Origin of the sequence: uncultured Arthrobacter sp. (assembly GCF_964021775.1) — a bacterium.
Classification (GTDB): domain Bacteria; phylum Actinomycetota; class Actinomycetes; order Actinomycetales; family Micrococcaceae; genus Arthrobacter.
In genome coordinates, this window is the sequence record NZ_CAXHZI010000009.1 from 57,345 (window position 1) to 112,664 (window position 55,320).

General features: G+C 68.3%; 56 protein-coding genes and 1 riboswitch (2 of these 57 running past the window's edge). Of the genes, 22 read left to right on the top strand and 34 right to left on the bottom strand.

Features of this window, described 5'->3' with window-relative positions; translation table 11 throughout:
- Positions 1–347, bottom strand: partial view of a protoporphyrinogen oxidase gene (hemG, locus tag ABIN76_RS10085; RefSeq protein ID WP_346959576.1) — the start only. 1,144 nt of this gene lie to the left of the window's left edge; 347 of the gene's 1,491 nt are visible here — the first part of the coding sequence; its start codon is at positions 345–347; its stop codon lies off the left edge, out of view.
- A gap of 7 nt (positions 348–354) precedes the next feature.
- The gene (hemE, locus tag ABIN76_RS10090; protein ID WP_346959577.1) at positions 355–1,503 is read right to left on the bottom strand and encodes a uroporphyrinogen decarboxylase; all 1,149 of its coding nucleotides are present in this window, start codon (positions 1,501–1,503) and stop codon (positions 355–357) included.
- 158 nt (positions 1,504–1,661) lie between these two features.
- On the opposite strand from hemE, the gene ABIN76_RS10095 reads away from it, so the two are divergent.
- Positions 1,662–3,011: a glutamyl-tRNA reductase gene (locus tag ABIN76_RS10095; RefSeq protein ID WP_346959578.1), complete on the top strand. Its 1,350-nt coding sequence runs from the start codon at positions 1,662–1,664 to the stop codon at positions 3,009–3,011.
- A 21-nt stretch (positions 3,012–3,032) separates the two neighbouring features.
- Here ABIN76_RS10095 and ABIN76_RS10100 read toward each other — a convergent pair whose 3' ends face one another.
- Positions 3,033–4,040, bottom strand: a complete 1,008-nt coding sequence (locus ABIN76_RS10100; RefSeq protein ID WP_346959579.1) for an SDR family NAD(P)-dependent oxidoreductase — start codon at positions 4,038–4,040, stop codon at positions 3,033–3,035.
- Between the two features lie 11 nt (positions 4,041–4,051).
- Entirely contained in the window at positions 4,052–5,263 is a 1,212-nt protein-coding gene (moeB, locus tag ABIN76_RS10105) for a molybdopterin-synthase adenylyltransferase MoeB (RefSeq protein ID WP_346959580.1), read from the bottom strand.
- A 6-nt stretch (positions 5,264–5,269) separates the two neighbouring features.
- On the opposite strand from moeB, the gene ABIN76_RS10110 reads away from it, so the two are divergent.
- From ABIN76_RS10110 to ABIN76_RS10120, 3 genes are all read left to right on the top strand, one after another.
- On the top strand, positions 5,270–6,016 hold the full coding sequence (locus ABIN76_RS10110) for a TetR/AcrR family transcriptional regulator (protein ID WP_346959581.1): 747 nt from the start codon (positions 5,270–5,272) through the stop codon (positions 6,014–6,016).
- 88 nt (positions 6,017–6,104) lie between these two features.
- Entirely contained in the window at positions 6,105–6,329 is a 225-nt protein-coding gene (locus tag ABIN76_RS10115; protein ID WP_307035058.1) for a DUF3107 domain-containing protein, read from the top strand.
- 56 nt (positions 6,330–6,385) lie between these two features.
- Complete coding sequence (locus tag ABIN76_RS10120; protein ID WP_346959582.1) at positions 6,386–6,688, top strand: hypothetical protein; 303 nt, start codon at positions 6,386–6,388, stop codon at positions 6,686–6,688.
- On the opposite strand, the gene ABIN76_RS10125 is transcribed toward ABIN76_RS10120, so the two are convergent.
- From ABIN76_RS10125 to thiO, 5 genes are all read right to left on the bottom strand, one after another.
- The gene (locus tag ABIN76_RS10125; protein ID WP_346959583.1) at positions 6,689–7,984 is read right to left on the bottom strand and encodes a sigma-70 family RNA polymerase sigma factor; all 1,296 of its coding nucleotides are present in this window, start codon (positions 7,982–7,984) and stop codon (positions 6,689–6,691) included.
- Between the two features lie 43 nt (positions 7,985–8,027).
- On the bottom strand, positions 8,028–8,351 hold the full coding sequence (locus tag ABIN76_RS10130; RefSeq protein WP_346959631.1) for a YciI family protein: 324 nt from the start codon (positions 8,349–8,351) through the stop codon (positions 8,028–8,030).
- 131 nt (positions 8,352–8,482) lie between these two features.
- Positions 8,483–9,292 carry a thiazole synthase gene (locus ABIN76_RS10135; RefSeq protein WP_346959584.1) on the bottom strand — a complete coding sequence of 270 codons (810 nt, stop codon included), beginning with the start codon at positions 9,290–9,292 and terminating at the stop codon, positions 8,483–8,485.
- A 5-nt stretch (positions 9,293–9,297) separates the two neighbouring features.
- On the bottom strand, positions 9,298–9,534 hold the full coding sequence (thiS, locus tag ABIN76_RS10140) for a sulfur carrier protein ThiS (RefSeq protein ID WP_346959585.1): 237 nt from the start codon (positions 9,532–9,534) through the stop codon (positions 9,298–9,300).
- Positions 9,531–10,847: a glycine oxidase ThiO gene (gene thiO / locus ABIN76_RS10145; RefSeq protein ID WP_346959586.1), complete on the bottom strand. Its 1,317-nt coding sequence runs from the start codon at positions 10,845–10,847 to the stop codon at positions 9,531–9,533. The genes thiS and thiO overlap by 4 nt, the downstream gene beginning before the upstream one ends.
- Positions 10,839–10,959, bottom strand: a riboswitch (TPP riboswitch). Its footprint overlaps the gene before it by 9 nt.
- Positions 10,960–10,985: 26 nt before the next feature.
- On the opposite strand from thiO, the gene thiE reads away from it, so the two are divergent.
- Entirely contained in the window at positions 10,986–11,726 is a 741-nt protein-coding gene (gene thiE / locus ABIN76_RS10150; protein WP_346959587.1) for a thiamine phosphate synthase, read from the top strand.
- Between the two features lie 34 nt (positions 11,727–11,760).
- On the opposite strand, the gene ABIN76_RS10155 is transcribed toward thiE, so the two are convergent.
- Positions 11,761–12,432, bottom strand: coding sequence for a ferritin-like fold-containing protein (locus ABIN76_RS10155; RefSeq protein WP_346959588.1), 672 nt, complete (start codon positions 12,430–12,432; stop codon positions 11,761–11,763).
- 40 nt (positions 12,433–12,472) lie between these two features.
- Here ABIN76_RS10155 and ABIN76_RS10160 point away from each other — a divergent pair, with 40 nt between their 5' ends.
- The 3 genes from ABIN76_RS10160 to ABIN76_RS10170 all read left to right on the top strand — a co-directional run bounded on the left by ABIN76_RS10160 (position 12,473) and on the right by ABIN76_RS10170 (position 16,910).
- The gene (locus ABIN76_RS10160) at positions 12,473–13,954 is read left to right on the top strand and encodes an RNB domain-containing ribonuclease (protein WP_346959589.1); all 1,482 of its coding nucleotides are present in this window, start codon (positions 12,473–12,475) and stop codon (positions 13,952–13,954) included.
- 311 nt (positions 13,955–14,265) lie between these two features.
- A complete protein-coding gene (locus ABIN76_RS10165) occupies positions 14,266–16,008 on the top strand; it encodes a DEAD/DEAH box helicase (RefSeq protein ID WP_346959590.1) in 1,743 nt (580 codons plus the stop codon).
- A gap of 8 nt (positions 16,009–16,016) precedes the next feature.
- Entirely contained in the window at positions 16,017–16,910 is an 894-nt protein-coding gene (locus ABIN76_RS10170) for a site-specific DNA-methyltransferase (protein WP_346959591.1), read from the top strand.
- 64 nt (positions 16,911–16,974) lie between these two features.
- Here the strand turns inward: ABIN76_RS10170 and ABIN76_RS10175 are convergent, their stop codons facing one another.
- Entirely contained in the window at positions 16,975–17,583 is a 609-nt protein-coding gene (locus ABIN76_RS10175) for a MarC family protein (protein ID WP_346959632.1), read from the bottom strand.
- 8 nt (positions 17,584–17,591) lie between these two features.
- Complete coding sequence (locus tag ABIN76_RS10180; protein ID WP_346959592.1) at positions 17,592–18,437, bottom strand: PHP domain-containing protein; 846 nt, start codon at positions 18,435–18,437, stop codon at positions 17,592–17,594.
- 71 nt (positions 18,438–18,508) lie between these two features.
- Between ABIN76_RS10180 and ABIN76_RS10185 the strand changes: the two genes are divergently transcribed.
- Positions 18,509–20,092 carry an aminopeptidase P family protein gene (locus ABIN76_RS10185; protein ID WP_346959593.1) on the top strand — a complete coding sequence of 528 codons (1,584 nt, stop codon included), beginning with the start codon at positions 18,509–18,511 and terminating at the stop codon, positions 20,090–20,092.
- A gap of 110 nt (positions 20,093–20,202) precedes the next feature.
- On the opposite strand, the gene ABIN76_RS10190 is transcribed toward ABIN76_RS10185, so the two are convergent.
- Positions 20,203–21,108, bottom strand: a complete 906-nt coding sequence (locus ABIN76_RS10190) for a general stress protein (protein ID WP_346959594.1) — start codon at positions 21,106–21,108, stop codon at positions 20,203–20,205.
- 77 nt (positions 21,109–21,185) lie between these two features.
- Between ABIN76_RS10190 and ABIN76_RS10195 the strand changes: the two genes are divergently transcribed.
- From ABIN76_RS10195 to ABIN76_RS10205, 3 genes are read left to right on the top strand one after another with little or no spacing between them, the layout of a single operon-like run.
- Positions 21,186–22,469: a magnesium transporter MgtE N-terminal domain-containing protein gene (locus ABIN76_RS10195; RefSeq protein ID WP_346959595.1), complete on the top strand. Its 1,284-nt coding sequence runs from the start codon at positions 21,186–21,188 to the stop codon at positions 22,467–22,469.
- A complete protein-coding gene (locus ABIN76_RS10200; protein ID WP_346959596.1) occupies positions 22,450–23,187 on the top strand; it encodes a DUF1003 domain-containing protein in 738 nt (245 codons plus the stop codon). The genes ABIN76_RS10195 and ABIN76_RS10200 overlap by 20 nt, the downstream gene beginning before the upstream one ends.
- A gap of 13 nt (positions 23,188–23,200) precedes the next feature.
- Positions 23,201–24,352: an Mrp/NBP35 family ATP-binding protein gene (locus ABIN76_RS10205; RefSeq protein ID WP_346959597.1), complete on the top strand. Its 1,152-nt coding sequence runs from the start codon at positions 23,201–23,203 to the stop codon at positions 24,350–24,352.
- A 51-nt stretch (positions 24,353–24,403) separates the two neighbouring features.
- Here the strand turns inward: ABIN76_RS10205 and ABIN76_RS10210 are convergent, their stop codons facing one another.
- The 3 genes from ABIN76_RS10210 to sigE all read right to left on the bottom strand — a co-directional run bounded on the left by ABIN76_RS10210 (position 24,404) and on the right by sigE (position 26,664).
- Positions 24,404–24,781: a twin-arginine translocase TatA/TatE family subunit gene (locus ABIN76_RS10210; RefSeq protein ID WP_346959598.1), complete on the bottom strand. Its 378-nt coding sequence runs from the start codon at positions 24,779–24,781 to the stop codon at positions 24,404–24,406.
- A 102-nt stretch (positions 24,782–24,883) separates the two neighbouring features.
- The gene (locus ABIN76_RS10215; protein ID WP_346959599.1) at positions 24,884–26,020 is read right to left on the bottom strand and encodes a hypothetical protein; all 1,137 of its coding nucleotides are present in this window, start codon (positions 26,018–26,020) and stop codon (positions 24,884–24,886) included.
- An 8-nt stretch (positions 26,021–26,028) separates the two neighbouring features.
- Positions 26,029–26,664, bottom strand: coding sequence for an RNA polymerase sigma factor SigE (gene sigE / locus ABIN76_RS10220; protein ID WP_346959600.1), 636 nt, complete (start codon positions 26,662–26,664; stop codon positions 26,029–26,031).
- Positions 26,665–26,899: 235 nt separating this feature from the next.
- On the opposite strand from sigE, the gene ABIN76_RS10225 reads away from it, so the two are divergent.
- Positions 26,900–27,532 (top strand): O-methyltransferase, encoded by a 633-nt coding sequence (locus ABIN76_RS10225; protein WP_346959601.1) that lies wholly within the window; start codon positions 26,900–26,902, stop codon positions 27,530–27,532.
- A gap of 65 nt (positions 27,533–27,597) precedes the next feature.
- On the opposite strand, the gene ABIN76_RS10230 is transcribed toward ABIN76_RS10225, so the two are convergent.
- From ABIN76_RS10230 to ABIN76_RS10245, 4 genes are all read right to left on the bottom strand, one after another.
- The gene (locus tag ABIN76_RS10230) at positions 27,598–27,765 is read right to left on the bottom strand and encodes a DUF3117 domain-containing protein (RefSeq protein WP_079550332.1); all 168 of its coding nucleotides are present in this window, start codon (positions 27,763–27,765) and stop codon (positions 27,598–27,600) included.
- Positions 27,766–27,988: 223 nt separating this feature from the next.
- Entirely contained in the window at positions 27,989–29,266 is a 1,278-nt protein-coding gene (locus ABIN76_RS10235; protein ID WP_346959633.1) for a hypothetical protein, read from the bottom strand.
- Positions 29,267–29,286: 20 nt separating this feature from the next.
- The gene (locus ABIN76_RS10240) at positions 29,287–29,697 is read right to left on the bottom strand and encodes a DivIVA domain-containing protein (protein ID WP_346959602.1); all 411 of its coding nucleotides are present in this window, start codon (positions 29,695–29,697) and stop codon (positions 29,287–29,289) included.
- A gap of 35 nt (positions 29,698–29,732) precedes the next feature.
- Entirely contained in the window at positions 29,733–30,626 is an 894-nt protein-coding gene (locus ABIN76_RS10245; RefSeq protein WP_346959603.1) for a TIGR00730 family Rossman fold protein, read from the bottom strand.
- A 161-nt stretch (positions 30,627–30,787) separates the two neighbouring features.
- Between ABIN76_RS10245 and ABIN76_RS10250 the strand changes: the two genes are divergently transcribed.
- The 4 genes from ABIN76_RS10250 (at position 30,788) to ABIN76_RS10265 (ending at position 34,094) form a co-directional block, all read left to right on the top strand.
- Entirely contained in the window at positions 30,788–31,543 is a 756-nt protein-coding gene (locus tag ABIN76_RS10250; RefSeq protein WP_346959604.1) for an amino acid ABC transporter ATP-binding protein, read from the top strand.
- A gap of 88 nt (positions 31,544–31,631) precedes the next feature.
- Complete coding sequence (locus ABIN76_RS10255; RefSeq protein WP_346959605.1) at positions 31,632–32,513, top strand: glutamate ABC transporter substrate-binding protein; 882 nt, start codon at positions 31,632–31,634, stop codon at positions 32,511–32,513.
- 97 nt (positions 32,514–32,610) lie between these two features.
- Positions 32,611–33,261 carry an amino acid ABC transporter permease gene (locus ABIN76_RS10260; protein ID WP_346959606.1) on the top strand — a complete coding sequence of 217 codons (651 nt, stop codon included), beginning with the start codon at positions 32,611–32,613 and terminating at the stop codon, positions 33,259–33,261.
- A complete protein-coding gene (locus tag ABIN76_RS10265; RefSeq protein WP_346959607.1) occupies positions 33,258–34,094 on the top strand; it encodes an amino acid ABC transporter permease in 837 nt (278 codons plus the stop codon). The genes ABIN76_RS10260 and ABIN76_RS10265 overlap by 4 nt, the downstream gene beginning before the upstream one ends.
- A gap of 102 nt (positions 34,095–34,196) precedes the next feature.
- Here ABIN76_RS10265 and dapE read toward each other — a convergent pair whose 3' ends face one another.
- Positions 34,197–35,321 (bottom strand): succinyl-diaminopimelate desuccinylase, encoded by a 1,125-nt coding sequence (gene dapE / locus ABIN76_RS10270; protein WP_346959608.1) that lies wholly within the window; start codon positions 35,319–35,321, stop codon positions 34,197–34,199.
- Positions 35,322–35,392: 71 nt separating this feature from the next.
- Between dapE and dapD the strand changes: the two genes are divergently transcribed.
- Positions 35,393–36,403, top strand: a complete 1,011-nt coding sequence (gene dapD / locus ABIN76_RS10275; RefSeq protein ID WP_346959609.1) for a 2,3,4,5-tetrahydropyridine-2,6-dicarboxylate N-succinyltransferase — start codon at positions 35,393–35,395, stop codon at positions 36,401–36,403.
- A 119-nt stretch (positions 36,404–36,522) separates the two neighbouring features.
- Positions 36,523–37,320, top strand: coding sequence for a hypothetical protein (locus ABIN76_RS10280; protein WP_346959634.1), 798 nt, complete (start codon positions 36,523–36,525; stop codon positions 37,318–37,320).
- Positions 37,321–37,362: 42 nt separating this feature from the next.
- Here the strand turns inward: ABIN76_RS10280 and ABIN76_RS10285 are convergent, their stop codons facing one another.
- The 5 genes from ABIN76_RS10285 to fdxA form a co-directional block, all read right to left on the bottom strand.
- The gene (locus tag ABIN76_RS10285; RefSeq protein WP_346959610.1) at positions 37,363–37,974 is read right to left on the bottom strand and encodes a hypothetical protein; all 612 of its coding nucleotides are present in this window, start codon (positions 37,972–37,974) and stop codon (positions 37,363–37,365) included.
- 59 nt (positions 37,975–38,033) lie between these two features.
- Positions 38,034–38,672, bottom strand: coding sequence for a TetR family transcriptional regulator C-terminal domain-containing protein (locus ABIN76_RS10290; protein WP_346959611.1), 639 nt, complete (start codon positions 38,670–38,672; stop codon positions 38,034–38,036).
- A 174-nt stretch (positions 38,673–38,846) separates the two neighbouring features.
- Positions 38,847–40,130, bottom strand: a complete 1,284-nt coding sequence (locus ABIN76_RS10295; RefSeq protein WP_346959612.1) for a citrate synthase — start codon at positions 40,128–40,130, stop codon at positions 38,847–38,849.
- A 231-nt stretch (positions 40,131–40,361) separates the two neighbouring features.
- Positions 40,362–41,510 (bottom strand): succinyldiaminopimelate transaminase, encoded by a 1,149-nt coding sequence (dapC, locus tag ABIN76_RS10300; RefSeq protein ID WP_346959613.1) that lies wholly within the window; start codon positions 41,508–41,510, stop codon positions 40,362–40,364.
- A gap of 12 nt (positions 41,511–41,522) precedes the next feature.
- A complete protein-coding gene (gene fdxA / locus ABIN76_RS10305; protein WP_346959614.1) occupies positions 41,523–41,849 on the bottom strand; it encodes a ferredoxin in 327 nt (108 codons plus the stop codon).
- 152 nt (positions 41,850–42,001) lie between these two features.
- On the opposite strand from fdxA, the gene ABIN76_RS10310 reads away from it, so the two are divergent.
- Positions 42,002–42,253: a hypothetical protein gene (locus tag ABIN76_RS10310; protein ID WP_346959615.1), complete on the top strand. Its 252-nt coding sequence runs from the start codon at positions 42,002–42,004 to the stop codon at positions 42,251–42,253.
- 254 nt (positions 42,254–42,507) lie between these two features.
- Here the strand turns inward: ABIN76_RS10310 and ABIN76_RS10315 are convergent, their stop codons facing one another.
- The 3 genes from ABIN76_RS10315 to typA form a co-directional block, all read right to left on the bottom strand.
- Positions 42,508–43,317 carry a type IV toxin-antitoxin system AbiEi family antitoxin domain-containing protein gene (locus tag ABIN76_RS10315; protein WP_346959616.1) on the bottom strand — a complete coding sequence of 270 codons (810 nt, stop codon included), beginning with the start codon at positions 43,315–43,317 and terminating at the stop codon, positions 42,508–42,510.
- 260 nt (positions 43,318–43,577) lie between these two features.
- A complete protein-coding gene (locus tag ABIN76_RS10320; RefSeq protein ID WP_346959617.1) occupies positions 43,578–43,961 on the bottom strand; it encodes a hypothetical protein in 384 nt (127 codons plus the stop codon).
- A 20-nt stretch (positions 43,962–43,981) separates the two neighbouring features.
- A complete protein-coding gene (gene typA / locus ABIN76_RS10325) occupies positions 43,982–45,910 on the bottom strand; it encodes a translational GTPase TypA (protein WP_175321302.1) in 1,929 nt (642 codons plus the stop codon).
- 285 nt (positions 45,911–46,195) lie between these two features.
- On the opposite strand from typA, the gene ABIN76_RS10330 reads away from it, so the two are divergent.
- Positions 46,196–47,017, top strand: a complete 822-nt coding sequence (locus ABIN76_RS10330; protein WP_346959618.1) for an SGNH/GDSL hydrolase family protein — start codon at positions 46,196–46,198, stop codon at positions 47,015–47,017.
- Between the two features lie 156 nt (positions 47,018–47,173).
- Here ABIN76_RS10330 and ABIN76_RS10335 read toward each other — a convergent pair whose 3' ends face one another.
- The 5 genes from ABIN76_RS10335 to ABIN76_RS10355 form a co-directional block, all read right to left on the bottom strand.
- Positions 47,174–48,895 carry an ABC transporter ATP-binding protein gene (locus ABIN76_RS10335; RefSeq protein WP_346959619.1) on the bottom strand — a complete coding sequence of 574 codons (1,722 nt, stop codon included), beginning with the start codon at positions 48,893–48,895 and terminating at the stop codon, positions 47,174–47,176.
- A gap of 11 nt (positions 48,896–48,906) precedes the next feature.
- Positions 48,907–49,884, bottom strand: coding sequence for an ABC transporter permease (locus ABIN76_RS10340; RefSeq protein ID WP_346959635.1), 978 nt, complete (start codon positions 49,882–49,884; stop codon positions 48,907–48,909).
- A gap of 4 nt (positions 49,885–49,888) precedes the next feature.
- On the bottom strand, positions 49,889–50,818 hold the full coding sequence (locus ABIN76_RS10345; RefSeq protein ID WP_175321298.1) for an ABC transporter permease: 930 nt from the start codon (positions 50,816–50,818) through the stop codon (positions 49,889–49,891).
- A gap of 215 nt (positions 50,819–51,033) precedes the next feature.
- Positions 51,034–52,674 (bottom strand): ABC transporter substrate-binding protein, encoded by a 1,641-nt coding sequence (locus ABIN76_RS10350; RefSeq protein ID WP_346959620.1) that lies wholly within the window; start codon positions 52,672–52,674, stop codon positions 51,034–51,036.
- 281 nt (positions 52,675–52,955) lie between these two features.
- Complete coding sequence (locus ABIN76_RS10355) at positions 52,956–54,788, bottom strand: ABC transporter ATP-binding protein (RefSeq protein WP_346959621.1); 1,833 nt, start codon at positions 54,786–54,788, stop codon at positions 52,956–52,958.
- A gap of 79 nt (positions 54,789–54,867) precedes the next feature.
- Here ABIN76_RS10355 and ABIN76_RS10360 point away from each other — a divergent pair, with 79 nt between their 5' ends.
- On the top strand, positions 54,868–55,320 hold the 5' portion of the coding sequence (locus ABIN76_RS10360; protein WP_346959622.1) for a PH domain-containing protein. Its footprint extends 177 nt past the window's final position; only the first 453 of its 630 coding nucleotides appear in the window; it begins with the start codon at positions 54,868–54,870; its stop codon lies beyond the right edge, outside the window.

Sequence of the window (55,320 nt, forward strand, 5' to 3'; positions counted from 1 at the left end):
GCCGGGATGCCCAGGACTCCGGTCTTCGGCAGCTCCCGCGGACCCTCCGGCAGCTGGACCCACGCGCCGCCGGGGTTCGGCGGAACGATCTGCGGGCCGAGGCCCAGTTCTTCGGCCAGATCAGCCACCGCGGATGACCGGGTGGCGAAGGATTCGGCGCCGCTGTCCAGCGTCAGGCCGGCAACCACGTGGCTGCCCACGCAGCCGCCCCAGTCCCCCGCGGCTTCCAGCACCGTGGTCCGGACGCCGGCCCGGGCCAGCTCCCGTGCGGCGAGCAGGCCGGAGATGCCGCCGCCCACCACCACGGCGGTCGGCGCCGGTGAACCTGCGTCCGCGTCGGTGGCCATCGAGGGCCTACTCGGGCGCGATCGAGTGGATCAGTTCGACAACGCGGGTCAGGACCGCGGCGTCGGTTTCCGGCGGCACGCCGTGGCCCAGGTTGAGCACGTGCCCCGGTGCCGACGCGCCGGCGGCAATGACGTCCCGCACGTGCGCCTCAAGAATTTCCCACGGTGCGGAGAGCAGCGCAGGGTCAATGTTGCCTTGCAGCGGCACGGTCCCGCCGAGCCGGCGGTTGGCTTCGTCCAGCGGCAGCCGGTAGTCGACGCCCACGACGTCGACGCCGACGTCGCGCATCGCGACGAGCAGCTCCGAGGTGCCGGTGCCGAAGTGGATTAGGGGTGCTCCGAGGTGCCGGACGTGGTCCAGCGCGCGGGCGGATGCCGGGGCCACGAAGCGGGTGTAGTCGGCCAGGCCCAGGGAACCGGCCCAGGAGTCGAAGAGCTGCCCGGCGGAGGCGCCGGCCTCCAGCTGCGCGCGGAGGAACATCCCGGAGGCGTCGGCGGCCCAGTTGGCCAGGGCGGTCCAGGTTTCCGGATCCGCATGCATCATGGTGCGCGGGCCGAGGTGGTCGCGGGACGGCTTGCCCTCCACCATGTACGCGGCGAGGGTGAACGGGGCGCCGGCAAAGCCGATCAGCGGGGTGCTGCCGAGTTCGGCCACGGTGAGCCGCACCGCTTCGCGGATCGGTTCCAGGGCTTCCCCGGTCAGCTGCGGCAGGGCGGCGACGTCGGCGGCGGTCCGGACCGGCTTGTCCAGCACGGGCCCGACGCCGGGTACGATGTCGACTCCGACGCCGGCCAGCTTGAGCGGGATGACGATGTCGGAGAAGAAGATCGCCGCGTCGACGTCGTGCCGGCGCACCGGCTGCAGCGTGATCTCGGAGGCGAGTTCGGGGCGCAGGCAGGAGTCCAGCATGGCCACGCCTTCGCGCACCTTGAGGTATTCCGGCAGCGAGCGGCCCGCCTGGCGCATGAACCAGACCGGCCGCCGCGAGGGCTTGCCGCCGCGGTAGGCGGTGATCAGCGGGGAACCGGCGGTGCGGCCGTCCATCAGGGGATGGCCGGCGTCGAGGCTGTTGTTTGCCGTGCCGTCGTTTGCAGTGCCGTTCAGTGCAGTGCTGTTCATTGCAGTGCCGTTGACGGCCGCAGCGCTAGGAGTCATGCCTTTGATTGTGCCGAAAATCGGCCCTAAAAGATAACGACAGCCTGTCAGGAACGCCCGGGCAGGCGCCGCCGTGGCGGGAATCACAGCCCCGGGTGGGCAGTCCCACGCCCGCCCGTTGTTCTACCGGGACACGAAAAAGCTATGATTGTCGTGCTGTGGTTCTTTTCTCATTGGTGGCTACACACGCCGACATCGACCTCGAGACCGTTGCTCAACTGAGCACCGGCGCTTCCGGGCTTGCCACATCCGCCCTCGCCGGATCGCCGGCCGTGGCGGGTGCCGTTGTCCTCGCCACCTGCAACCGCTTCGAAATCTACGGCGAGGCCCCGCACCCGGACGACGTCGAGGCGGCCCGCGCCGCGCTGGTCTCGCAGATCAGCGGCGCCAGCGGACTCAACGAACAGCTCGTCTCCCGCGCCTTCAACACCCGCACCGGCCCCGACGTCAGCCGGCACCTGTTCGCGGTCAGCTCCGGACTGGATTCCGCCGTCGTCGGGGAACGCGAAATTGCCGGCCAGGTCCGGCGCGCCCTGATCACCGCACAGCACGACGGCACCGCCAGTTCCGGCCTCGTCCGCCTCTTCCAGGCCGCCTCCAAGACCGCCAAGGACGTCGGCGCGCAGACGGCGCTCGGCTCGCGCGGGCTCTCCATCGTCTCCGTCGCCCTGGACCTCGCGACCGACCTGTCCGAGAACCCCGACTGGTCCAGCAAGAAAGCAGTGGTCTTCGGCACCGGCGCCTACGCCGGCGCCACCATGTCCCTGCTGCGCGAACGCGGCTGCACCGACATTTCCGTGTTCTCCTCCTCGGGCCGCGCCGCCGGCTTTGTCGCCACCCGCGGCGGCACCGCCCTGGACAGCGAGTCCCTGCCGGGCGCCGTGGCCGCCGCCGACGTGATGATCGGCTGCAGCGGCTCCGACAACCGCGTCGAGGCCCCGGAGCTCGCCCGGATCCGGTCCGCGTCGCCGCAGCCGCTGATCGCGATCGATCTGGCCCTCACCCACGACTTCGATCCCGCCGTCGCCGAGCTCGACGGCGTCGAACTGCTCACGCTGGAGTCCGTCCGGCTGGCCGCGCCGCAGGAGCAGGCGGAGTCGCTGAACCAGGCCAGCGGCATCGTCGACGGCGCCGCGACCGCCTTCGAGCAGGAACGCCAGGCGCGCTCGGTCGATTCGGCCATCGTCGCCCTGCGCCGGCACACCATGGATGTGCTCGACGCCGAGATGGAGAAGGTGCGGGCCCGTCACGGCTGCACCGCCGCGGCCGAGGAAGTCGAGTTTGCCCTGCGCCGGATGGTCAAGCAGCTCCTGCACGTGCCCACCGTCCGCGCCCGGGAACTGGCCGCGAACGGGCAGCAGGATGAGTACGTGGCCGGACTCGAGGCCGTCTACGGCATCACCGTCGAACAGCCCGCGGCCCGCCGCCCGGTTTCCGGCACCGAGGCCGAGTGCCCGGTGGACCACGGCGCGCTTCCCTCCGTCAACGGCCAGCGGGACACGGCCTAGCCCACCCCGGCGGCGCGATTCCTAGGGCGCGGCGAAGGCGTTGACGCCCGTCAGTTCGGCGGACAGCTGCCACAACCGTGCGGCGTCCGCCCGGTCCACGGCGTGGGCGTCCACTCCCCTGATCCGTGCCTCCGGCGTCCCCGGTTCCGTCGGCTCGGCAATGTCGCAGTCCTCGCAGTAGACGCCGCCCTTGCCCGCGAGCAGCGGGGAGGTGGCCGCCCAAACCGAGGTTGCCGCGCCCTGGGCGGGCGTCTTGAACCTCTCGTTCAGCTTTCCGTCGGCGTCCATCCAGCCCGAGGCGATCATTTCTTCCCTGGGCAGGTGGCGCTGCAGCTCCGTTATGATGCCTCCCGGGTGCACCGCGAAGGCCCGGACGCCGGCGTCCTTCCCAAGCGCATCCAGCTGCACAGCGAACAGCGCGTTCGCGGTTTTGGCCTGCCCGTAGGCCTTCCACTTGTCGTAGCCGGAGTCGAAATTGAGGTCATCGAACCGGATGGGCGAGAGCTTGTGGCCGGTGGAGGACAGGGCCACCACCCGGGCGCCCTCCCCCGCGGACAGGGCCGGCCAGAGTAGGTTGGTGAGCGCGAAGTGGCCCAGGTGGTTGGTGGCGAACTGGGATTCCCAGCCCGGGCCGACGCGTCGCTCCGGGCTGGCCATGATGGCGGCGTTATTGATCAGGATGTCCAGGCTGCCGCTGTCGCCGAGGAAATCGGAGGCCAGAAAACCGGCCGCGAACTCCCTCACGCTGTCCAGCTCGGCCAGATCCAGGCCGGCGACGCTGACTCCGGCCAGGCCGGCGTCGTCCAGGACCCTGCGGGCGTGGTCGGGGCGCCGCGCCGGAACCATCACCCGGGCCCCGGCGGAGGCGAGTGCCCGCACCGTCTCGAGGCCGAGACCGGAGTACCCGCCGGTGACGACGGCGGTCTTACCGGCCAGGTCCAGGCCCGCTACCACCTCCGCCGCCGTCGAGCGCGGGCCGAAACCCGAGCCGATCTTGTGCTGCGGGGTCAGGTTGGTGTGGTGGTTCATGGCAGTGCCTCTCAGTACACCGGTTTGCCGGGCTCCACCTCGCGGACCCAGGCCAGGATCCCGCCCTCGAGGTGGCTGACGCGCTGGTAGCCGGCGGCCCGGGCTGCGGCCAGCACTGCGGCCGAACGCGTGCCGGCCTTGCAGTGGAACACAATGTCCGTGTCCTGCGGCAGTTCGGCCCAGGCGTCGCCGGCGAGGATCCGGCCCTGCGGGATCAGCGTGGCGCCGTCGATGCGGACAATGTCGAATTCCCCGCTTTCGCGCACGTCCACGAGCTGGAAATCCTTCAGCCCGGCCTTGCGCGAGGCCAGCATGGTGGCGAGCTGGGTGGCCGTGACCGTGTGTTCGGTGCCCGCGTCCGCGGCGGGGGCGATCCCGCAGAAGGCCTCGTAGTCGGTGAGTTCGGTGATGCGCGGGGCCGCGGGGTCCCGGGAGACCTTGATTTCGCGCCAGCTGCCGCCGAGGGCATCGAACAGCGCCACCCGGCCCAGCAGTGAACGCCCGACGCCGGTGATCAGTTTGACCGCTTCGGTCACCATCAGGGATCCGACGGCGGCGCACAGCATGCCGAACACGCCGCCCTCTCCGCACGAGGGCACGGAACCTGCGGGCGGCGCCTCCGGGTACAGGTCCCGGTAGGTGGGGCCGTGCTGCTCCCAGAAGACGCTGACCTGTCCGTCGAAGCGGAAAATCGAGCCCCACACGTAGGGCTTGCCGAGGATGGCGGCGGCGTCGTTGACCAGGTAGCGGGTCGCGAAGTTGTCGGCGCCGTCGACGATCAGGTCGTAGCCGGCGAACAGCTCCAGTGCATTGGCGGCATCCAGCCTGACGTTGTGCAGACGGACATCAACCAGGGGGTTCAGCGCGGCGATCGCGTCGCGCGCGGACTCGGTCTTGGGCCGGCCGACGTCCGCCACGCCGTGGATCACCTGGCGCTGCAGGTTGCTCAGGTCCACGTTGTCGTCGTCGATGATGCCCAGGGTTCCCACCCCGGCGGCGGCGAGGTAAAGCAGGGCCGGTGAACCGAGGCCGCCGGCGCCGATCACCAGGACCTTGGCGTTTTTCAGCCGGCGCTGCCCGAGCGATCCGATCTCGGGAATGATCAGGTGGCGTGAGTAGCGTTCCACCTCGTCCGGCGTCAGCGCGTCCGCCGGTTCAACCAGCGGTCCGGGTGCCGGTGCCGGCGTTGCGGGGGTGCCGTTTGCGGTCATCTGGGAAGCCATACTTCAATGTATGCCCGAAGATGCCGCCAGGTCATATTACCCCCGCGTAAAGTGGAGCTAACAGCGAGGGAAAGTAGGCCGACAGTGGTTCATCAGGCACCGGTTGAGCGGGGACATACCGGCAAGTCGTCGACGGGCCAGACGCGCAGCGGAACGCAGCGCTCGGCACGGCTGCCGCGCGATGAACGGCGGGCACAGTTGCTGGCCGCCGCGCAGGAGGTCTTTGTCGCCAACGGCTACCACGGCGCCGCGATGGACGAGATCGCCGAGACGGCCCACGTGAGCAAACCGGTGCTTTACCAGCACTTCCCGTCCAAGCGCGAGCTGTACCTGGCGCTGCTGGACAGCCACCTCTCGACCCTCACCGAACTGCTGCTGGGCGCCCTGAATTCGACGACTGACAATGATGAGCGCGTGCAGGCGGTCATGCGCGCCTATTTCCACTTCATCGCCAACGATGACCAGGCCCACCGGCTCGTTTTCGAGTCGGACCTGGTCAACGACCCCGATGTGAGCGCACGGCTGGAGACGTTCAACAAGACCTTCGCTGACGCGATCGCGAAGGTCATCGCCGAGGACACCAAACTGCCGCTCCTGGAAGCCCAACTCCTGGGCCGGGGACTGTCCGGGATGGCGCAGGTCAGTGCCCGGTACTGGCTGGAAACGGACGGGAACCTGGACATCGATGTGGCCAGCGACCTGATCTACCGTTTAGCTTGGCGCGGAATCTCCCGCTTCCCCAAGGAGTCCTAGACTACAAATAGAGAACAACTCGTAGAGAAAGCTCGCAGAGACAACTCGTAGCGAACTTGAACACTTTGATTGGCTGGGAGGCCTTGCTGTGGAAGTAAAGATCGGCATTCAGAACATCGGCCGCGAAATTGCCCTCGAATCGAACCAGGACGCCGACGCGGTGGCGAAGCTGGTGGGAGAGGCACTCTCCAAGGGCACCGAGCTCCGCCTGACCGATGAGAAGGGCCGCCAGATCATCATCCCGGCGAACGTCCTGGGCTACGTCGAAATCGGTGCCGAAGAGGTCCGCCGGGTGGGCTTCGGCGCCCTCTAGGCCGACCGGCCCCGTTCCCCTCAGCTGCCCAACCCGCAATTCCCCAAGGAGTCTGAATGCTGTCCCTGATTGTGGTGGCCATGGTGGCCGTGGCCGCGGGTTTTGTGGTGTGGGCCAATGACAAGCGGCACGCCAAGTACGGCATCGCCGTGCCGGCTGGGGTGGCCCTCGGCGTGGGGATGCTGAGCTGGATCATTTTCATGGCGGCCGGCTTCGGCTACCAGCCGGGCCTTACCTGGATCCCGTGGGTCGCGCCCCTGCTGCTGGGCGGCGCCGCAGCGGTCGGCGCGGTGCTTTACCTCGGCAGGTCGCGCACCCGGCAGGACACCGCACGGATGACCGCCATCCTGCGCCTCTAATCACCGTTCCCCGGTTCCATCGGCGCCGGTCTCCGCCAGGCGTTTGCTGAGGTAGCGGCGCTCCACCTCGGTTGGTGCGAGTGCCCGGGCCTTCAGGTATTCGCGGCCGGCCTCCTGCAGCCTGCCAAGGCGCCGCAGGAGGTCCGCCTTCGCGGCAGGCAGGAGGTAATACCGCTCCAGTGACCCCGCCTGGTCCAGTCGGTCGATGAGGTGCAGCCCTGCCTCCGGTCCTCGGGACATGGCGACGGCGACTGCGCGGTTGAGGTCGACGACCGGCGACGGTGCCAGCTCGGCGAGACGGTCGTACAACAGAGCCACGCGGGTGAAGTCGGTACTGCCGAAATCGCGGGCGGTCATGTGGCACGCGGCGATGGCTGCCTGGATCCGGTAGCTCCCGGGCCGGGCACCGCGTGAAATCCCAAGCCGGTCGGCGGCTGCCAGGAGCGCGAGGGCTTCCGCCGTCGCTGCCTGGTCCCACTGCCCGCGGTCCTGGTCCTCCAGCGTCACCAGGTCCCCTGCGGCGTCGGTCCGCGTCTTTCGGCGGCCGTGCTGGAACAGCATGAGTGCCAGCAGGCCCATGGCCTCCGGCTCCTCGGAAGAGCCGTCGAGCAAACGGATCAGCAGACGGTTGAGGCGGATCGCCTCAAGGACAAGGGGCTCGCGGATCAGCGTGGCACCCCCGGCGGCCGCATATCCCTCGTTGAACATGAGGTAGAGCACGGACAGGATGCCGGCCGTGCGTTCGGAGATCAGCTCCGGCGGCGGCACCCGGTACGGAATCCCGGCATTCCGTATCTTGGCGCGGGCGCGGACCAGCCGTTTCGACATGGTTGACTCCGGGACGAGGAACGCGCGTGCGATCTCACCTGTGGTCAGGCCGGCCACTGTCCGCAACGTCAGTGCCACCCGTGCCTCAAGCGGGAGGGCAGGATGGCAACAGGTGTAAATCAGCCGCAGCCGGTCGTCCCCGGCAGCCGGATCACCGGGGGCAGCCTCAGCGAGCCCTTCGAGCTCGGTGAGGACCGCGAGTTCCTGGACCGCCCGCTTTTCGCTGGCCGCGCTCCGCATCCGGTCGATCGCCCTGTTCTTGGCGACGGTTGTCAGCCATGCCCCGGTGTTGGCGGGGATGCCACGCTCCGGCCAGTCGGCCAGGGCGCGTGCAAACGCGTCCTGGACACAGTCCTCCGCCAGGCCCCAGTCGCCGGTCACGCGGATGAGGGTGGCGGTGATGCGTGCAGTCTCGGCGGCGGAGGCGCCTTCGACGGCGGTCCGCACGTCCGTCACTTCCGCTGCCACGCGACCCCCTGCGTCGTGATCGAGGGCTTCAGGCGGATGGCCGCTATCCGAACGGCCACACAGGCCTGATTTCGATCTTGCCGAATTTTGCCATCGGATGCTTGGAGGCAACCTCGATCGCCTCATCGAGATCGGCGCAGGCGATGATGTCGTAGCCCGCGATCCACTCCTTCGTCTCGGCAAACGGACCGTCCGTGACGACCACCTCGCCGGCGCGCACCCTGACAGTGGTGGCGTCTTCCACCGGACGCAGCCTGTCACCGTGCCGGGCGATACCCCTGGCTTCCACCTCGGCCGCCCATTCCTCGATGTTGTCCTCGGCGGCCACATATTCCGGCGCTGTGGGATCGGTGCAGATGAAAAGCATGTAGTCCACGGTGACTCCTTCTAGTAGGTCGATACAGCAGTACGACGAAGAAGGTGCCGCCAAAAGGACACCTGCCGCCAAGTTTCTTTTCCGGAATGGTACTCCGGCCGGTTTCCCCGCCGCCGCAACCGCTACAGGAACTCGGCGCGGCCTTCCATGGCGGACGAGGCCAGGGCATGCTCGCGGCGCGGGATCCGGCCTGCCCTGCGCGCCAGCCTGCCGGCGATTACCGCGTGCCGGAACGCCTCCCCCATCAGCGCCGGGTCCTGGGCGCGGGTCACGGCGGTGGCGAGCAGCACGGCATCGCAGCCCAGTTCCATCGCGAGCGCGGCGTCGGAGGCCGTGCCGATGCCGGCGTCAAGCACCACCGGTACGGACGCCCTCGAGACAATCAGTTCGATGTTGTGCGGGTTCAGGATGCCCAGGCCGGTGCCGATCGGGGCGCCCAGCGGCATCACGGCGGTGGCGCCGAGGTTTTCCAGCCGGAGGGCCAGCACCGGGTCGTCGTTCGTGTAGGCGAAGACTTTGAAGCCGCGGGCCACAAGCTGCTCGGTGGCCTCCACAAGTTCCAGGGCGTCCGGCAGCAGGGTGTGCTCGTCCGCGATCACCTCAAGCTTCACCCAGTCCGTCTCCAGCGCTTCGCGGGCCAGTTCGGCCGTGAGAACGGCATCCCGGGCGGTGAAGCAGCCGGCGGTGTTGGGCAGCACCCGGATGTTGTTGTCCGCCAGCAGCTGGAACAGCGAGCCGCTCTCGGCCGGCGAGTAGCGGCGCATGGCCACCGTGGTGAGTTCCGTGCCGGAGGCCACCAGGGCGGCGCCCAGGCCGTCCAGGCTCGGTGCCCCGCCGGTGCCCATGATCAGCCGCGAGCCCAGCTCCACGCCGTCGAAGGTCAGCGGGTCCCGGCGTGCCTCCCGGGTTGCGTCCAGCGCTGTTTCTGCCATGGCGTTCATCCTCCCTGTACCGCGGTGACGAGTTCGACGTCGTCGCCCTCGGCGAGCGCCGTCGCGTGCCACTGGCTGCGCGGCACCACCTCGGCGTTGCGGGCGACGGCGACGCCTAGCTTGCGGCCGTCCGTGGCCTGCCCGTCGGCGGCCAGCGTCCGGCCGGTGACCCCGCTGACCAGCGCGCCGACCGTGGCGCCGTCGGCGAGGGCGTGCTGCGCTCCGTTGAGCCTGATGTTCATACTGTGGTCCTGTCTGTCGTTGGGGCATGTGCGGGTGAGACGTCCCGCGGGTCGTGGCCGGAAGAATCCGGGCGGCGGCCGGAGAACCGGTCCGGTCGGAACCGGGCCCAGCGCGGGTCCGGCTGCCCGTCCAGCAGCGCCCGGCAGATGGCGGCGGCCACGGGGGTGAGCAGCACCCCGTGCCGGAAGAAACCGGTGGCCACGATCAGGCCCGCGATGTCCGGCCCGGCGCCGGGGCCGGCCACGCGGCCCAGCAGCGGGGCGTTGTCCGGTGTCCCCGGCCGTGCCCGGGCCGTGGCCTCGAGCAGTTCCAGTTCGGCGACGGCCGGGAGCAGCTGCTGGGCATCGCGCAGGAGCTGGTAGACGCCGCCGGCGGACACGGCGCCGGCGTCGGAGGGCGCGTCCTCCCGCTGGGTTGCGCCGATCACCACCGTGCCGTCCGCCCGCGGAACGATGTAGACCGGGACTCCGCGGACCAGCCCCCGCACGGTTGAGCGCAGCAGCGGCCGGAGCCGTTGCGGCACCCGGAGCCGGAGGATGTCCCCGTAGACCGGCCGCAGCGGCAGGGACAGTCCGGCCGGAAGGCCCTGCAGGTCGGCTGCCCCGAGGCCGTTGGCCACAACCGTCTCACCGGCACGGATCTCCCCGCCGCCCTCAAGCGTGGCCCCCGCCACGCGGCCGCCGTCCCAGAGCAGCCCGGCCGCGCGGCTGCGCACCGCCGTGTACCGGCTGTCCGCGGCCAGCAGCGAGCCGATCCGGGCCAGCAGTCGGCGCGGGTCCACCTGGTGGTCGGCCGGGATGTCGAAGGCGCAGGAGATGCCCGGGCTGAGCAGGGGTTCGCGGCTGCGCGCCTCGCGCACCGTCAGCGGCCCCACGGCCAGCCCGCAGGCCTGCTGCACGGCCCGCAGGTCGGCGAGCGCCCGGCGGTCGGCGGCGTCGGCACCGACGGCGAGGGTCGGCGTCGTGAGATAGCCGGTGCCGCCCGCGTCAACGCCGCCGACTGTGCTGTTGCCGGCCAGAGCGGCAGCGAACTCCGGCCACAGCCGTGACGCTTCCAGCATCAGGGCCAGGAGGTCTTCCTCCTGGTAATGCAGTTCGCTCACGGGCGCCAGCATTCCGGCAGCGGCCCAACTGGCGCCGGAGCCGGGGTCGTCGTCGAGCAGGGCGACGGTGCGGCCCGAGCGGCGGGCCTCCCAGGCAATGCCGTGGCCGATCACTCCCCCGCCGATCACGGCGACGTCGTAATATTCGGCGCCTGCGCGCGGCGCAGCGCCGGTGGCGGGTGTGGCGGATGGTGGGACTGATACGTCCATAGGCTTCCTTCCCTACGCCGGTACTAACCGGATCAGGTCAAGCGGTCGGCTCTGACGCCCTCTCAGCCCGGCGGCCGGATGACGGCCTGCGCGGGCTCCCGCGGTATGCGCCCAGTGTAGAGGAACTAGGCTTATGGCATGAGCCAGGATGTCCACACCACCGCCCGCCTGTACCTGTGCACCGACGCCCGGAAGGAGCGCGGCGACTTCGAGGACTTCGTTGATGCCGCCTTCGCCGGCGGTGTTGACATCATCCAGCTGCGGGACAAGTCCCTGGAGGCGGCCGAGGAGCTGGAGCTGCTGGAGCTCCTGCACGCCGTGGCGCGGCGGCACGGCCGGCTCTGGGCCGTGAACGACCGCGCTGACCTCGCCTCCCTCGCCGGGGCGCCGGTCTTCCACATCGGGCAAAAGGACATCCCCTTCACCGCGGCCCGGGAATTCCTGGGCAAGGACACCGTGATCGGCATGTCCACCCACACCCCGGAGCAGGTCGACGCCGCGATCGCCGCTGCCCCGGGCCGGAGCGGGCTGGACTACTTCTGCGTGGGGCCGGTCTGGGCCACCCCGACGAAGCCGGGCCGCGCCGCCGTCGGGCTGGACCTGGTGCGCTACGCCGCCGCGGCGATCGGCCGGGCCGAGGCCGCGGACGGCGGAAAGGTCTCCGGCGTGGTGCCGTGGTTCGCGATCGGCGGCATCGACCTGGCCAACGTGGAGCAGGTCGTCGACGCCGGGGCGCGCCGGATCGTGGTGGTCCGGGCGATTACCGAGGCCGCCGATCCCGCCGGGGCGGCGCGGGCCCTGCTGGCCGCGCTTGACGCCGGCAGCCACGCCGACGCCGAAAACCACACCGGCGTCCGCAGCGGTGCCGGGGAAAACTAGGCGGGCAAGCTAACCGGGAAGACGGCCCGGGGACCTAGCCGGCGAGTCCGAGCTGGGACATCCGCCGGGAGTGCCCGGCGGCGAGGTCGGCGGTCAGGGCGCGGGCGAGTTCACCGGCTCTGGCCTCGTCCGCGCCGGTCAGGCCGCCGAGGAAGGCGTGTTCCACGCTGACCCGCTGCGCCTGGGTGAGTGCCTCCCCGAGCAGCCGCCGGGCCCACAGCGCCAGCCGGGACGCCAGCCGCGGGTCGTCGGCAAGCGCCGCCTTGAGCCGGTCCCGCAGCACCGCCGTCGCGTCCCCTGCGGACTGGACCTGTTCGATCAGCGCGGCGGTGCCGGCGTCGACGTAGCTGGAAATGGAGCGGTAGAAGTCGGCGGAGACTGTGTCGATCACATAGGCCTTCATCAGTGACTCATGCCAGTCGGCGGGCCGGGTGCGCTCATGGAAGTGGTCCACCGACGGTTGGAACGGCAGCATGGCTTCCTCCGCGTCGGCGCCCAGTTCGGCCAGCCGCGCGCAGACCAGTTCGAAGTGCTGGAACTCGATGACGGCGAGCCGGCCCAGCACCGCACGGTCGTGCAGGGTGGGCGAATACCGGGCGTCGGAGGAGAGCCGTTCGAAGGCTGAGAGCTCCCCGTAGGCCATCACGCCCAGCAGGTCCCTGAGGAAGCGTTGGTAGCGGGCGGGCTCGGCCGGGGAGGTGCTCATGCTTCAAGACTAGTGGCGGAAATCGGGCTACCCTGATTTCGTGTCTCATCATCGCCTGACTCCGAGCGTCCGCCAGCAGAAGAACCAGCTTGCCCAGGCGCTCAACGCACTGCGCACCACCCTGGAACTGCCCGGTCCGTTCCCGGAAGCGGCGCTCCGGGACGCCGAGGCGGCTGTAGCCGGCCACGAACTGCCCGAGCTGGACCTGACGCATGTCGAGTTCGTGACCATTGACCCGGCGTCCTCAACGGACCTGGACCAGGCCCTGTTCATTGACCGCGACGGCGAGGGCTACAAGGTCTTCTACGCCATCGCGGATGTCCCTTCCTTCGTCCAGCCCGGCAGTGCGCTCGACGCCGAGACCCGGCGCCGCGGCCAAACGTTCTACACTCCGGACGGCCGCATCCCACTGCACCCCGAAGTCATCAGCGAGGCGGCCGGCAGCCTGCTGGCGGGCCAGCTCTGTGCGGCCTTCGTCTGGGAGTTCGAACTCGACGGCGCCGCCGAAGTGGCCTCCGTCCTGGTGCGCCGGGCGCAGGTCCGCAGCCGGGCCAAGCTCAGCTACCACGGCGTGCAGGCCGCACTCGACGGCGGCACCGCGGACCCGGTATTGCAACTGCTCAAGGAAGTCGGCAGCAAACGGGTTGAACTGGAACGGCTCCGCGGCGGGGCGAGCCTGAACATGCCGGAGCAGGAAATCGAACAACTGCCCGACGGCGGCTACCGGATCGTCGCCGCGCCGCCGCTGCCGGTCGAGGACTGGAATGCCCAGATATCCCTGATGACCGGCATGGCCGCCGCGGACCTGATGCTGCAGGGCAAAGTCGGCATCCTGCGCACCATGCCCGCCCCGGATGAGAGCTCGCTGCGGCACTTCCGGCGCCAGACCGGCGCACTCGGCAAACCCTGGGACGGCCGGATCAGCTACGGCGAATACCTGCGCACCCTGGACCCCACCGACCCGCGCCAGCTCGCGATCGTACACTCCGCCGGCATGCTCTTCCGCGGGGCCGGCTACACCCCGTTCGACGGGACAGTTCCCGAGGACGCCATCCAATCCGCCATCGGCGCGGCCTACGCCCACTCCACCGCCCCGCTGCGGCGCCTGATCGACCGTTTTGTCCTGGTCATCTGCGAGGCCCTGTCCAACGACGCCGAGGTACCGGGCTGGGCCCGCGACGCGCTCCCGTCGCTGCCGGCCATCATGGCGGCCTCGGACCAGCTGGCCGCCAAACTGGAGCGGCTGTCACTGGACACCGTGGAAGCGGCTCTGCTGAGCAACCACATCGGGCAGGAGTTCGACGCCGTCGTCATTTCCGGTTCGAAACCGGCCAAGAACGGCAGCGCCAACGGTAACGGCAAGGGCAACAACGGGAACGGCCCGACAGGGATCGTGCAGATCGCCGAGCCCGCGGTGACCGCACGGTGCCCCGGCGAACTGGAGTCCGGCACCCAGGTCCGGGTGCGGGTCCTGTCCTCGGACATCGTGACGCGCGAAGTCCGGCTGGAACTCGTCGGCTGATCGTCGCCCCGCCCCGCTCCGGCGCCGCTGCCGCGCCACACCGCCGGCCCCGGTCGAGGTTCCGAACGGCGAACAGCTAGACTGGAAGGGTAGTAATGGATGCCCGGTCGTTGATTTCCATGTTTTTCGAATTCAACAAGCCCGCCCCTACGCGATCTTGAGACACACCCGCTGGTCCCAGTGCCAGCATTTAGATAGCCCGCGATCGGCTTCCACTGGACTTGCTTGCGCCCCTGAGCGTGCTCCGGAACGGCCCTGCGCCGGCCCCGTTGAGCAAGCAGCGCAGCCCAAATGAATAAGGAAACTCCCCTGTGAGTGAATTGCACACGCACCAGCTTCTGACTGACGAATCCGGCACGGAAACGATCGAGCCGGAAGAAACCATCATCTCGGACGAAACCCCGCACGAAATCGCGGAAAAGTCGTTCGCCGACTACAACGTCCGCGCGGACATCGTTGAATCCCTGGCCGACGCCGGCATTACCCACCCGTTCCCGATCCAGGCCATGACGCTGCCGGTTGCCCTGGGCGGCCACGATATCATCGGCCAGGCCAAGACCGGCACCGGCAAGACCCTCGGCTTCGGCATCCCGGCCCTGCAGCGCGTCATCGGACGCGACGACGCGGGCTTCGCCGACCTCCCGGCCCCCGGCGCCCCGCAGGCCCTCGTGATCGTTCCGACCCGTGAACTCGCCGTCCAGGTTGCCAGCGACTTGCAGAACGCGGCCCGCAAGCGCAACGCCCGCATCACCACGATCTACGGCGGCCGTGCCTACGAGCCGCAGGTCGAGTCCCTGCAGCAGGGCGTCGAGATCGTCGTCGGCACCCCCGGGCGACTGATCGACCTGTACAAGCAGAAGCACCTCGTCCTGAAGAACGTCAAGATGGTCATCCTCGACGAGGCCGACGAGATGCTGGACCTGGGCTTCCTGCCGGACGTGGAGACCCTCATCGCCGGTACCCCGGCCGTCCGCCAGACCCTGCTGTTCTCCGCCACCATGCCCGGCCCGGTCGTCGCGATGGCACGCCGCTACATGACCAAGCCCACCCACATCCGCGCCGCGGATCCCGAGGATGAGGGCCTCACCAAGCGCGACATCCGCCAGCTGATCTACCGCGCCCACAGCATGGACAAGATCGAGGTGGTGGCTCGCATCCTGCAGGCCCGCGGACGCGGCCGGACCATCATCTTCACCAAGACCAAGCGCACCGCCGCGAAGGTCGCCGAGGAGCTCGTGGACCGCGGCTTCGCTGCGGCCGCCATCCACGGCGACCTCGGCCAGGGCGCCCGCGAGCAGGCGCTGCGCGCGTTCCGCAACAACAAGGTGGACGTCCTGGTCGCCACCGACGTCGCCGCGCGCGGCATCGACGTCGACGACGTCACGCACGTCATCAACTACCAGTGCGTCGAAGACGAGAAGATCTACCTGCACCGCGTCGGCCGCACCGGCCGTGCGGGCAACAAGGGCACCGCCGTGACCTTCGTCGACTGGGACGACATGCCGCGCTGGGGCCTGATCAACAAGGCCCTGGGCCTGAGCGTGCCCGAACCGGTGGAGACCTACTCCTCCTCGCCGCACCTGTACGAGGAACTGGACATCCCCGAGGGCACCAAGGGCCGGCTCCCCCGCGACAAGCGGGTACTCGCCGGCGTCGACGCCGAAGTCCTCGAAGACCTGGGCGAGACCGGCAAAAAGAACACCCGCCCCAGCGCAAGGGAAGGTGCCCGGGACGGCGCCCGGGGCAGCGGACGCGACTCCGGCCGCTCCGGCTCCCGCGACGGCGGCCGCGAGGGCGGACGCTCCGGCTCCCGCGACGGCGGCCGTGAAGGCTCCCGTGACGGCGGACGCTCCGGTGAGCGCCGTCGTCGTTCGCCCGAGAAGGAGACCGCCACCGGACCCGCCGAGGCAGCCGCCCCGGCAACGGCAAGCGCGCCGACCGAGGTCGACCGCGCCACCCGCGCGCGCCGCCGGACCCGCACCCGCCGCCGCAACGGCGAAGTGGTGGCCGGCGAGGCACAGGGCGGCGCTCCGGCACGCAGCGCCGAGGCCTAATCCTCTCTATGACTGACACCGTCTGGGCGCCGGACGGCAGCAACCTGGTGGTTCTCGCGGACAACGCGGAATACCTCCCGACGCTGCCGGACGGCGCCTTCACACTCATCTATGTGGACCCGCCCTTCAACACCGGCCGGGTCCAGCGGCGCCAGGAAACCAAAATGGTGCTCAACACCGGCGGCGAGGGCGACCGGGTCGGCTTCAAGGGCCGGTCCTACGACACGATCAAGGGCGCGCTGCACAGCTACGACGACGCCTTCAGCGACTACTGGTCCTTTCTGGAGCCGCGGCTGGTCGAGGCCTGGCGGCTGCTCGCCGACGACGGCACCCTGTACCTGCACCTGGACTACCGCGAGGTGCACTACGCCAAGGTCATGCTGGACGCGATCTTCGGCCGCGAGTGCTTCCTCAACGAGATCATCTGGGCCTACGACTACGGCGCCCGGGCCAAGTTCCGCTGGCCGACCAAACACGACAACATCCTCGTGTACGTGAAGAACCCGACTAAATACCATTTCGACAGCGCCGAGGTGGACCGGGAACCGTACATGGCCCCCGGGCTGGTCACGCCGGCCAAGCGCGAGCTCGGCAAGCTGCCCACCGACGTCTGGTGGCACACCATCGTCTCGCCCACCGGTAAAGAGAAAACCGGCTACCCGACGCAAAAGCCGGAGGGCCTGATCCGGCGGGTGGTCGCGGCCTCGAGCCGGCCCGGCGACTGGTGCCTGGACTTCTTCGCCGGTTCCGGCACGCTCGGCGCCGTGGCCGCGAAGCTCGACCGGAAATTCGTCTGCGTGGACCAGAACCAGGCCGCCGTCGACGTGATGGCCAAACGGCTCGCCGCGCACGCCAGCTTCACGGCGCTGCCGGGAACCCAGCCCCCGGTCCTCCCCCACTGACTCGCGGTAGGTCCGGTTTTGAGGGCCGAGCCGCCAGGTACTGCCAGTCAGCTGGGCGGCGCCATCAGCTCCAGCTCTTGACGAAGGCGTGCACGGCGTCGGCAATCATCTGCACCGCGATCGCGGACAGCAGCAGGCCGGCGATCCGGGTGACCAGTTCGACGCCGTTCTCACCCAGGACGCGCTGCACGACGCCGGCGAAGCGCATCGCCAGGTACAGGGACGCGAGCGTCACGGCAATCCCCAGCCCGACGGCGAGGTACTGCGCCATGCTGCCGGAGCGCTGGACAAACACCATGACCGCGACGATCGCGCCCGGTCCCGCCATCAGCGGAGTGCCCAGCGGCACGAAAGCAACGTTTTTGTATTTGGCCGCGTTCTCCTCGCCGCCGGTGGAGCCGGTGAGCAGCTGCAGCGCGATCAGCACGAGCAGCAGGCCGCCGGCACCCTGGAGTGCGGCGAGCGAGATGTGCATGTAGTTCAGGATGGACTGTCCGAAAATCGCGAAGGTCACGATCACGCCGGTGGCCACAAGCAGCGCCTGGAGCGCGGAGCGGTTGCGGTCCCTGGCGCCCATCTGGGCCGTGAGCGACATAAAGATCGGCACTGTCCCGGGCGGGTCCATGATCACGAACAGCGTGACGATCACGGAGGCCAGCAGCTGAAGGTCGATCCACTCCATCAGCGCACCACGGACGTTCCGGTACCCAGTTCCTCGATCCGGGCAAACACCTCGGGCGCGGTCAGGTTCTCGCCCAGCAGGTTCGGCTTGCCGGTCCCGTGGTAGTCGGAGGAACCGGTCACCAGCAGGCCGTGCCGTTCGGCGAGCCGGCGCAGGAAGGCGCGGCCCTCCTCCGGGTTGTCCCGGTGGTCGATCTCCAGCCCGGCCAGGCCGGCGTCGATCATTTCCCGGTAGGTGCGGTCCCCCACAATCCGTCCGCGGGAGGACGCCACCGGGTGCGCGAACACCGGCACGCCGCCGGCGTCGCGGACCAGTTCGACGGCGTAGGCCGGGTCCGGCGCGTAGTGCTGCACCCAGTACCGGGAGCGGGAGGTCAGGATCGATTCGAAGGCTTCGGTGCGGTCCTCGACCACACCCGCGGCCACGAGCGCGTCGGCGATGTGCGGCCGGCCCAGGGTGGCGCCCGGCGCGACGTGATGGATGACGTCGTCCCAGGTCAGCGGGTAATCCTCGGCGAGCAGGCTGACCATCCGCTCGGCCCGGGTGAAGCGGGCGTCCTTCGCCTTGGTGATCTCCTCCAGCAGGCCGGGGTGGGCCGGGTCGTGGAGGTAGCTGAGCAGGTGGACGCTGATGCCTTCGCTGGTGCGGCAGGAGATTTCCATGCCGGGGACCAGGCTGATGCCGCGTTTCCGCGCGGCGGCGGCGGCCCCGGCCCAGCCGTCGGTGGAGTCATGGTCGGTCAGGGCGACGACGTCGAGCCCGGCTTCCGCAGCGGACGCCATCACCTCCGCGGGCGCTTGGGTGCCGTCGGAAACATTCGAGTGGGCATGCAGGTCAATCCTCACCTCCCCAGCCTAGTAGATCCGCCGCCGCGGCTTGTTGGCCTAAGCCGCGGCGCTGGTGAGACTATGGGACGGTGAACGATGCAGATAACACCCAAGTCTCCGCTTCCCAGCCCCTCGACGAGCGCGTCAACAACCGCTCGCAGCGGCCCAGCTCCGATGCCTTCAAGGCGTTCATGGCCAGCAACTGGGCCCCGTCCCGGCAGCAGCTGCCCGAACGCGACGCCGTCGCCGGCCACGCCGCCGCCCGCCGCCGGGCCATCTCAGAGTTGTTCAAAGGTGAACGATTGGTCATCCCGGCCGGCCCGCTGAAGGTCCGCTCCAACGACTGCGACTACCGCTTCCGTCCGCACTCGGGCTTCGCCCACCTCACCGGCCTGGGCCTGGACCACGAGCCTGACGCCGTGCTGATCCTGGAGCCCGCGGACGAGGGCAAAGGCGACGACGGCGGCCACCACCGCGCGACCCTGTACTTCCGCCCGCTGGCCGGCCGGGACACCGAGCAGTTCTACGCCGATTCCCGCGCCGGCGAGTTCTGGATCGGTGCCCGCCCCACCCTCGCCGAATTCCAGGCCAAGCTCGGCCTGGACACCGCCGACCTGAGCGAACTCGAGCTCGCCATCACCAAGAACGTGGGCGCCCCGGAAATCGGCGGCATCTCCATCCGCCTGGTGCGCAAGGTGGACGAGAACATTGATGCGCTCGTGGACACCGCCCGCTACAACACCGCCAAGGACCCGGAGAACCTGGACCTCGGCGTGCTGGACGCCCTCGACGAGAAGCTCAGCGAGGCCCTCTCCGAGCTGCGCCTGATCAAGGACGAATGGGAAGTCGAGCAGATGAAGACGGCCGTGGCCGCCACGGTGGAGGGCTTCACCGAGGTGGTCAAGGCCCTGCCGCGGGCGCTCACGCACCGCCGCGGCGAACGCGTGGTGGAGGGCGCCTTCTTCGCCCGCGCCCGCGAGGAGGGCAACGAGCTCGGCTACGACACCATCGCCGCCTCCGGCAACAACGCCACTGTGCTGCACTGGACCCGCAACACCGGCAAGATCAACGCCGGCGAGCTGCTGCTGCTGGACGCCGGCGTCGAGGCAGACTCCCTGTACACCGCGGACATCACCCGCACCCTGCCGGCCAACGGCACCTTCTCCGAGATCCAGCGCAAGGTCTATGAGGCTGTGCTCGACGCCGCCGACGCCGGCTTTGCCGCGGCGCAGCCCGGCACCAAGTTCCGCGACATCCACACCGCGGCCACTACCGTGCTGGCCGAACGCCTCGCCGACTGGGGGCTGCTGCCGGTGTCCGTCGAGGAAGCCATCAGCACCGAGGGCCAGCAGCACCGGCGCTGGATGCCGCACGGCACCAGCCATCACCTGGGACTGGACGTGCACGACTGCGCCCAGGCCAAGCGCGAGCTGTACCTGGACGGAATCCTGGCACCGGGCATGGTCTTCACGATCGAACCCGGGCTGTACTTCAAGGAGGAAGACCTCGGCATCCCGGCGGAATACCGCGGGATCGGCGTCCGGATCGAGGACGACATCCTGATGACGGCGGACGGGCCGGTCAACCTGAGTGCCGCGCTGCCCCGCAAGGCCGACGACGTCGAGTCCTGGATGGCGGGCATCTACCAGGAAATCGAAGCCCAGCTGCCCTAGCAACCAGGCAAGGAGAAAGGGAGGGCCGCCGGTGATTGATCCGGCGGCCCTCCCCTTTTACTTACTGTTTTCGTGCTGCGGCTCGCGGCGAAACTCTCCTGCCGGTGCTCCTAGCGCCGTTCTTCGCCGCGCTGTTCGTCCCGTTGCGTTGCGTCCTGCTGAGCTGCGTCCTGCTGCGAAGGTCCCTGCCGGGTGGGCGGGGCGGTGTCGGTGACCCGGACGCCGTACTGCGGGCGGCCGTCGGGCAGGTCCGGGTAGCTGACACCGGAGGGGCGGACCGGTTCCTCTTCCTGTGCGGCGGCCCCGCCGGCGGCCGGCTGCTGGCCGGCGTCGGTGGTCCGCTGCCCGTACGGGTCGCTCCAACCCGCCGGACGCTGCGGCATCTGCCCCTGTCCCGGCTGGCCGGGCTGCTGCTGGCCCTGCTGTTGCGGGCCGGGCTGCTGGGGTCCCTGCGGGAACGGCTGGTGCTGGTGGTCGTGCTGCTGGTAGCCCGGGGCGGAGGCATCGTGCTGGGTCATCGGCAGCTGGTGCAGCAGGCGCCGGGCCTCATGGGCAGCCTCAAAGGCCACCACCACGTCATAGTTCGTCGCCACCACCTGGCTGGTGGAGGTGAAGTCACGCTTCCCCCGCTGCATCGCGTAGGTGACGATGCCGAACAGCATAAAGAACGCCGCCCCCATCAGCACCGAGGTCACAATCGAGAAGTAACCGCCGGACTCGGAGAAGAAGGAGAGCATAACGCCCACGAACAGGCCGAACCACATGCCGCTCAGCGCGCCGGAGAGCGCCACGCGGGGATAGGTGAGCCGGCCGGTGACACGCTCGACCATCTTCAGTTCGTTGCCGACGATCGAGACCAGCTGCACGGGAAACTGTTGGTCCGCCAGGTAGTCCACCGCCTTCTGGGCGTCCAGGTAGGAGTTGTAGGAACCGACGGTGTCCCCCTTGGGAACAGCGCGGGACTCGTCCGCCCCGCCGGGAGCGCCGGCCTTTGGACCACCAAAAATGTTTGACATACGCCCATTCTCACCCATCCAGCTGGGCGGCGCCTGCAAATTCAGCTAAAAGAGAGCGGACTCGGTAGCCTGTAGGTGTGAGCACAACTCTTTCGCGGGTATTTGTCGCGCGCCTCCTTGGACTGGACGTCTTCGACCCTCTGGGCGACCGTCTGGGCCGGCTGCGCGACGTCGTCGTGCTCTCCCGCGGCAACCGCGGCGCCCCGCACGTGGTCGGCATCGTCGTCGAGGTCCCCGGCAAGAAGCGGGTGTTTGTGCCGATGACCCGCATCACCTCGATCGACCAGACCCAGATCATCTGCACCGGGCTGGTCAACCTGCGCCGCTTTGAACAGCGCGGCGCGGAAATGCTCGTGGTCGCCGAGATGTTCGACCGCCGCGTGACCCTCGCCGACGGCAGCGGGGACGCCACCATCGAGGACATCGCGATGGACCGGCACCGCTCCGGCGACTGGTTCGTCAGCAAGCTCTTCGTCCGCCGCGGCCACTCGCTCTCGCCCCTGAGCCGGCTGCGGCGCAACGAGACCATGATCATCGACTGGGCCGATGCCCAGCAGGGTGCCCGCACGGAGCCCCAGGCCGCCACCGCGTTCGTGGCCACCCACGAGGACCTCAAGCCCGCCGACTTTGCCGAGGCGCTGCAGGAGATGAGCGACAAGCGCCGCTTCGAGGTGGCCAGCGAACTCCAGGACGAACGCCTCGCCGACGTGCTGCAGGAAATGCCGGAGGGCGACCAGGTGGAAATCCTCTCCGCCCTCGACGTCGAGCGCGCTGCCGACGTGCTGGAGGAGATGGACCCCGACGACGCCGCCGACCTCCTCGCCGAACTGCCCAGCGCGCAGGCCGAGGAACTGCTGCAGCTGATGGAACCCGAAGGCGCCGAGGACGTGCGCCGCCTGCTCGAATACGACGAGGACACCGCCGGCGGCCTGATGACCCCTGTCCCGGTCATCCTGCCCCCGGAAGCGACCGTCGCCGAGGCCCTCGCCCACGTCCGGCGCGAGGAGCTCTCCCCCGCGCTGGCCTCCTCGATCTTCATCGCCCGGCCCCCGCTCGAGACGCCGACAGGGCGGTTCCTCGGCGTCGTGCACATCCAGCAGCTGCTGCGCTATCCGCCGCCGGAACCGCTGGGCAACCTCGTGGACAAGAACCTCGAACCCGTCTCGGACCAGGCCCACATCAGCGAGGTCGCGCGCGCCCTCGCCACGTACAACCTCAACTCACTCCCCGTGGTCAACGACGACGGCCGGCTCGTCGGGGCGGTGACTGTTGATGACGTGCTTGATCATCTGTTGCCCGATGACTGGCGCGCCCACGAGGACGACGCCCCGATAAGGAAGCTTGGAGGCCGCATTGGCTGATATCAGCACGCAACGGAACTCCAACGTCCGTCCGGGAGCACGGACCACCGGCAGCCTCGACACCCCGCTGAGCGGCCGGCAGCGGATCCTGCCGAAATTCTCCCCCAACCCGGACGCGTTCGGCCACGCCACGGAAGGCTTTGCCCGCTTTATGGGCACACCGCAGTTCCTCGTATACATGACGGTGTTCGTGGTCGTCTGGCTGGGATGGAACACCTTCGCGCCGCTGGAGTGGCAGTTCGACTCGCGGGCCCTCGGCTTCACACTGTTGACCCTGATGCTGTCGCTGCAGGCTTCCTACGCCGCCCCGCTGCTGCTGCTCGCGCAAAACCGGCAGGACGACCGGGACCGCGTCTCGCTGCAGCAGGACCGCCAGCGCGCCGAACGGAACCTCTCCGACACGGAGTACCTGACCCGGGAGCTGGCCTCGCTGCGCATCGCCCTGCGCGAAGTCGCCACCCGCGACTACGTCCGCGCCGAGCTGCGCAGCCTGCTTGAGGACATGCTGGAGGCACAGGAGGAACTGCGCAGCCACGACCCGTCCGCCGACGTCCACGAGTCCCCACGCGAGAAGGTCAGGGAAAAACTCAAGGACCGCCGCGATAAACAGCGCAGTCCCCGCACCCAGCAGATCCCCCGCGTCCGCAGCGACGCCAGGACCGAGGGCAGGCCGGACAACCCGGAACCGCCCGCCCCACGCACCCTCCCCGAAAGCTGAGCCACCCCCCGCAATGAGCACCCCGCACGGATCAGCCCCGGACTCCGCCCTGGAACAGGCCGTGCACGCGGCACTGGCCACCGTGATCGACCCGGAACTGCGCCGCCCCATCACCGAACTGGGCATGGTTGAGTCGGTGGACGTCTCCGACGGCGGCCGGGTACGAATCGCCGTACTCCTGACCATCGCCGGCTGCCCGCTGCGCGGCACCATCACCGCGGACTGCGAGTCCGCGCTGGCCGCCGTGCCGGGTGTCACCGCCGTCGACGTCGAGCTCAAGGTCATGAGCCAGGAACAGCGCGATGCGCTCAAGGAGCGGCTGCGCGGCCCCGGCGGTGCGCGCGGGATCCCGTTCAATGCGCCGGGCTCCCTGACCAAGGTGTATGCCGTGGCGAGCGGCAAGGGCGGGGTGGGAAAATCCTCGGTGACCGTGAACCTGGCCTGCGCTCTTGCGGCGCAGGGGCTCCGGGTGGGCATCGTCGACGCCGATGTGTACGGTTTCTCGGTTCCGGCGCTGATGGGCATCAGGCAGGCTCCCACCCGGGTGGATGACATGATCCTGCCGCCGGTGGCCTACGGCGTTAAAGTCATTTCCATCGGCATGTTCGTCACGGGCAACCAGCCGGTGGCCTGGCGCGGGCCGATGCTGCACCGCGCCCTGGAGCAGTTCCTCACGGACGTCTACTTCGGCGACCTGGACGCCCTCTTCCTCGATCTGCCGCCCGGCACCGGCGACATCGCCATCTCCGTGGCCCAGCTGCTGCCCAAGGCGCAGATCCTGGTGGTCACCACTCCGCAGGCCGCGGCCGCCGACGTGGCCGAGCGGGCCGGGGCGATCGCGGTCCAGACCGGCCAGTCGGTGGCCGGCGTGGTGGAAAACATGTCCTATCTGGAAATGCCCGACGGCGGCCGGATGGATCTCTTCGGCAGCGGCGGGGGCGCCGTACTCGCCGAACGGCTCACCGCCACGGTCGGCGCCGAGGTGCCGTTGCTGGGCCAGATCCCGCTCGACATCCTGCTGCGCGAAGGCGGTGACAGCGGGGTCCCGCTGGTGCTGGGCCGCCCCGAAACGCCGGCAGCGCAAGCCCTGGCGGGCATTGCCGGCAAGCTGGCTTCCAGCCCGCGCGGCCTCAAGGGCATGTCGCTGGGCCTGCAGCCGCGCTGACGCGCGCCGGCCGGCCCGCTGCGGCCCGTCCGCTGCGGCCCGACTTCCCGCCTAGGTGGCCTCGGAGTCGAACGGCGCGGCCTCACCCTCGGGCAGCCGTTCCACGACCCTGGCGGGGCGGTGCTCCTCGGCGGTGGCGACCGCCGCGGGCGCCCCGGCACTCACGGGCTTGGAGTCGTCCTCCAGGAGCGCTTCCTTGATGATCCGCCGCGGGTCGTACTGCCGGGGATCGTATTTCTTCCAGTCCACATCGTCGATGTCGATGCCGACTTCTTCCTTGATCTGCTCCCGGGCGCCGGACGCCATCCGCCGGACTTCCTTGACGATGTTGGCCAGCTTCTGGGTGTATTCGGGCAGTCTGCTGGGGCCGATCACCAAAAGGCCGATGATCAGCAGAAGTATGAACTCCGGTCCGTTGATTCCAAGCACTCTAGGAAGATTACCCTCTCACTCCGGTGCGACACGATTCGGCCAGGACCCCGCTGCGGCCAGACCGGCGGACCCCACCACGGGGCGGGAGGGCGCGTCGCATCATCGGGCGAGCAGCTCCAGAATGCGCTCCAGGCCGCGCTCCAGCCGGACGGGCACCGCCTCGGTGTCCGGCAGTGCCGCGGCCTTGGCGGGGCGCGCGTGCACCAGGGCGCCCACGCCGTCGTCAGCTTGTTCTGCCGGGAGTTCAGAGATGTACGTGAAGGTGGCTGCCGGGGTCCGGTAGATGGCCCGGAAGGGACCCTGCCGGTTGACCCAGAGGTCCCCGGCCGGCAGGGCCGAGCCGCCCGCTGCGGCCGTGTCCAGCGGCGCGGCGACGAAGCCGTCCTCGGTGGCAGGGTGTCCGGTCAGCACGTTGACCGGCGGCGCAGCGGCCGGCTGACCCGCACCGTGCCGGGCGGCCGCCGTGCCGGGACGGTCCGCGGCGCCGCCGGCATGCTGTTCCAGGACCGTGGCGAAGTGCCGGCCGTCGGTGAGCCGAAGCTCCAGGACCTCGGAGCCGTCGGCGACGCCGCCACGGGCCCACACGAGGTGGTAGCCCAGCTCCCGCAGTTCCGGGCACGCCCAGCCGCGGGCACGCAGTTGGGCGAGCTGCCCGGCGGTCAGGGACCCGGCGGGCGCGACGTCGGGTCCGCTGCTGAGTTTCCACGCGGCCCCGGCGACGCTCTCGGCGGACAGTGCCGGGCCGGCGTCGTTCCGGGCGGCGAACGCCGAGGTGAACGCTTCATCGGCGGGCAGGGCCGTCTCACCGCCCAGCAGGTAGGCGGCGCCGCCTACCAGGACCCCGCTCGCAGCGACTGCGCCGGCGATCCGGATGGAGACCCGCGTTGGCCCCGTCCGGCGCGGCAGGCCCAGCTGCCGGGCCGCCGATGGCTGCTGCGGCGCAGGAGTTCCCTCGTCGGCCGCAGCGTTCTCCTGTCCGGCGGCCAGCGCACCGGTGCGGGCCAGCAGGCGGGCGGTCAGGTCCTCGCTGGCGGCGGGCACAGCGGCACCGCGGAGCCGTTCGAGGTATTGGCGTTCGCGCTGCTGCCGCTCACGGCACGCACTGCACCGCTCAAGGTGTTTGCGGTGCCGCTGCTGGCCCCTGCTGCCCGGCTGCGCCGTGCGCCGGGTGCGCCGCGGCCTGCGGCCGAAGTATTCGCACGCAAGGCCACCCAGGAAGTGCTTCAGTTGACCCATTGCCCGGTTCAGAGGAGGCCGGCGATGCGCGGCATCTTGAGCCGCGGCTTCAGGGACTGCTTCGACGCCGGCTGCGGCCGAGGGTCGCGGTGCGCAAGCTTCTCGCGCAGCATCGTCCGCCCGCGGTGGATCCGGGACCTGACGGTGCCGAGCTTGACGTCCAGCGCCACGGCGACCTCATCGTAGGACAAGCCTTCCAGGTCGCACAGGACCACCGCGGCGCGGAAATCCGGCGGCAACTCCTCCAGGGCGGCCTGCACGTCCAGGTCCAGATTGTTGAATTCAAAGCTTTGTTCCGGGCCGGGCTCGCGGCCGGGAATGCGCGATTCCGCGTCTTCGGCCAGCGCGTCGAAGCGGATCCGGCTCTTGCGCCGGGCCTGGTCCAGGAAGAGGTTGGTCGTGATGCGGTGCAGCCAGCCGTCGAGGGTGCCGGGCTTGAAGTTCTCCAGCGAGCGGAAGACGCGGACGAAGACTTCCTGGGTGAGGTCCTCGGCGTCGTACTTGTTGCCGGTGAGGCGGTACGCCAGGCGGTAAACCTTGGCGGAGTGGTTGGTCACCACCTCTTCCCACGTCGGCCTGACCCACTCGGCCTCGGCCGTGGGCTGGGACTCATCAGTTACAGGGACAGCTGCCAGAACCGACATTGTCCACTCCCCTCGCGGATGGTGCTTACGCCTGGATGGCACTTGCTGTTGCAAGCTCCTACACCCCTAGATTCGGCGCCGATCACCACGCGGATGAGCGGATAACCATCATTTCAAAATAAGCTGGGAATTTCCTGACGCCCCCTGTTCTTCCGCCCACGGCGGAACGCCGAAGAGCCTGCCGAACACAGTACGCTGTATGAAACACTCCCCTCCTGCCCGGAAAGCGATACCCATGAGCGCCGATAAGTCCACGAGCTGGTCCTACGCAGAAGATCTGCCTGCCGAGGACGAGGTTCTGTTGCACGCGCGCGAACGGTCTTTCGAACTGGGCGTCACCCCGATCGGGCCCGGCGTCGGCGCCGTGCTGACGGTCCTCGCCGCCGCCTCGAAGGCGCAGACCGCGGTGGAAATCGGCACCGGCGCCGGCGTCTCCGGCGTCTGCATCCTGCGGGGCCTCGGCCCGCAGGCCGTCCTCACCACGATCGACGTCGACGTTGAACACCTGCGCGCCGCCCGGGAGTCCTTCCAGGAGGCCGGCAGCCCGGCCAACCGCACCCGCACCATTTCGGGCCGCGCCGGCGACGTGCTGCCGCGCCTGACGGACGGCGCCTACGACCTTGTGTTCATCGATGCGGATAAGCCCAACTACCCAAGCTACGTCGAGCAGGCCATCCGGCTGCTCAAGTCCGGCGGCCTGCTGATCGTCAACGACGCCTTGGACAAGGACCGGGTTTCCAACCCCGCGGCCCGCGACGCAACCACCGTGGTGCTGCGCCAGATCGGCAAGTCGATCCGCGACGACGACCGTCTCGCCTCGGCCATGCTGCCCACCGGCGACGGGCTGCTGGTGGCCGTCAAGAAGTAGCCCCGGACGCACCGAAGGGGCCCGCCGCCGTCAGGCTGCGGGCCCCTTCGAGCGCGACGAAGAAGCTATTCGGTAACGCCGACCAGGCATTCCTTGAGGTTTGTCGCTTCTGCAGCGTTGAGTTCGACCACAAGCCGTCCCCCGCCTTCGAGCGGAACCCGCATGATCAGGCTGCGGCCCTCTTTGGTCACTTCCATAGGGCCGTCGCCGGTGCGTGGTTTCATAGCCGCCATGAGGAATATCCCCTCCAGTAGTCCCGTGACTTACCAGCCCGGCCGGGCTGCGTCCGCTTGGTCAAACAAGCCGCCCGGCGGCGATGGAGCAGCCGCCGTGGCTCAACACTCAGTTTTCCTTGCTTGAGCCCTATTATCCCGTAATTACGCGCTTGTAGCTAATCGATGGACTTTCCCCGGCCCCAAGGAATGCCGCATTTCCGGTCCGGAAAGGTGTTCGGCGTCACGGCGGATAGTCGCCTCCGCCGGGCAGCTGGGCCCAGGCCCACAGCCACACAACCCACACAATCTGCAGCAGAAAAAACATGATAATAACCGTGCCGCGGTAGGCGCGGGAACGTGAAACCAGGGCCGCGCTGAGGGCCAGCGGGAACAGCGGCAGGAGCATCCGGAAGGTGCTGGTCTGGGGGTGCAGGAACACCAGCAGATAGCCCACGTAACAAACGCACCACAGCCGCAGTTCCGTGCCCAGCGCAGCGACCGGCCGCGACATCATCAGCAGGACGAAGACGGCGACGAAGACGAACGGCGCCAGCAGTCCGAGGACGGGTCCGAACAGCTGGACGCCGGTATCGAACCACGGTTTGAACGGAACCAGGTCGTGCCCGCGCCACACGGTTTCGGTCTTGGTGTAGGCCTGCAGGTCGCCGGTGAGCACCCAGGCGATGGCGGGCCACAACAGCGCGCCGACGCCGCTGGCCGCGGCCAGCCCGGCCAGGGACCACAGTTCGCGGGGGCTGTGCCGCTCACCGGCCGGCGTGCCGTAGTGGCCGGGCTGGCCGTGTTGGACATCGCCAGCGGGCCGGGCGCGGAACCGCGCGACAAGGTGCGGGTACACGTGGTACAGAAACAACACTCCGGCCATCGCGGCGAAGGGCACGCCAGTGGGCCTGGACAGGCACATCAAAAGCACCACCGGAATGGCCCCGAGGTAGCGCCGGCGCACCACCAGCAGCAGGGCTCCGGCCAGCAGCAGCAGGTTCAGCGACTCCGCGTACGGCACCTGCAGCACCGCCGCGACCGGAAAGGTGCTGAAGAACAACGCGCCCCAGTGCGCAGTGCGATGGGTGGCCTTGAGCCGGAAGAGACAGTAGACCACCAGGGAGGCCGCCAGGCCCGAGAGCATGGCGATGACAGTCAGCGAGGCTGCGGGGGCGATCCCGGTCAGCCCGGTCAGTGAGCGGCCCAGCAGCGGAAACAGCGGGTAGAAGGCCCAGGCGTTTTCCTGGACGTTGCCGGCGTCGTCGGTTGGCAGTTCGGTGGGGTAGCCGTTCCGCAGCGCCTCGCCGTACCAGCGGGCGTCCCAGATGTTGATGAAGTTCCAGTAGTCCGGTTTTGCCGGAAACCAGGGATTCACGCCCTGCTGCAGGGCTGCCGCCATGAAAATGCAGGCGCTGACCAGGCGGGCGGCGAGGTAGAGGCCGCCGACCTGCAGCCACCACGGCCAGCGGGCAGCGTGGGTGCCGGCGGCCGTGATGCGGCTCCACACGGCGGAGTTCAGGCCGTCCTGTGCCGTGGCGTTCACGGGGCCAGGTCCGGCGCCGGGGCAGGGTTAGCTTCCGGCTGGGCGGGTTCCGGCTGGGCGCGCTCCCTCTGGGCGGGTTTCGGCTGGGCGCCTTCCAGTTCCGTGCGGAGGCCGGCGATTTCGCGGTCCTTCCGGGCGATCTGGTCCCGGAGCTCGTCGAGCACCTGGTCCACCTGGTCCATCCGGTAGCCGCGCACGCCGACGGCGAACCGGATCTTCTCGACGTCCGCGGGTGCCGCATCAGCGGGCAACAGCACGGCCGGCAGCGAGGCCACCGGCTCGTCGAAGCCGTCGTTGAAGGGCTGCTCTCCGGCGCGGCGGCGGAAGATCCGCGGCGCCAGGTCGGTGCCGACGAGGATGACGACGGCGGCCAGCACGATCGCCACGAAGACCAGGAAGAAACTCACAGCTCCATGGTGCCAGACGGGGACGCGCCGGCTGCTCAGCCCCGCGGGCCGTTGCCGCCGGTGCCGGCGCCGTTGTTGCCGCCGCTGCCGTTCCCGGTGCTGGGGTTGTTCCCGTTCGGGTTGCGGTGGCGGGCGGCACCTTCGACGATGAGCTCGACGGCGAGCGCCGGATCGTCGACCACCTGCACCAGGTCGAGGTCTTCCTCCGACATCATGCCCTCGGCGACCAGGGTGGTCTGAATCCATTCCAGCATTGGGCTCCAGAAGGCGGTCCCGATCAGCACGATCGGGAACGAAGTCACCTTGCGGGTCTGGACCAGGACCATGGCTTCGAAGAGCTCATCCAGGGTGCCGAGGCCGCCGGGCAGCACGATGAAGCCCTGCGCGTACTTCACGAACATGGTCTTCCGCGCGAAGAAGTACCGGAAGTTGATGCCCAGGTCCACCCACTGGTTCATGCCCTGCTCGAAGGGCAGCTCGATCCCGAGGCCCACCGATACGCCGTTGCCCTGGACCGCGCCCTTGTTGGCCGCTTCCATGGAGCCGGGACCGCCGCCGGTGATCACGGCCAGCCCCGCCTCGGCCAGCCTGCGGCCCACCTCGACGCCCAGCTCGTAGTTGAGGCTGCCGGGCACGGTCCGGGCCGAGCCGAACACGCTGACCGCCGGGCCGAGGTCGGCGAGGGCGCCGAAGCCTTCCACAAATTCGCTCTGGATCCGCAGTACCCGCCACGGGTCGGTGTGCACAAACTGCCCGGGGCCCTTGGTGTCCAACAGTGTCTGGTCTGACATCGTGACCCTGGCCGCCTTGCGGCGCAATTCCAGCGGCCCCTTGTGCCGGATACCGTTGGCCGGCGGCGCGTCCCGCCGCCCGGAACCTGCCTTCGGCGCGGGGCTCTGGTCTTCGGTGGGCTGCGGCTCGGTACTCATGCCCATAGGCTAGCGCGGATCGGCAGCCCCGGCGCCCCGGCACGTCGGGCCCGGCGGACCGTGCGGCAGGACCCTGACCTGCGGATATCTCTTGGGTCACGATGTGGACCAACTCCGAGTGATTGCGGTCATATTCCGCTAATGTTCGCTAGATTCTTCTTATGACTACTCAAGTGCCCGGCGATGCCCTCGTCTCCCTGAATGCCGTGAACAAGCATTACGGCCAGTTGCACGTCCTCAAGGACATCAATCTGAACGTCCGCAAGGGAGAGGTCGTTGTTGTCATCGGCCCCTCGGGCTCCGGCAAGTCAACGCTCTGCCGCGCCATCAACCGGTTGGAAACCATCGATGACGGCGTCATCAGGATTGACGGCAAGGAACTGCCCGAGGAAGGCAAGGAGCTGGCCAAGCTGCGCGCCGACGTCGGGATGGTCTTCCAGTCCTTCAACTTGTTCGCGCACAAGACGATCCTGGAAAACGTCACGCTCGGCCCGATCAAGGTCAAGGGTGTGTCCAAGTCCGAGGCCGACAAGGACGCCATGGCTCTGCTGGAGCGCGTCGGCGTCGGACACCAGGCGCCGAAGCTGCCGGCCCAGCTCTCCGGCGGGCAGCAGCAGCGCGTCGCGATCGCCCGGGCCCTGGCCATGAAGCCGAAGGTGATGCTCTTCGACGAGCCCACCTCCGCGCTGGACCCGGAAATGATCAACGAGGTCCTCGACGTCATGATCCAGCTGGCCAAGGAAGGCATGACGATGATCGTGGTCACCCACGAGATGGGCTTCGCCCGCAAGGCAGCCGACCGCGTGGTGTTTATGGCGGACGGCCAGATCGTTGAGGACGCGACGCCCGAGGAGTTCTTCACCAACCCGAAGAGCGACCGGGCCAAGGACTTCCTGTCCAAGCTCCTGACCCACTGAGCCCTCCCGACCCGAAGCCTCTTCCCGATTTTTCCGCAGAGTTCGCACCCAGGCTGCCGTGAGGCAGCCGACCAATGAAAGGAATGTCATGATGGCATTTTTGACCCGAAGGAAATCCCTTCTGGTTGCCGCATCGGCAGCTCTGGCCCTGAGCCTGAGCGCGTGCGGCGGCAGCTCCTCCACTACCAACCCGCCCGTAGCCGAGAAGCCGAGCTTCGCCGCCGACAGCACCATGGCAAAGCTTTCCTCCGCCGGCAAGATCACCATCGGCACCAAGTTCGACCAGCCGCTCTTCGGCCAGAAGGGCCTCGACGGCAAGCCCGTCGGCTTCGACGTTGAGATCGGCAAGCTGCTCGCCGCGAAGCTGGGCATCTCCGCCGACAAGATCGAGTGGGTCGAGACGGTTTCCGCCAACCGCGAGCAGTTCATTGAGCAGGGCAAGGTCGACCTCATCGTCGCCACCTACACGATCAACGACAAGCGCAAGACCAGAGTGGACTTCGCCGGCCCGTACTACGAGGCTGGCCAGGCGCTGATGGTGAACAAGGACAACACCTCGATCACCAAGCCCGAGGACGTCAAGGGCAAGAAGGTCTGCTCCGTGACCGGTTCCACCCCTGCCTCCACGATCGTGGAGAAGTACGGCGCCGTCCTGGTTCCGGCCGCCACCTACTCCGCCTGCCTTGAGCCGCTGCGCAACAAGCAGGTTGAGGCCGTCACCACCGACAACGTCATCCTGGCCGGCTTCGTCAACAAGGAGCCGGACGCCTTCAAGCTGGCCTCCGACGAGACCTTCACCAAGGAGCCGTACGGCATCGGCCTGAAGAAGGACGACAAGGTCTTCCGCACCTGGATCAACGACCAGCTGGAAGCCTTCGACAAGGACGGTTCCTACAAGAAGGCTTGGGAAGCAACCGCCGGCGCTGTCATCAAGACGGCTCCGAAGCTCCCCACGATCGACCGCTACTAATCCGGGTGTGGCGGCCGCATGCCCGCAGCTCCTGCGGCCCGGCGGCCGCCACTGTCCTGGTAACGCTTGAACCCCCTCAACGCAGCTGAAGGAACTTATGGACGTCATCATTGAAAGCCTGCCCCAGTACTGGGACGGCTTTCTCAGAACCCTCTTCCTGGCAGTGGTCTCGGGAATTATCGCGCTCGTTTTCGGCACCCTGCTCGCGGCTGCCCGGGTCTCCCCCATCGCCGCCCTGCGCGGCTTCAGCATGGCCTACGTGGAGATTGTCCGGAACACCCCGCTGACCATCGCGTTCTTCTTCGCCGCTGTGGTGCTGCCCCGCCTGGGTGTCACGTTCCAGCAGTTCGAAATCGCGGCCATCATCGCCCTGAGCGCCTACACCGCCGCCTTCATCGCCGAGGCCGTCCGCTCCGGCGTCAACAGCGTCCCGGTGGGCCAGGCCGAGGCCGCCCGCAGCATCGGCATGCAGTTCGGCCAGGTACTCTCCCTGATCATCCTGCCGCAGGCCCTGCGCACGGTGATCCCGCCGTTGATCAATATCCTCATCGCCCTGGTGAAGAACTCCTCCGTGGCCGGCGCGTTCTATGTGCTGGAACTCTTCGGCTACGGCAAGCAGCTGGCCAACGACCACGGCGATGCCGTGATGTGGGTCCTCGTTGGCGTCGCGTTCTTCTACCTGCTGATTACCGTCCCGCTTGGCTACCTGGCCAACGTGGTTGAACGAAAGGTGGCGATCGCACGATGAGCTCAGTTCTCTACGACGTCCCGGGCCCCAAGGCCCGCCGCGTTTCCCTGATCGGCTCGGTCATCGGCGTGCTGGTGATCGGTGCCCTGCTGGTCCTGGCCGTTATGACCCTCGCCCAGCAAGGCATCTTCGAGGGCCAGCGCTGGGCCATCTTCGGCCAGGCCGACGTCTGGACACTGATCGCCAACGGCATCGGGGCCACGCTCAGTGCCGCCGCGGTGGCTGCCGTGATCGCCTTCCCGCTGGGCCTGCTGCTGTGCCTGATGCGGATTTCCGACGTGGCCTGGATCCGCGTTCCCACCCGCATCGTGCTGGAATTCCTGCGCGGCATGCCGGTGGTCCTGATGATGCTGTTCGTGCTGCTGGTCTTTGCCACGAGCTCCTTCATCGCCGTCGTGGCGGGCCTGGTGCTGTACAACTCGGCCATCTTCGCCGAAATCATCCGCGCCGGCATCCAGTCGCTGCCCAAGGGGCAGCGTGAGGCCGGCCTGGCGATCGGCCTGACCAGCTTCCAGTCGCGGCTGACCATCGAACTGCCGCAGGCCATCCGCCGGATGCTCCCCTCGCTCGTGGCACAGCTGGTGGTGCTCCTCAAGGACACCTCGCTCGGTTACATCGTGGCCTACGGCGAGCTCCTCCGGGCGGTCCAGGTCATGGCCGACTTCCTGGGTCCGCAGTACCTCTTCCCGGTGTTCTTCGTGGCCGCGGCCATCTACATCGCGATCAACCTGGCGGTCTCCCGCCTCGCGATCTGGATCGAGCGGCGCGGATCCAAGAAGGCCGCCGGCGGCATGGCCCACGTCCCGGTCGCCGGAACCGCCCCGGCCAAGTAGGCCGCAGCGGACACCACGCGCCAACGCAAGAGGTCCGGAACCCCGTCGGGGTTCCGGACCTCTTGCGTTAGTAGTTTGCTGGGCCGGCGGGGTTCCGGCGAACTACACGCCCAGCCAGCTGCGTAGCGCCCGCAGGCACTCCCGGACCGCGTCGGCGTCGACGTGCTCATCGTCCTTGTGCGCCAGCAGTGCATCCCCCGGCCCGAAGTTCACGGCCGGGACGCCGAGCTCGCTGAAACGCGCGACGTCGGTCCAGCCGTACTTCGGCTTCGGCTCCGCGCCGACGGCGGTGACGAAGGAGGCGGCGGCGGGGTGGTTCAGGCCGGGCCGGGCCCCGTTCGCCCCGTCGGTGCGGACCAGCTCGAAGCCGGCGAGCAGTTCGCGGACGTGCTCCTCGGCCTGTTCCATGGACTTGTCCGGTGCGAAGCGGTAGTTGATCTCCACGACGCAGCGGTCCGGGATGACGTTGCCGGCGGTGCCGCCGTTGACCCGCACGGCGTTGAGGCTCTCCCGGTAGTCCAGGCCGTCGACGGTGACCGTCCGGGGCTCGTAGGCGGCCAGCCTGGCGAGGATCGGCGCCGCGGCATGGATCGCGTTGCTGCCCATCCAGGCCCGCGCCGAGTGGGCCGCCTCGCCGACCGTGGTGGCCTCAAAGCGGATGGTGCCGTTGCAGCCGCCCTCGACGGTCCCGTCCGTGGGTTCGAGCAGGATCGCGAAGTCACCCTCGAGCAGGCCGCCATGGTTCCGAACCAGCCGGCCGAGGCCGCTCTTGACCCCCTCGACTTCCTCATGGTCATAAAAGACGAACGTGACGTCCTTGTCCGGCTCCGCGCCGCCGTCGAACATTCCTGCCGCGAGCGCGAGCTGCACCGCGACGCCGCCCTTCATGTCGGTGGCACCGCGGCCGTACAGGATGCCCTCCCCCGGCGCCCCGGAGGGCCAGTAGGAAGGGACGGTGCCCAGCGCGCCCTCGGTGGTGGGCAGCGGAACGGTGTCCAGGTGCCCGGCGAGGATGACCCGCTCCGCCCGGCCCAGGTTGGTACGGGCGATCATCGCGTCGCCGTCGCGGGTCAGCTCGAGCTGCGGGATGGCACGCAGGGCATGTTCGACGGCGTCGGCCAGCCGGCGTTCGTCTCCGGAGACGCTGAAAATGTCGATGATGTCCGCGGTCAGCAGGGCAACGTCCTGGCGCAGGTCCAGGCGGGCAGGGGCAGTATGCTCAGTCACCGTTCCACTGTATATGCCGGCCCCCCGTCACCGGTTTCAGGTAGCGCGGGGGCCGTCTATAGACTTGACGCATGACTGAAACCGCTTCTGCTGCCGTGCCCGCCGACGCCCGCTCCGCCTACGGATACGGGGTCGCGACCATCGCCACCCGCAACGGTGGGGCCACCGTGCTGGACGTCTGGTTCCCGGCGCCGGCGCTCGGAACCGCGGCGGAAAACCTGCGCGACGTCGCCAACGCGGACCAGTCGCTGCTGGACATCGCCGCCCACGGCGCCGACGCCGACCGCGGCACCGAACAGAAGGTCGTTTTCGCCCAGATCCACCTCGACGAGGCCCCGGCCGACACCGCGGACGCGTACCTGCGCCTGCACCTGCTCTCGCACCGCCTGGTCAAGCCGAACAGCATCAACCTGGACGGCATCTTCGGGAAGCTGCCCAACGTCGTCTGGACCAACTTCGGCCCCGCCGCCGTCGAGGACTTCGAGCTGACCCGTGCCCGGCTGCGCAGGCGCGGCGCCGTCACCGTTTACGGCGTGGACAAGTTCCCGCGGATGGTCGACTATGTCATCCCCTCCGGTGTCCGGATCGCCGACGCAGACCGGGTGCGCCTGGGCGCGCACCTGGCCGAAGGCACCACGGTCATGCACGAGGGGTTCGTGAACTTCAACGCCGGCACGCTCGGCACGTCCATGGTTGAGGGCCGCATCTCCGCCGGCGTCGTGGCCGGGGACGGCTCCGACGTTGGCGGCGGCGCCTCCATTATGGGAACCCTCTCCGGCGGCGGCAAGGAGAAGATCTCCCTGGGCGAGCGGGTCCTGCTCGGCGCCAACTCCGGCGTGGGCATCAGCATCGGCGACGACTCCGTCGTCGAGGCCGGCCTGTACGTCACGGCCGGCACCCGGGTGCGGGTGGCGGGGCCGAAAGACGCCGACGGCGAGGACACCAGCCGGATCGTCAAGGCCGTGGAGCTCTCCGGCGTCCCCAACCTGCTCTTCCGCCGCAACTCCTCCACCGGCGAAGTGGAAGTACTCCCGCGCCGGGGACAGACCGTTGAGCTCAACGAGGCTCTGCACGCCAACTAGGCACCGGCGGACAACCGACCGGCTAAAGCATGGACCGGCCCTGGCGGGCCCGAGGGAGTAGTTACGTGGCACGCAGAGGTGGCTGGCGCCGTCGGATCGTGCTGTTGCTGGCCCTGGCCATGGTGGCGGGCGCCATCTACACGGCGGTGGGGTTCCTGCAGCGCTCCGAAACGCTGATCACCGAGCGCTGCACCGCGGTGGGCGCCGGCGGCGAGGACCTGGCCACCGACCAGGCCGCGAACGCTGCACTCATCAGCGCCATCGCGGTCCGGCGCGGGTTGCCCGCGCGCGCGGCGAGCATCGCCCTGGCCACGTCCATGCAGGAATCGAAGCTGCGCAATATCGGCCACGGCGACCAGGCGGGCCCGGATTCGCGTGGCCTGTTCCAGCAGCGGCCCTCGCAGGGCTGGGGCACCGAGGCGCAGGTGATGGATCCGTACCACGCCACCAACGCGTTTTACGATGCGCTCGAAAAGGTCCCGGGTTACCAGGTCATTCCCATCACCGAGGCCGCGCAACGGGTCCAGCGTTCGGCGTATCCGGGCGCCTACGCCCAGCACGAGCCCATGGCCCGTGCCTTCGCGTCGGCTCTGACGGGCCAGACCGCCCAGGGCGTGGACTGCTCCTTACGCAAGCCGGAGGCTGCCGGGGACGCCGGCCAGGTCCGGCAGCGGCTGGCGGCCGCGTTCGGCGCCCTCCCGGCGACGGCGGCCGGACGGACGGTGACGGTCCAGGCCCAGGACACCCGGGCGTGGGCGGTGGCGCAGTGGGCGGTGGCCAATGCGAAGGCCCTGTCCATTACCGAGGTCCGGGTGGACGGGCAGCACTGGTCGCGGCTCTCGCACGACGGCTGGCAGGCGACGGACGTGCCGGCGGGGCAGGTCAGCATCACGGTCGCCGACACGCCGGCGCCCTAGCCGTTGCCGCGGGATCAGGGGCCCGGGGTCAGGGGCCCGGGGTCAGACCAGCAGGTCGACGACCGGCTGGACGTAGCTGCGGAACAGCTCCGGCTCGGACAGCAGGGCCGAGCTCATGATGATCTTGTCCGGCTCCAGGTACCAGGCCCGCGGTTCGGCGAGGGGAAGCTCGATGATGGTCAGCTCGAAATCGCGTGCGGCCCGCCCGACTTCCAGCAACCGGTCGTCCACCATGTCGGCGAGCAGCTGCGTGGCGCCGCTGGCGTCCCGCTCCGCCTCGAGCGCCAGGTACTCGCCGCGGCGTTCCCGGGCCCAGCTGAGGGCGGCGCCGAAGTGGGCCTGGAGCACGCGCCGGAGGGCCGGGGAGTTGCCGAAGGCGTGGAACCCGGGAGGGCCCAGCTCGGGCTCCATCTCCGGGTGGGCCTTGAGCAGTTGCGCCCACCACGCCTCCCACTCGGTCTTCAGGGCCGGCATGCCGCCGACCTCGTCGATGAGGTGGGTGTGGTCGGAGGACCGGATCTTCGGGGCCACGTGGCAAAGGGCCGGGTGGCCCGCGGTGTCCAAACCGGCGGCGTCGCGGACGTAGAGCGCTATGAGCATTGGACCTGAGGTGTCCATGGTGATTCGCCAGCCGGGACCGCCTGTGTGGTGCATCCGATTTGCCTCCCTTGGCATGACGTACTTGTCCAGTCTATTCCTGAAGGTAGCGCACGTTAATGGCTGCCAGCGCGGCTGCCCAGGCTCGCCAGATGGGCTTCCAGTACATCGTGGCACATTTGCGCCGTCATCCATTCCGGCTGCAGCAGCGCGTGCATGGTCAATCCGTCCAGCGTGGCCAGCAGCCGCTCGGCCTCGGTGACCAGTTGCTGCTGCCCGGCGCCGTCCGCGGCCCCGCCGTCGTCCGCCAGGGCCATCATCAGCCGGCCCACGACGGCGGCCACGGTGCGGTGGCTGCGGTCGGCCTCCGCGGCAAGGAACGGCCTGGTCCGGGCTGCGTTTTTGAAGGCCATCCAGACGCAGGCATCAACGGCCCGTTCCTCGTCCAGCGGCAGGAATTCCCCCAGCAGGGTTAACACGCCGCGGCGGTGCTCGGCCGACCCCGGGGCCGTCCCCGCCAGCCGCGCCTCGGCGGCCTCCAGGCGGCCGGCCACCCGGTCCACCACAACGCCGAACGAATGGGCCAGGAGTTCGTCGCTGCTGGCAAAGTAGTGCCGCACGGAACCCACCGCCAGCGCGGCTTCGTCGGCCACTTCGCGCAGCGAGGCCCGTTCAAGCCCGTCTGCCGCAACGATCCTGAAGACGGCGTCAACAACTTCCTGGCGCCGCAAAGCGGCGTCGACAAATTTGGGCATTGCTCCTTTTTAGCACGGATGTGCCCCTCTGCCGGCGCTCCACGCCGGTCCCACGCGCAACTCCAGCACCACCAACGCCGGCACCGGGGACGCCCGCGCCGGAGACTTTGGCATGAACGACGCCGGCCGCGCACCTCGAGCGTGAGGTGCGCGGCCGGCGTCGTACGTCATGCCTTAAAGCGCGGGGTAATTCCGTTCCGGTTCCCCGGTGTAGAGCTGGCGCGGGCGGCCGATCTTGGTGTTCGGGTCGCTGATCATTTCGCGCCACTGCGCGATCCAGCCCGGCAGTCGGCCGATCGCGAAGAGCACGGTGAACATCTTCTCCGGGAAGCCCATCGCCTTGTAGATCAGGCCGGTGTAGAAGTCCACGTTCGGGTAGAGCCTGCGCTGGATGAAGTAGTCATCCTGCAGGGCCTTTTCCTCGAGGCGGAGCGCGATGTCCAGCAGCTCGTCGTTGCCGCCGAGCTTGCTGAGGATCTCATGCGCGGTGGCCTTGACGATCTTGGCGCGCGGGTCGTAGTTCTTGTACACCCGGTGTCCGAAGCCCATCAGGCGGACGCCGTCTTCCTTGTTCTTGACCTTCTCCATGTAATCCTCGGGCTTGATGCCGTCGGCCTGGATCTGGCGGAGCATCTTGAGCACGGCCTCGTTGGCGCCGCCGTGGGCGGGGCCAAAGAGCGCGTTGATGCCGGCCGAGACGGAGGCAAAGAGGTTGGCGTTGGAGGAACCGACCAGCCGCACCGTGGAGGTGGAGCAGTTCTGCTCGTGGTCCGCGTGCAGGATCAGCAGCAGGTCCAGGGCCTTCGCGACCACCGGGTCCACCTCGTACTGCTCGGCCGGAAGGCCGAAGCTCAGGCGCAGGAAGTTCTCCACCAGGTTGTGGGAGTTGTCCGGGTACAGCATCGGCTGGCCGACGGACTTCTTCAGCGCGTACGCGGCGATGACCGGCATCTTGGCCAGCAGGCGGTAGGTGGACACCTCAACTTGCTCGGCGTTGAACGGGTCCAGCGAGTCCTGGTAGAACGTCGACAGGGCGGACACGGCCGAGGACAGCACCGGCATCGGGTGCGCATCGCGGGGGAAGCCGCTGAAGAAGCCCTTGAGCTCTTCGTGCAGCAGGGTGTGGTGCCGGATCCGCTGGTCGAAAGCCTCCAGTTCGGCCGGGGTCGGCAGGTTGCCGTAGATCAGCAGGTAGGAAACTTCCAGGAAGCTGGAGTGCTCGGCGAGCTGCTCGATCGGGTAGCCCCGGTAGCGCAGGATGCCGGCGTCGCCATCGATGTAGGTGATGGCCGAGGTGGTGGCCGCGGTGTTCATGAACCCGGGGTCAAAGGCAACGGCGCCGGTCTGCTTCAGCAGCTTGGAAACGTCGTAGCCTTCGTTTCCCTCAACAACCTTGATGCGCGGGAGCTCGAGCTCGCCGCCCGCATGACGCAGGGTTGCGCTGGTGGTCTCAGTCATGGATTCTCCTCATGAGGCATCGGGGCCCCTGTTGAAAGCTTGATCCAACATCTGGTGAGGCCGCCCACGGAACCTGTATCTGGACACGGATTCCAACGGCTGCGCTGCCTTCTTGTGGAAAGCCACCATTGATAGTCAGTTAAAAACTACCGCCAGTTCGCGGGTGGCACTAATCCGGAAGGTCTCCAAACCGACCAAATCCCGCATCTTGTGGCCCGCATCACAGCTTTGTTACGGTCCCGTAGCCAACCGCTCGACGGCGGCATCGATCCGTTCGTCGCTGGCCGTCAGCGCCACCCGGATGAAACCGTTGCCGGCGTCGCCGTAAAAGACGCCGGGGCCCACGACGATCCCGCGGTCGGCGAGCCTGCCGACCGTTTCCCAGGTGGCCTCGCCCGCGGTGGCCCACAGGTACAGCCCGGCGCGGGATTCGTGGATGTCCAGGCCGAACCGCTCCAGGGCCGGAACTATCCGTTCCCGCCGTCCGCGGTACAGGTCCTTCTGCGCCGCCACATGGTTGTCATCGCCGAGGGCAACCCGCATGGCCTCCTGGACCGGGTAGGGCACGATCATGCCGGCGTGTTTGCGGCTGTTCACCAGGTTCGCCATGAGGGCCGGGTCACCGGCGACAAAGGCGGCCCGGTAGCCCGCGAGATTGGACTGCTTGCTCAGCGAGTAGACCGCCAGCAGGCCCTCGTGGGAGCCTTCCGCGACCTGCGGGTCGAGGATGCTGGGGACCGGCGCGCCGCCGCGCTGGATGTCCCATTCGCCCCAGCCGAGTTCGGCATAGCACTCGTCCGAGGCGACGACCGCTCCGAGTTCCCGGGTCTGGCGGACAATCCGCTGCAGCGACGCGGCGTCACGGACGCTGCCGGTGGGATTGGCCGGCGAGTTAACCCACACGAGCCGCACGCGCGACCGGGTTCCGGCGTCGAGCTCATCCAGGTCGTCCGCGGCGACGTGCTCGGCCCCGGCGAAGGTGGCCCCGATGTCGTAGGTGGGGTATGCGACGGTCGGGCGGACGACGACGTCGCCGGCTTTGAGGCCCAGCAGGAAGGGCAGCCACGCCACCAGTTCCTTGGACCCGACCGTGGGCATCACGTTCTGCGGGTCCAGGCCGGGGACGCCGCGTCGGCGTCCGAACCAGGCCGCGATGGCTTCCCGGAGCGCCGGGGTGCCGTGCACCGTCGGGTAGCCGGGGGCGTTCGCGGCAGCCTTCAGCGCTTCCTGCACCAGCGCCGGGGTGTCGTCAACCGGGGTGCCGATGGAGAGGTTGGCCACTCCCCCGGGGTGCTCCGCGGCCCGCGCAAGGTACGGGGCCATGGCTTCCCACGGGTAGTCGGGCAGGCTGAGGCCGAAGCTGCGCAGCGCGGATGTCACTGGGGCGCCGTCCTAGGCGTCTTGGTTCTGCGGCGGCAGCGCAGCGATCATGGGGTGGTCCGTGTGGGTGTTGCCGATCTTGGCGGCGCCGCCCGGGGAGCCGAGCACATCGAAGAACTCGACGTTGGCCTTGTAGTAGTCGGCCCATTCCTCGGGGGTGTCATCCTCGTAGTAGATGGCCTCCACCGGGCAGACCGGCTCACAGGCGCCGCAGTCGACACACTCGTCCGGGTGGATGTACAGGGAGCGCTCACCTTCGTAGATGCAATCGACGGGGCACTCTTCAATACATGCCTTGTCTTTGACATCTACACACGGCTGCGCGATTACGTACGTCACGTCCCTGGCCTCTCCACGTTGGTTCCGGCATCCCGCCGGTTCTTGCTCCCGGCCTGAGCGCCGGGCTGCTGACTTCCGAGCCTATTATCTCCCAGTCTGATCCCGCGAACCTAGCCGGGCGTCACAGAGCCCGCGCGTCCTACTATGAATTGGTGAGTTCATTGATCCCGCAGCCGCACCAGTTCCTCTCCGACGCCCCGCTGGGAACCCGTGTGGTGGTGCGCTACCGGATCGAGGGCGGCCTCCTCACGGATGCGCTCGGCGAACTCGTGGACAGGGCCCACGGCGGCTGCACCGTCCGCACCCGCCGCGCCGACGTCGTCATCCCGCTGCGGCTGGTGGTGGCGGCCAAGGCGGTGCCGCCCGCCCCGCCGCGCCGTCCCGCGGGACATGCCCTCCCCTAGCCCGCCCCGCGGGACATGCCCTCCCTGAGCCTTGAGCAATGGACATAGTGCCCCTATGTCCAACCTTGGCCGCACGGGCGGGGCATGCTCCCTCCCCGCTGGGCCCGGCCGCGGAGCATGTCCATCGTTGGCGGCGTACTCGGCACATGCCCCTAGGAGGGTGCAGGGACGGCGCATAACCAGCGATACAGACGCCGGCTGGACACCGGCCCTCGCGGCCTCGAACGGCGGCTCCAACGCCTGGATACCCGTCCTCAGGCGGCCGCAGAAATCCGGTTCAACGCCTCTCGGACCATGGCGATGAATTCGTGCGGGCGGTATTTGAGCAGCGCGTAAGTTACGACCAGCGTGGGCACGCCAAGCCGCGTGGTGACGTTCCACCGCCGTCGGTCTTCTTCAAAACTCGCCCGGTCCATATGGAAACCGGCCCCGTCGGCCTCGATTCCAAGGCGGCCGTCCACCATGAGGTCCAGATGGCCCATTCCGGGTATGTTCACCTGCGACTCGACATGGAAGCCCGCCCGCCGGAGCAGAAACCGCGCCATGCATTCAATGGCCGACTGCGACTGCGGAACGATGGCTGCGGCGATTCGCCGTTCGCGTGCGTCGCTTCTGCCGGCCAGGCGCTGTCGGAGGGCTGACAGTGGAAGGCCCTTGAGGACGACGGCGGATTCGGCAATCACGAGGCCGTCCAGCTCCGGCAGGCAGCGCAGGCTCTGGACCACGGTGTCCAACAGGGTTGGCGGGGCCGCCATGCGATGACAGACATAACCGAGGTAGCTGCGGCTATGGGTCACCGCAACGTGCCGCTGTTCGGCCGTGCCAAGCACCCAGAGCCCGGCAAACTGGGCCGCACTGACGCAGGCGGGCTCGGCGGGCAAGGAACGGATGGCAACAAGCTGCGGATCCGCGTTCGGTGTTGAGTAGACGCCGCGGGCCACCCGGGCGACAACGCCGCTGGCAAGGGCCTCCCTAAGCTGGAAGTCTGACACCCCCGCAGCCGCGAGATGCTTGGCGCGGGCCACGCCGTCGTAGTTGGCAATTACTTCACTGACTTTGACCATGCCCCTATGGTCCGGATCCGTGCCAGGCCCGGACACCCTGAGCCTGCGCTATGTGCACAAGTGCAGGCCCAGGGTGTGCGGGATGGACATACCCATCGCTCAGGACCGGACATGCCCGGTGTCGGGCTTGAGCGGTGGACATGGTGCCAATATGTTCACGCTATGTCGCGAAGACTGAGCATGTCCCTCGGGGGCTCCAAAAAAATGAGCATGTCCCTCGGGGGGTGCGAAAAATGAGCATGTCCCTCGGCGGGGGCGGGTTACGGCAGGGCCTTTCGCCCGGTGTAGCGGCGGCACCAGGCGAGCATGGCCACGGAGACCGCGGCGATGCCGAACATCCAGACGTACCCGGCGGGGTCCCCGAGGATCAGCCGCTTGCCCGGGTCCAGGGTGGACCACCAGCCGGTAAGTGCGTAGCAGCCGGCGCCGCACACCGCCGTCGGGAGCAGCGAACGGAACGCCACCCCCAGCAGCAGCTCCACCGACGCCAGCAGCACCAGCGCGGCCACAATGCCCCAAGGGAGCTCGACGCCGCCCACCGGAAGACGCTGCCGGTGCAGCACGGTGCCGGCGAGGGCAACAAAAAGAGCTGCCGGCAGGGCGGCGGCAATACCGCCTGCCCTGACGGCAGCTCTCTTAGTCACGTCTCAGCCGAAGCCCTGTATTAGACCTTGGCGCGGGCGCGGTTGGCCTTGGCACGCTCGTTGGTGTCCAGGATGACCTTGCGGATGCGGATCGCATCCGGGGTCACCTCGACGCACTCGTCTTCGCGGGCGAATTCGAGGGACTCTTCGAGGGTCAGGTCGCGCGGCGGCGTCAGGTTCTCGAAGGTGTCCGAGGAAGCGGCACGCATGTTGGTGAGCTTCTTTTCCTTGGTGATGTTGACGTCCATGTCGTCGGCGCGGGAGTTCTCGCCGACGATCATGCCCTCGTAGACCTCGGAGGTGGGCTTGACGAAGAAGGAGCCGCGTTCCTGCAGGTTGATCATGGCGAACGGGGTCACCACACCGGCGCGGTCGGCGATCATCGAACCGTTGGTGCGGTATTCGATCGGGCCGGCCCACGGCTCGTAGCCTTCGGAGATGGACGCTGCGATGCCGGCGCCGCGGGTGTCCGTGAGGAACTTGGTGCGGAAGCCGATCAGGCCACGGGCCGGAACGATGAACTCCATGCGGCACCAGCCGGTGCCGTGGTTGGCCATGTTGGTCATGCGGCCCTTGCGGGCGGCCATGAGCTGCGTGACGGCGCCGAGGTACTCTTCCGGCACGTCGATGGTCATGTGCTCCATCGGCTCGTGGACCTTGCCGTCGATGGTCTTGGTGACAACCTGCGGCTTGCCGACGGTCAGCTCGAAGCCTTCGCGGCGCATCTGCTCGACCAGGATGGCCAGCGCCAGTTCGCCACGGCCCTGGACTTCCCAGGCGTCCGGACGCTCGGTGGGGAGCACCTTGATGGAGACGTTACCGATCAGTTCCTTGTCCAGACGGTCCTTGACCTGGCGGGCCGTAACCTTCGCGCCCTTGACCTTGCCGGCCAGCGGCGAGGTGTTGATACCGATGGTCATGGAGATCGCGGGATCATCCACCGTGATCAGCGGCAGCGGCTGCGGGTTCTCCGCGTCGGTCAGGGTCTCACCAATGGTGATTTCCTCGATGCCGGCGACGGCGACGATCTCGCCCGGGCCCGCGGACTCGGCCGGGACGCGGTCCAGCGCCTTGGTGGCAAGCAGCTCGGTGATCTTGACGTTCTTGAGCTCACCGTTGGCGCGCGCCCAGGCAACGGTCTGGCCCTTGCGCAGGGTGCCGTTGTAGATACGCAGCAGGGCCAGGCGGCCGAGGAACGGCGAGGCGTCGAGGTTGGTGACGTGGGCCTGCAGCACACCGTTCGGGTTGTACGTCGGGGCCGGGATGTGATCGATGATGGTCTGGAACAGCGGCTCCAGGTCCTCGTTCTCCGGGGCGGTGCCGTCGGCGGGCTGTTCGAGGGAAGCGCGGCCGACCTTGGCGGCGGCATAGACAACCGGAACGTTCAGGATCTTGTCCAGGTCCAGGTCCGGAACTTCGTCGGCGAGGTCGGAGGCCAGGCCCAGGAGCAGGTCCATGGACTCGTGCACGACTTCTTCGATCCGGGCGTCGGGGCGGTCGGTCTTGTTGACCAGCAGGATCACCGGGAGGTGCGCGGCGAGAGCCTTGCGCAGCACGAAGCGGGTCTGCGGCAGCGGGCCCTCGGAGGCATCGACAAGCAGGACGACGCCGTCGACCATGGACAGGCCGCGCTCGACCTCACCGCCGAAGTCGGCGTGGCCGGGGGTGTCGATCACGTTGATGGTGATGGTCTCGCCGTGCGAGGACGGGCCGTTGTAGGCCACCGTGGTGTTCTTGGCCAGGATGGTGATGCCCTTTTCGCGTTCCAGGTCACCGGAGTCCATGACGCGGTCTTCGAGGTGGTTGTGCTCGGCAAAGGAGTTGGTCTGCTTGAGCATGGCGTCGACCAGAGTGGTCTTGCCGTGGTCAACGTGGGCCACGATCGCGACGTTGCGCAGGTCACTGCGCGATGCAGTGGCTACCGCAGTGTTGGTGGTGGTTTCAGACATGCGTTATTGCTCGATTCAGTGGTGAAGTCAGCTGTTGTATCGCGACATTTCCAACCGGAACGCACGACGGACAAGGCCCTTTGACACAGGGCGCCTTCATCCATTCTAGACGCTAGGGCATTTATTGGCCTAAAATCCGGAAGCGCCCCTCCCCCGCCCTGTTACCGAATCGTGAACCCGCCGGGCCAAGATGTGACCAAAGTCACTGGCATTCCGTGCGGGGATGCCCCACTATTGCTGGAGTAACTACGAGCGCGCGGGGAGTCCCAGATGCTAAATGCCCCGATGATGGCCCGTATCATCCCGCCCGTGCTCGCCGCGGCACTCGCCCTTGGCGGGTGTGCACCGGCCCTGCAATCGGCGGCGCCGCCCAACACTTCGGACCGGGTGAAGGCTGTCCCGGCGGCCGCAGCGGCAGGTCCCGGCCAGCCTGCCGCGGCGGGGTCCGTCCGCAGGAAAACCGCCGTCGACCCGCACAGCCTGCCCGCCGGCTCGCTGTACCGGAACCCGGCCAGCGGCAGGGACGAAATCATCGTGGAGGACATCGAGCACACTGCGGTGCTGATCGGCGATTCCCAGTCCGAGCCCGAGGGGAGCTGGCCCAGGCTGGCCCTTGGGCGGCTGGGCTACGACGTCGTCTTCTGCGGCGGGGGCGGCACCGGCTTTGTGGCCAGCAACGGCGTCCGCGGCAACTACATCGACGCGCTGGAACACGGTGACTGGCACCTCCCTTACGGCTCGCCACCGGTGGTCGTGATCGAGGGCGGCGGAAACGATGCGACCAAGGGTGCCTCGGATACCGAGATCGCGGAGAACGCCGAACGCCTGATCGATGCCGTCGAACACCGGTACCCCACGGCCGACGTCGTGATGGTCGGGACGCTCGCGCGGGGCGCGCAGGCAGGAGGCGGACGCCGGACTGAGGTGGACTCGCTGCTCGGCGCGGTCGCCAAAGAGTACGGGCTCTCCTTCGTCAGCGTGGGCGACTGGCTGACCCGTTACGGCCTCGCCGAGCATCTGGCTGATGACCGGCACCTGGACCCGGACGGCCACGAGGTGGCGGCGGTCGAGCTGGAGAAGCGATTCGAGGCCCTCGGCCTCATCTAAGGACCGGACGGCTCCCGGAGCGCACAACAAGCACCGCAAAACCAGAGCAGCGCAAGGCCCCGGACAGCAAAGCGAGCCGGCGCCCACCAACAGGTGGACGCCGGCTCGCTTGCTAAGCGGCGGTGTCGTGCGCAGTGCCGGCGCGGCAGACGGGTGCTAGGCCGTGGCCGCCGCGGGCGGAAGCATCAGCTTGGCACCGGGAATCGCGTTCAGCAGGGCCTTGGTGTAGTCCTGCCGCGGCGAGTCGAAGACCTCGTCGGTGGAGCCGGTTTCGACCAGTTTGCCCTTCTCCATCACGCACACGTGGTCGGCGATCTGCCGGACCACCGCGAGGTCATGGGTGATGAACAGGTAGGTCAGGCCCAGCCTGGACTGCAGATCCGCGAGCAGGTTCAGCACCTGCGCCTGGACCAGCACGTCGAGTGCCGAGACGGCCTCGTCGCAGATGATCACCTCCGGGTCCAGCGCCAGGGCCCGCGCGATGGCGACGCGCTGGCGCTGGCCGCCGGAGAGCTCATTCGGGTAGCGCTGCATGGTGGACTGCGGCAGCGCCACCTGGTCCAGCAGTTCCCGGACCTTCTTCTCGCGGCTGGCCTTGTCCCCGATCTTGTGGGTCCGCAGCGGCTCCTCGATGGTCCGGAAGATGTTGTACATCGGGTCGAGGGAGCCGTAGGGGTCCTGGAAGATCGGCTGCACGCGGCGGCGGAAGGCGAAGATCTCCTTGCTGTTCAGCGTGGAGGTATCGACGCCGTCGAACACGATTTTGCCCGAGGTGGGCTGCAGCAGGTTCAGGACCATCTGCGCCACCGTGGACTTGCCGGAACCCGACTCCCCCACGATCGCCGTCGTGGTTCCGCGCTTGACGCTGAAGGAGACGTTGTCCACCGCGGTGAAGTCGGTGGAACGGCCGAAGCCGGAGCGCAGCTTGAAGACCTTGCTCAGGTTCTCGATCTGCAGCACCTCGTCGGGCATGCTGGATGCGACGACGACGTCCTCGGCGGGTGCCAGCAGGTCGTCCGACTCGACGCCCAGTTCCTTGGCCGCCTGGATCCGCCGCGACGCCAGCGAGGGAGCCGAGGCGACCAGCCGCTGGGTGTACGGGTGCTGCGGGTTCTGCAGCAGCTCCAAAGACGGTCCGGCTTCGACCACCTGTCCCCGGTACATCACCACGACCTTGTCGGCGCGTTCGGCGGCCAGGCCCAGGTCGTGGGTGATCAGCAGGACGGCCGTGCCGAGTTCGGTGGTCATCTTGTCCAGGTGGTCCAGGATCTGGCGCTGCACGGTCACGTCCAGGGCCGACGTCGGCTCATCGGCGATGAGCAGGCGCGGCTGGCAGGACAGGCCGATGGCGATCAGGGCGCGCTGGCGCATGCCGCCGGAGAATTCGTGCGGGTACTGGCCGGCGCGTCGGGCAGCGTCCGGCAGCCCGGCTTCGGAGAGCACCTTCGCGACGTCGTCCGGCCCGCTGGGCAGTCCGTTCGCCTTGAGGGTTTCCCGCACCTGGTAGCCGATCTTCCAGACCGGATTGAGGTTGGACATCGGGTCCTGCGGCACCATGCCGATGCTGTTGCCGCGCAGCTCGATCATGCGCTTCTCCGAGGCGTGGGCAATGTCCTCGCCGTCAAAGATCACCTGGCCGGCGGCCACCCGGCCGTTGCCGGGCAGCAGGCCGATGGCGGCCAGCGCCGTCGTCGATTTGCCCGATCCGGACTCGCCGACGATGGCGACGGTCTCGCCCGGCATCACCGTGAGGTGCGCATTGCGGACCGCGTTGACCTCGCCATTGCTGGTGGTGAAGCTGATCGCCAGATCCTTGATTTCAAGGAGCGGCCGACCGGCGGGAGCACCGGCTTCGTGGATTTCGACAGAGGCGTTCATGGCGTCCCCTTTCATCGCTTGCGCGCTTTGGGATCGAGCGCATCACGCAGGGCGTCGCCCAGCATGATGAAGCTCAGGACGGTGATGGACAGCGCGATGGCCGGCCAGAGCAGCGGCATCGGGTTGGACCGCAGGGACGCCTGCGCGGCCTGGATGTCGTTGCCCCAGGACATGACGCTCGGCGGCAGGCCGATGCCAAGGAAGGACAGGGTGGATTCCGCGACGATGAAGGTGCCCAGCGAAATGGTGGCCACCACGATGATCGGCGCGAGCGAGTTCGGCATGACGTGGCGCATGAGCGCGCCGAACTTGGAAACACCCAGGGACCGGGCCGCCGTCACGAAGTCCGCGTTGCGGACCTCGATCACGGCGCCGCGGGTGATGCGGGCGATCTGCGGCCAGCCGAAGGTGACCAGGATCAGCACCAGCGTCCAGGCCGTGCGGTTGGCACGGAACACCGGCAGCTGCATCATCACGATGGCGCCCAGGATCAGCGGCAGCGCGAAGAAGATGTCGTTGATGCGGGCCAGGATGGCGTCCACCCAGCCGCCGTAGTAGCCGGCGAGGGCGCCCATGACGCCGCCGATCAGCAGCACGCCAAGGGTGGTGAAGAGTCCCACGGTCACCGAGGAGCGCGTGCCGAAGATGACGCGGGCGTACACGTCACAGCCCTGCTGGGTGAAGCCGAGCGGGTGCCCGGCCGCCGGTCCGGCGTCGGAGTTGGCCAGCTGGCACGCCTCCGACGCCGGATCGATTCCGGAGAAAAGCGACGGGAAAAGGGAGACGGCGACGACGACGAGGATCAGGAAGGCGGAGATCAGGAAGAGCGGCTGCCTGCGCAGGTTCTTCCAGGCCTCGCCCCAAAGGCTCAGCGGGGCTTGGTCTTCCTTGACCTTGTCGGTGGCCTGCAGCGGTGTCTCGGCGAAATCGGCGACGAAGTGTTCGACGTGCCGCTTGGCCGGCGACGCGATGCGCGTCTCGGGGGTCATGTTCTCAGGCGTCATAGCGGATCCTCGGGTCAAGCCAGGCGTACAGCAGGTCTACAAGCAGGTTGGATACGACATAGATCAGCACGAGCACCGTGACGATCGAGACGACCGTGGGGCCTTCACCCTGCGTGACGGCGCGGTAGAGCCGGTTGCCGACGCCGGGCACGTTGAAGATGCCTTCGGTGACGATGGCGCCGCCCATCAGGGCGCCGAGGTCGGCGCCGAGGAAGGTGATCACCGGGATCAGCGAGTTGCGGAGGATGTGCACGCGGACGACGCGGAACCGGGACAGCCCCTTGGCAGTCGCGGTGCGGACGTAGTCGGCGTTCATGTTTTCGATCACGCTGGTCCGGGTCAGGCGCAGGACGTAGGCGAAGGAGCCCAGGCCGAGGACGATCGCCGGCAGGATCAGATCCTGGACGGTGGCGGCCGAGCTGACCGTCGGTTTGGCCCAGCCGAGCTGGACGCCGATGGTGAACTGCAGCAGGAAGCCGAGCACGAAGATCGGGATGCCGATCACGATCAGGGAGGCGATCAGGACGGTCGCGTCGAAGAACTTGCCCTTCCGCAGGCCCGCGATGAGGCCGAAGATGATGCCGAAGACGGCTTCGAAGATCAGGGCCATGACGGCCAGCCGGGCGGTGACCGGGAAGACCTCGCCCAGCACGGCGGCGATCGGGCGTCCGGAGAAGTCCTGGCCCAGGTCAAAGGTGAAGATCCCCTTGAGGTAGAGCAGGTATTGGATCCAGAAGGGCTGGTCCAGGTGGTACTGCTCCCGGAGCCGCGCCGCGACGGCCTCGTTGACCGGCTTGTCGCCGAAGAGGGCCACGATGGGGTCCCCGGGCAGGCTGAACACCAGGAAGTAGACGAGCAGCGTGGCGCCCAGGAATACCGGGATCAGCTGCAGGAAACGCTTGAGGATGTAAGTCGCCATCAGCGAACGACACCCCCGTCAGCAGGCATCCTGTCCAAGGATGCGGCGGAGTTGTTCATCGAAGAACCTTTTCACTAAGGGTGCAGCCGTTGCCGGGGCGGATCACGCAGGCCCGGCTGCGAAGTACACCGGCCGGAGCCGGTGCTTAGAAATTGGGGTGGAAGCAAAACAACGGCGGGGGCCCCATCCTGGCTGCCCCCGCCGTCGTTCAGTTATTACTTACCGGTGATGTTGTAGTACAGCGGAACGCCGTTCCAGCCGTAGTCAACGTTGGTGACCTTGTCGCTCCAGCCACCCTGGGCGACCTGGTACCACAGCGGGATGGCCGGAAGGTCGGTCAGGAGGATTTCCTGGGCCTTGTTCATGGCCTTGTTGCCTTCGCTGACCGAGGAAGCGGCAAGACCTTCAGAGATGGCCTTGTCGAACGCCGGGTTGGCGTAGCGGGCGTCGTTGGAACCGGCGCCGGTCTTGTAGATCGGGCCGAGGAAGTTGTACAGCGACGGGTAGTCGGCCTGCCAGCCGGCGCGGATCGAACCGGTCAGCGTGCCTGCGGTGGCGTCGTTGCGGGCTTCCTTGAAGGTGGCGTACGGCTTGCCTTCAACCTTGATGCCGAGGGTGTTCTTGAGCTGGTTCACAACAGCCTCGACCCATGCCTTGTGGCCGCCCTTGTCGGCGTTGTAGGCGATGGTGAAGGTCTTGTTCGCGTCCCACTTCTGGATGGCGTCAGCCTTGGCCCAGGTGGCCTTGGCCTTCTCGGCGTCGAACTTCAGGTTCTCGGAACCCGGGATCGAGTCGCTGTAGCCGTCCAGGACGGGGGCGGTGAAGTCCTTGGCGGGCTGGCGGGCGCCGCTGAAGATGACCTTGGTGATCTCGTCGCGGTTGATGGCCATGGAGAGGGCCTGGCGGCGGAGCTTGCCGGCTTCACCGCTCCACTCCGGGAGGTATTCCGGAATCGCGATGGTCTGGTTGCCGGCGTACGGCTTGTTGATGGTGCGCTCACCCAGGTCGGACTTGAAGTTCTTCAGGGCGCTCGTCGGGATGGTCTGCAGGATGTCCAGGTTGTTGGACAGCAGGTCCTGGTACGCGGCGTCGTCGTTCTGGAAGATCTTGAACGTCACGCCGGCGTTCTTGGCCTTGCGCGGGCCGTTGTATTCCGGGTTCGGAACCAGCTGGATCTGCACGTTGTGCTGCCAGCCGCCGTCGGCCAGCTTGTACGGGCCGTTGCCGACCGGCTTCTCGCCGAAGCCCTTCGGGTCCTTCAGCGCACCGGAGGGAACCGGCACGAAGGCGCTGTAGCCGAGGCGCAGCGGCCAGTCGGATTCCGGCTGCTTGAGCTGGACGGTGAAGGTCTGGTCGTCGACGACCTTCAGGCCGGACATGGTCTCAACCTTGGAGCCCTCGGCGCTGGCCTCGTCGTAACCCTTGATGCTTTCGAAGAAGCTGCCGCTGAGCTGGGCGTTCTTCGCGGCTGCACCGAAGTTCCAGGAATCGACGAAGGTCTTGGCCGTGATGGCCTCGCCGTTCGTGAACTTCTGGTCCTTCTTGATCTTGATGGTGAAGTTCTGGCCGTCCTTGCCCTCAATGGACTCGGCGAGTTCGTTCACGGGCTTGCCGCTGGGGTCGTAGCTGACCAGGCCGGCGAAGATCATGTCGATGACCTTGCCGCCGCCAACCTCGTTGGTGTCGGCCGGCATCAGCGGGCGCTGCGGCTCCGAGCCGTCGGCGATGATGACCTTGCTGGTGTCGCCACCGGTGCTGCCGCCAGCGGTGTTGGAACCGCCGCCGCCGCAACCGGTCAGGGCCAGAGCGGCGATCGCCACCATGCCCAGTGCTTTGGAAGTGCGCGAAAAACGCATTCCGCCTCCTAAGAGTTGTGGGAGTTCGTGCGGGAGAGACTTGTGCTTCCCGGCAGGCCCGGGCACAGGGATATCCCTGTGACGTGGCCTACATATGCAAGTAGCCTAACCGCAAGAAGTCCGAATGGTGGAACTCCGTTGCCAAACCGTGACTCGACAACTTCATGACGGCTAGCGTCAATCGAAACGTATTTCAAGTCACAGACTACTCGCTGGTAGCATACGCCTTCCGCACGGCACCGGGTTACGGTCCGTTAACCGAAACCCTCCCCCGCGGCCCCCTAGCTCGCGCCCGAAAGCAGCTGGGCGCGCAGTTCCCTCCGCTCGCGCTGCTTCTCCGGATCCGGCAGCGGAACGGCGGCCAGGAGCCGCTGCGTGTAGGGCTCCTGCGGGTTCCGGAGGATCTGGTCGCGGGTGCCCTGCTCAACGATCCGGCCCCGCTGCATCACGCAGATGCGGTCGGCCAGGACATCCACCACGGCCAGGTCGTGGGTGACGAACAGGCAGGCGAAGCCAAGCTCCTTCTGCAGGTTTTGGAAGAGTTCCAGCACCTTGGCCTGGACCGACACGTCCAGGGCCGAGGTGGGTTCGTCCGCCACCATCAGCTTCGGCTTCAGCGACAGCGCCCGGGCGATGCCGACGCGCTGCTTCTGGCCGCCGGAGAGCTCGTGCGGGTAGCGGTTGCGGTAGTCCCGCGGCAGCTCGACCTGGTCCAGCAGCGCCTCGATCCGGCCCTGGAGTTCGGCGCCCTTGGCCACCTTGGCGAGGAACATCGGTTCGCCGATGCTTTCGCCGATCGGCAGCCGCGGGTTCAGCGAGGACGACGGGTCCTGGAAGACCATACCGACGTGCCGGCGCATCTCGTGCAGCTGCCGGCCGTTCTTCTTGGCGGCGGAGATGTCCTGTCCCACGACCTTCATGGTGCCCGCGGCGACGGGCAGCAGGCCGACGGCGGCCCGGCCGATCGTCGTCTTACCGGACCCGGACTCGCCCACCAGGCCGACTACCTGGCCCGGGTAGATGGCGAGGTTGGCGCCCTCGACGGCGCGGAAGGCCGGCACCCGACCCTGCTTGGGGTACTCGATCGCGACGTCGGTGAGTTCCAGCACCGGTTCGCCCAGCGGCGTCGCCGGTCCGGCCGCGGCGGCGGCCAGCGCGGCGGCGTTTTCGCGTTCGCGCCGGAGCAGCTCCGTCCGTGGGACCGCGTCGAGCTCGGCGTGCGTTGCCGCGGCGAGGGCGGCCGTGACGTCGACGTCGTCGTCGGTGGCCGTGCCGCCCTGCCCCAGGTGCGGGACGGCCGCGAGCAGGGCCTTGGTGTACTCGTGCTGCGGGTTGTGGAAAATCTCCTCGGCGGTGCCCGTCTCCACGATCAGCCCCCGGCGCATCACGGCGATCCGGTCCGCGAGGTCCGCAACGACGCCCATGTCATGGGTGATCAGCACAATCGCGCTGTCCAGCTTGTTGCGCAGGTTGCGCATGAGGTCCAGGATTTCGGCCTGGACGGTGACGTCCAGGGCGGTGGTGGGCTCGTCCGCGATCAGCAGCTTGGGGTCGCAGGAGAGCGACTGGGCGATCATGGCGCGCTGCCGCTGCCCGCCGGAGAGCTGGTGCGGGTAGGACTTGAAGGCCTTTTCCGGGTCCGGCAGTTCCACCAGTTCGAGCATCCGCACGGCACGCTCTTTGGCCTGGTCCGGTGAGACCTCGTTGTGCAGCCGGATGGTTTCCACGATCTGCGCACCCACGGTGTAAACCGGGTTCAGGGCGGTCATGGGCTCCTGGAAGATGACCGCGACGTCCTTGCCGCGGACGTGGCGGATGTTCGCCTCGTTGCCGCCGAGCAGTTCCTTCCCGGCGAGCTTCACGCTGCCGCTGACCCGGCTGTTGCTCGGCAGCAGGCCCAGAAGCGCCATCGAACTGGCGCTCTTGCCGGAGCCGGACTCCCCCACGATCGCCAGGACCTCGCCGGCGCGCACCTCGTAGTTCAGGCCGATTGCGGCGGGAACCCACTTTTTGTCCACGCCGAAGTCGACGCTGAGGTCCCGGACCTCCAGGACCATGCCACCTTTGCCGGGCGCGGGAGCCGGGGCCGGATCCAGGGTGATGAAGTCAGTCATTATGGGTTTTTCCTTCCACCCGAGCCGCCGCCGCACCGGTGATTAGTGCTGGAACTCGGAATACTGAATTATGGGGGGCATGAGCACTGTGCCCTCTGCCGGAAACGTTGAAGTCTTCAAGGCCCGGACGAATAAATGGTTCGCCTGGCTGGCCTGGACCGTGGCGGTCGTCGGCCTGGTGGTGACGGTCTCCTCGTCCGGCCCCGCGGCGCTGCCCACCACGGCGCCGTTGCTGCTGGTCGCGTTGCTGGGCTGGCAGTTCTTCTGGATGCCCGCCGTCGTGGTGCACGACGGCGGCGTCACCCTGGAGAACCCGTTCCGCACCGTGCTGGTGCCGTGGGCGGCCCTGGTGCACGTGGACACCCGCTACGCCCTCACCCTCGTGACGGCGGACAAGAGCTATGCGGCCTGGGCCGCACCGGCCCCCGGCATCTGGGGCGGACGCAATGCCCGCCCCGAGGACCTGCGCGGGCTGCCGGACACCAGCTACGGCCCCGGACAGTCGGTCCGGCCCGGCGACCTCAAGACCACC

Coding starts and splice junctions, on each gene's coding strand:
- hemE (WP_346959577.1), bottom strand. CDS start 1,503: ATGACTCCTAGCGCTGCGGCCGTCAACGGCACTGCAATGAACAGCACT.
- ABIN76_RS10100 (WP_346959579.1), bottom strand. CDS start 4,040: ATGAACCACCACACCAACCTGACCCCGCAGCACAAGATCGGCTCGGGT.
- moeB (WP_346959580.1), bottom strand. CDS start 5,263: ATGGCTTCCCAGATGACCGCAAACGGCACCCCCGCAACGCCGGCACCG.
- ABIN76_RS10110 (WP_346959581.1), top strand. CDS start 5,270: ATGTATGCCCGAAGATGCCGCCAGGTCATATTACCCCCGCGTAAAGTG.
- ABIN76_RS10120 (WP_346959582.1), top strand. CDS start 6,386: ATGCTGTCCCTGATTGTGGTGGCCATGGTGGCCGTGGCCGCGGGTTTT.
- ABIN76_RS10130 (WP_346959631.1), bottom strand. CDS start 8,351: ATGCTTTTCATCTGCACCGATCCCACAGCGCCGGAATATGTGGCCGCC.
- ABIN76_RS10135 (WP_346959584.1), bottom strand. CDS start 9,292: ATGGCAGAAACAGCGCTGGACGCAACCCGGGAGGCACGCCGGGACCCG.
- thiS (WP_346959585.1), bottom strand. CDS start 9,534: ATGAACATCAGGCTCAACGGAGCGCAGCACGCCCTCGCCGACGGCGCC.
- thiO (WP_346959586.1), bottom strand. CDS start 10,847: ATGGACGTATCAGTCCCACCATCCGCCACACCCGCCACCGGCGCTGCG.
- thiE (WP_346959587.1), top strand. CDS start 10,986: ATGAGCCAGGATGTCCACACCACCGCCCGCCTGTACCTGTGCACCGAC.
- ABIN76_RS10155 (WP_346959588.1), bottom strand. CDS start 12,432: ATGAGCACCTCCCCGGCCGAGCCCGCCCGCTACCAACGCTTCCTCAGG.
- ABIN76_RS10170 (WP_346959591.1), top strand. CDS start 16,017: ATGACTGACACCGTCTGGGCGCCGGACGGCAGCAACCTGGTGGTTCTC.
- ABIN76_RS10190 (WP_346959594.1), bottom strand. CDS start 21,108: ATGTCAAACATTTTTGGTGGTCCAAAGGCCGGCGCTCCCGGCGGGGCG.
- ABIN76_RS10205 (WP_346959597.1), top strand. CDS start 23,201: ATGAGCACCCCGCACGGATCAGCCCCGGACTCCGCCCTGGAACAGGCC.
- ABIN76_RS10215 (WP_346959599.1), bottom strand. CDS start 26,020: ATGGGTCAACTGAAGCACTTCCTGGGTGGCCTTGCGTGCGAATACTTC.
- sigE (WP_346959600.1), bottom strand. CDS start 26,664: ATGTCGGTTCTGGCAGCTGTCCCTGTAACTGATGAGTCCCAGCCCACG.
- ABIN76_RS10225 (WP_346959601.1), top strand. CDS start 26,900: ATGAGCGCCGATAAGTCCACGAGCTGGTCCTACGCAGAAGATCTGCCT.
- ABIN76_RS10230 (WP_079550332.1), bottom strand. CDS start 27,765: ATGGCGGCTATGAAACCACGCACCGGCGACGGCCCTATGGAAGTGACC.
- ABIN76_RS10245 (WP_346959603.1), bottom strand. CDS start 30,626: ATGAGTACCGAGCCGCAGCCCACCGAAGACCAGAGCCCCGCGCCGAAG.
- ABIN76_RS10250 (WP_346959604.1), top strand. CDS start 30,788: ATGACTACTCAAGTGCCCGGCGATGCCCTCGTCTCCCTGAATGCCGTG.
- ABIN76_RS10255 (WP_346959605.1), top strand. CDS start 31,632: ATGATGGCATTTTTGACCCGAAGGAAATCCCTTCTGGTTGCCGCATCG.
- ABIN76_RS10260 (WP_346959606.1), top strand. CDS start 32,611: ATGGACGTCATCATTGAAAGCCTGCCCCAGTACTGGGACGGCTTTCTC.
- ABIN76_RS10265 (WP_346959607.1), top strand. CDS start 33,258: ATGAGCTCAGTTCTCTACGACGTCCCGGGCCCCAAGGCCCGCCGCGTT.
- dapD (WP_346959609.1), top strand. CDS start 35,393: ATGACTGAAACCGCTTCTGCTGCCGTGCCCGCCGACGCCCGCTCCGCC.
- ABIN76_RS10280 (WP_346959634.1), top strand. CDS start 36,523: ATGGTGGCGGGCGCCATCTACACGGCGGTGGGGTTCCTGCAGCGCTCC.
- ABIN76_RS10285 (WP_346959610.1), bottom strand. CDS start 37,974: ATGCACCACACAGGCGGTCCCGGCTGGCGAATCACCATGGACACCTCA.
- ABIN76_RS10290 (WP_346959611.1), bottom strand. CDS start 38,672: ATGCCCAAATTTGTCGACGCCGCTTTGCGGCGCCAGGAAGTTGTTGAC.
- ABIN76_RS10295 (WP_346959612.1), bottom strand. CDS start 40,130: ATGACTGAGACCACCAGCGCAACCCTGCGTCATGCGGGCGGCGAGCTC.
- ABIN76_RS10315 (WP_346959616.1), bottom strand. CDS start 43,317: ATGGTCAAAGTCAGTGAAGTAATTGCCAACTACGACGGCGTGGCCCGC.
- typA (WP_175321302.1), bottom strand. CDS start 45,910: ATGTCTGAAACCACCACCAACACTGCGGTAGCCACTGCATCGCGCAGT.
- ABIN76_RS10330 (WP_346959618.1), top strand. CDS start 46,196: ATGATGGCCCGTATCATCCCGCCCGTGCTCGCCGCGGCACTCGCCCTT.
- ABIN76_RS10335 (WP_346959619.1), bottom strand. CDS start 48,895: ATGAACGCCTCTGTCGAAATCCACGAAGCCGGTGCTCCCGCCGGTCGG.
- ABIN76_RS10340 (WP_346959635.1), bottom strand. CDS start 49,884: ATGACCCCCGAGACGCGCATCGCGTCGCCGGCCAAGCGGCACGTCGAA.
- ABIN76_RS10345 (WP_175321298.1), bottom strand. CDS start 50,818: ATGGCGACTTACATCCTCAAGCGTTTCCTGCAGCTGATCCCGGTATTC.
- ABIN76_RS10350 (WP_346959620.1), bottom strand. CDS start 52,674: ATGCGTTTTTCGCGCACTTCCAAAGCACTGGGCATGGTGGCGATCGCC.
- ABIN76_RS10355 (WP_346959621.1), bottom strand. CDS start 54,788: ATGACTGACTTCATCACCCTGGATCCGGCCCCGGCTCCCGCGCCCGGC.